We start from the raw sequence: 55,880 nt of genomic DNA, 5'->3' as shown, positions 1-55,880 counted from the left end.
TCTACGACCCGGCGAACGGGGGAGTCCTGCTCTGGCAGCACCTCTTCTGGTTCTTCGGGCACCCCGAGGTGTACATCATCGCGCTGCCGTTCTTCGGCATMGTGTCGGAGATCTTCCCGGTCTTCAGCCGCAAGCCGATCTTCGGCTACAAGACGCTCGTCTACGCCACCATCTCCATCGCGGCGCTGTCCGTCGCTGTCTGGGCGCACCACATGTACGTGACGGGCGCGGTGCTGCTGCCGTTCTTCGCGCTGATGACGATGCTCATCGCGGTGCCGACGGGCGTGAAGATCTTCAACTGGATCGGGACCCTCTGGCGAGGGTCGGTGACGTTCGAGACGCCCATGGTCTTCGCACTCGGGTTCCTCGTGTCGTTCGTCTTCGGTGGTCTCACCGGCGTGATCCTCGCGTCGCCCCCGCTCGACTTCCACCTTTCGGACTCGTACTTCGTGGTCGCGCACTTCCACTACGTGGTGTTCGGCACCGTGGTGTTCGCGATGTTCGCCGGGTTCTACTTCTGGTGGCCGAAGTGGACGGGACGGATGCTGAACGAGCGTCTGGGCTACATCCACTTCTGGATGCTGTTCATCGGCTTCCACATGACCTTCCTCATCCAGCACTGGCTGGGTGTCGACGGCATGGCCCGCCGCTATGCGGACTATTCCGAGGCGGACGGCTGGACCTGGCAGAACCAGGTGTCGACGGTCGGCGCGATCCTGCTCGGCGCGTCGATGATCCCGTTCCTGTTCAACGTCTGGCTCACCGCGCGCAAGGCGCCGCGTGTCACCGTCAACGACCCGTGGGGCTACGGGGCGTCGCTCGAGTGGGCGACGTCCTGCCCCCCGCCCCGTCACAACTTCACGTCGATCCCGCGCATCCGCAGCGAGCGGCCCGCGTTCGACCTGAACCACCCTGAGGCGGGCATCCCGGTCGGCGTCGGCCCGGCGAAGGACGCTCCCGATGCTCCGGTTGTCGACACCGCCGCAGGAGAGGTGAAGTAGCGTGAAGACCAATGTCCGCCTGTGGTGGATCCTCGCGATCTTCTTCGGCCTCGTAGCGGTCGTCTACACGATCTGGAGCAGCCTGGCCCACCCGAACGTCCCTTTCGTGCAGGCCACGGAGTGGGTCGGCTCCGTCGCTCTGCTCTTCACCGCTCTGATGGCCGTGCTCATCGCGTTCTACATGGGGCGCGTGCACAACGCGCAGCGCGGTGAGCTCCCTGAAGACACCCTGACGGCCGACATCGACGATGGCGACCCTGAACTCGGCGAGTTCAGCCCGTGGTCCTGGTGGCCCATCGTCCTCGCGTTCTCGGCCGCGCTGGGCATCCTGGGACTCGCCGTAGGGACATGGCTCATGCCCATCGGCATCGGCGTGTTCCTCGTCGCGATCGTCGGCTGGGTCTTCGAGTACTACCGCGGCCACTTCGCCCGCTGAAGCAGCGAAGCGCAGAAGAGCCCCGACCGCCAGGCCGGTTCTAGCGATCCCCGCAACACCCTGAGTTTCAGGGGGTTGCGGGGATCGTGGTTTGTGAGGGGTTGAAGGCTGGGTTCTTCGAAGCGCTGGAGCGCGGGGATGGCAACATCTCGGGCGCGGCGCGCGCGGTCGGGGTGAACCCGGCTACGGCATACGGGTGGGCTCGGAAGGCGGGGATCCGCGGTCATGGGAAGACCGGGACGGGTGGTCATCCCGGACGCGCTGAGTACGACAGGTTGCGTGCATCGGGGGCGAGGTGGCGGGACGCCGCAGCGCGGGTCGGGATCAACGAGCGGACAGCCCGGGACTGGGACAAGGGGATCCGGAAGGTCGGCAACGCGCGCCTGCACCCGGACGGACGCCGGGTGGATTACAACACCGGTGTGACCACCATTGTCGATGGGACGCAGCAGCCGCCGATGAGGGCGTTGGAAGCGGAGTTGCATCCGCGGTTCCTGACGTTGGCCGAGCGAGAGCAAATCGCCGATCTGCACCGGCAGCGTATGTCGCTGCGTGAGATCGGTAGACAGCTGGGCCGGCCCGCGTCGACGATCAAGCGGGAACTGGATCACCGGTCCCGCGGCGGTTCCTACCGCCCCTATGCCGCGCAACGATCCTGGGCGAGGAGCCGCACCCGACCCAAGACCAGCAAACTCGCCGTCGACGGTCCGCTACGCGGATACGTCGCCGAAAAGCTCACGGTGCGGTGGTCGCCCGAGCAGATCTGCCACGCTCTGGTCAAGGACTTTCCCGACGATGAGAACATGCGAGTGAGCGCCGAAACGATCTACCAGGCCATCTACGTCCAAGCCCGTGGCGGCTTGCGCCGCGAGATCGCTACGGCGCTGCGTACCGGACGCACCCGCCGCAAGCCGCAGAAGCAGGCCCACCAGCGCACCGCGCGGTTCACCGATCCGATGGTGATGATCTCCGATAGGCCACCCGAGGTCGAGGACCGTGCCGTGCCCGGGCATTGGGAGGGTGACCTGATCGTCGGCACCGGGTCACAGTCGGCGATCGTGACCCTGGTCGAACGCACCACCCGATACGTCATGCTCGGGCACCTCCCCGCCGGTCACACCGCGGAAGAGGTCCGTGACGTCCTCGTCCCGCTGATCGGGACCCTCCCCGAGCATCTGCGCGGCTCGTTGACGTGAGACCAAGGCAGCGAGATGGCCGCGCACAAGCAGTTCACGATCGCCACCGACGTGCCCGTCTACTTCTGCGACCCGCACTCACCGTGGCAGCGCGGGTCGAACGAGAACACCAACGGGCTGCTCCGCCAGTACTTCCCGAAGGGCACAGACCTCTCCGTCTACGGACTCGAAGACCTCGAGCACGTCGCCCAGGAACTCAACGGCCGACCACGCAAAACGCTCGGCTGGGATACCCCAGCCGAGCGTCTGCGTGATCTACTGACAACCACATAGCCATCAGGTGTTGCGAGGACCCCTAGAATCCGCCCCAGGTCGGGGCTCTTCTCTTTGCCGTGGCAGCGGATATCCTCCCGTCATGGCCGATCGAGCGAGTAAGCCCGTCCTTCACGTCGACACGGTCGCGGAGTGGGAAGCCTGGCTCGAGTCGGATCCTGACCCGACCGGGATCCTGCTGCGACTCCGGAAGAAGTCGTCGAGCCGGCCGGGGATCACCTACGCGGAGGCGCTCGATGCGGCACTGTGCTTCGGCTGGATCGACGGGCAGTCGCAAGCCCTCGATGCCGACTACTTCCTCCAGACCTTCACGCCCCGGCGGGCGCGGAGCATCTGGTCGAAGGTCAACATCGGCCACGTCGCGCGACTGATCGAGGAAGGTCGCATGCGGCCCCGAGGACAGCAGGAGATCGACCGTGCGAAGGCCGACGGGCGATGGGACAGCGCCTATCGGCAAAGCGACGGAGAGATCCCGGTCGAGCTGCAGGAAGCGCTGAACGCCGACCCCGCCATCGCCGAGGCGTTCGCGGCGCAGACTGCGCAGAACCGGTTCGCGATGGCGTTCCGCGTCGCCAACCTCAAGCGCCCGGCTTCACGCGCCGCTCGCGTTGCACAGTACGTCGAGATGCTGAAACGAGGCGAGACGATTCACTGACGACCGCTGGGGCCTGCTGGACCGTGGGGCCTACCGGTCCGCCGGTACGCGCACGACCATGACCTGCGCATCGAAGACCCGGGGGAGAGGGCCCTCGTCGTTCTCGGTCGGCTGGCCCTCGCGGACCCAGTACTCGTACCCGCCGATCATCTCGCGGACCGAGTAGCCGAGCTTCGCGAACTCGACTGCGCCCTTCGCCCCGGCGTTGCACCCGGGACTCCAGCAATAGACCACGACAGGCACAGCGGGATCGAGCTCGGCCGCGGCACGCTCCGCGATCTCGCGGTAGGGCATGTGCACGGCGCCTGTGATGTGCCCCTGCGCCCAGGCATCGTCGCCGCGCACGTCGACGACGATCACGCCTTCGCCGGCCTTCTGAGCGGCGTACACGTCCGACGCGTCGGTCTCGTGGCGGAGCTTGGCGGAGAAGTACTCGAGCGCATCTGTCATACCTCCACGCTAGGCCCGCTGCCGCCGGACGTCAGCACCGCTGAGGGCCACAGAGCGGCGCATTCCTGCCGATCCCGTATGCCGAGGCACAGACGAAGGATGCCCCCGCAGCACCCGGTGAAGGGCGGCGCGAGGGCATCCTGGCAGTGACTGCTCCGGTGAGGGCTACTTCGTGTCCTTCGCCGGGCGGCCGGGTTGGGAACCGTCGCCATCGGGGATGATCACGTTCGAGGGGCGGTTCGCCGTCTCACCGTGCCGTCCGTCGTCGATCGGGATGTGCGGGGCGTCCGGAACGCCGGCGCGCTCGTGGGCTCCCTGGATCTCGGCGTGCTCTTCATCGGCGATGTGATCCAGCGTGTGGTGCTGGTGTGCACTCGCCTCGTCGAGTTCCGCCTGGGTCACCGGAGTGAGACGGTCCTCGAAGAACCAGCGGGAGATGGAAGCGCGCAGGTTCTCGTGCCACGGGATACGCCCACGCGAGTTCGGCCGCACGACGAGGGGCTCATACGCGTCGTACTCGACGAGCTTCCAGCGGTCGAACTCGTCGACGGGCTGGTGGACCTCGATGTACTCGCCGCCGGGGAGCCGAACGATGCGTCCCGACTCGTAGCCGTGGAGGAGGATCTCGCGGTCCTTCTTCTGAAGGGCGAGGCACATCCGCTTGGCCACGAAGTAGGCGAGGATCGGCCCGAGGATCAGCAGCGCCTGGAGCGTGTGGATCACGCCTTCCATCGTCAGCTTGAAGTGCGTCGCGATGATGTCGGACGACGCTGCGGCCCACATGACCGCGTACATCGTGACGCCGGCTGCACCGATCGCGGTGCGCGTCGCGGCGTTCCGAGGACGCTGTGCGATGTGGTGCTCGCGCTTGTCGCCCGTGACCCACGCCTCGATGAACGGGTAGATCAGCACCAGGACGATGAACAGGCCGATCACGCCGAGCGGGACCAGGATGTTGAACGACCACGTGTGGTTGAGGAAGACGATCTCCCAGCCCGGCGGGATGAGGCGCAGCATCCCGTCGGCGAAGCCGATGTACCAGTCAGGCTGGGTGCCGGCCGACACGGGGGAGGGGTCGTACGGCCCGTAGTTCCAGATCGGGTTGATCGTGAACAGCGAGGCGATCAGCACGATGACGCCGAAGGTCAGGAAGAGGAACCCGCCCATCTTCGTCATGTAGATCGGCATCATCGGGTAGCCCACCACGTTGCTGTTCGTGCGAGCGGGGCCCGCGAACTGCGTGTGCTTGTTGATCACCATCAGCATGAGGTGCAGCACGAGCAGTCCGACGAGGATCGCCGGCAGCAGCAGGATGTGGAGCGTGTAGAGGCGACCGACGATCTGATCGCCCGGGAACTCGCCGCCGAAGAGCAGGAACGACGTCCACGTGCCGATGAGGGGGATGCCCTTCACCATTCCGTCGATGATGCGCAGGCCGTTGCCCGAGAGCAGGTCGTCGGGCAGTGAGTAGCCGGTGAAGCCTTCGCCCATCGCCAGGATGAACAGGATGAAGCCGATCACCCAGTTGAGCTCGCGCGGCTTGCGGAAGGCGCCGGTGAAGAAGATGCGCAGCATGTGGACGCCGATGCCCGCCACGAACACGAGCGCAGCCCAGTGGTGGATCTGCCGCACCAGCAGGCCGCCGCGGATGTCGAACGACAGCCGCAGGGTCGAGTCCAGCGCGGCCGACATCTCGACGCCCCGCATGGGCAGGTACGCGCCCGTGTAGTGCGTCGGCACCATGGATGCCTGGAAGAAGAACGTCAGGAACGTGCCCGAGAGGAGGACGACGACGAACGCCCACAGCGCGATCTCGCCGAGCATGAAGGACCAGTGGTCTGGGAAGATCTTGCGTCCGAGCTCCTTGACGAAGCCGGAGAGGCTCGTGCGCTCGTCGATGTAGTTCGCCGTCGCTCCGATGAAGCGTCCGCCGAGCGGCTTGTCACGGGTCGACACAGGTGCGTCCGTGACGGCAGGCTCGAGCGTCACGTTCTCAGTGGGGTGAGTCGTGGTACTCAATGGCGCTCCCAGAAGCTCGGGCCGACGGGTTCGGTGAAGTCGCTCTGCGCGACCAGGTATCCCTCGTCGTCGACGGCGATCGGCAGCTGCGGCAGCGGGCGGGCCGCCGGGCCGAAGATGACCGCAGCACTGCGTGACACGTCGAACTGCGACTGGTGGCAGGGGCAGAGCAGGTGGTGGGTCTGCTGCTCGTAGAGGGCCACGGGGCAGCCGACGTGCGTGCAGACCTTGGAGTAGGCGACGATCCCGTCGTACGTCCACTCGAGCTTGTTGTGCTCAGGAGGAAGGTCTTCGGGAAGGAGGCGCATGAGCAGGACGATGGCCTTGGCCTTCTGCTCGAGGTAGCCCTCGGAGTGCCCGAGGGACGCGAGGTCTTCGGGGATGACGTGGAACGCCGACCCGAGGGTGACCTCCGCCGCACGGATGGGAGTGCCTTCAGGGTCGCGGGCGAGGCGCGTCCCCTCCTTCCACATGGTGTGGCTGAGGAGTTCGACAGGGTCCTCGTCCTGCGGCGCGAGTCCGCGGAAGAGCGTGAGCCCCGGAAGGATGGATGCTGCGACCGCGGCGATCATCGAGTTGCGGATCATGGTCCGTCGTCCGAAGCCGGACTCCTCGTTCGCCGCCTCGAAGGCCTGGATGGCGGCGGTGCGGGTGGAGTCGCGGCCGCGCGTGGCATGCCGCGGCTCGATGAACTCCTTGTCGGACATGATCGCCTTCGACCAGTGGATCGCTCCCAGGCCGATGGCGAGGAGCGCCAGGGCGATGCCGAGGCCGATGAAGAGGTTGTTGTCGCGGATCGAGACGAGCGAGCCGTCTTCGATCGGGAACAGCATGTAGGCCGCGATCGCCCAGATGCTGGCCGCGACGGACAGGTAGAAGAGCGTGTAGGTCGTGCGGACCGCGCGCTTCATGGCGTCGGGGTCCTTGTCGGTCATCCGCTCGCGATGCGGCGGAAGCTCCGGGGTCTGCACCCTGTCGGGGACCGCGACTGCGAGCCCGGCGGAGGGCTTCCACGAAGCCCTCTCGTGCTCGAGCGGGTCTTCCTCGTGTGCCATGCTGCTCCTCTTGATGCTTCTGGTCAGTATCGGGTCAGTTGGACTTCGCTGTGATCCACACGGTGATCGCGATCAGCGTGCCGATTCCGAAGATCCAGATGAACAGGCCCTCCGAGACCGGGCCGAGCGAGCCGAGGGTGAAGCCACCCGGCGAGACGGCCTCCTGCTGGAAGAGCAGTGCCGAGATGATGTCGCGCTTGTCTTCGGTCGTCAGGTTCATGTTGCTGAAGACGGGCATGTTCTGGGGCCCCGTGACCATGGCGGCGTACATGTGCAGCGCGCTCGTCTTGTCGAGGGCGGGTGCGTACTTGCCCTCGGTGAGGGCACCGCCTGCGCCTGCCACGTTGTGGCACATGGCGCAGTTGATGCGGAAGAGCTCCGCACCGCGTGCCACGTCGCCTTCGCCGTCCAGGGTCTCGTCAGACGGATAGCTGGGTCCCGGGGCGACGTCCTGAACGTAGGAGGCGATCGCCCGGATCTGGTCCTCGGTGAACTGCACCGGCTTCTGCGGAGCCTGCGGAGCCTGAGCCTGAAGCGGCATGCGACCCGTCGAGACCTGGAACTCGACGGCGAGCTCGCCCACTCCGTAGAGGGACGGGCCTGCCTCGGTGCCCTGCAGGTTCATGCCGTGGCAGGTGGCGCAGTTCGCCTGGAAGAGCTTCTTGCCATCCTCGGCGGTGAGCGCGGACTTCACCTGGGTCTCGCCGGTTGCCGCCATTGCGGCAGAGGCGCCCGCGTAGGCGCCTCCGGTGAGAAGCAGGCCGATGCCGATGAGGGCTGCGGCAGCCCACGGGCTTCGGCGTCCGTGGGCGCGGGGCTTGGTCTCTCGTGCCATGTCGGGGATTCCGCTCCTATTTCAGGAAGTAGATGACGAGGAACAGTGCGATCCACACGACATCGACGAAGTGCCAGTAGTACGAGACGACGATCGAGGTCGTCATCTCCTTGCGTCCGAAGTTCTTGACGGCGTACGCGCGGCCGATCACCAGGAGGAAGGCGAGCAGACCACCGGTCACGTGCAGAGCGTGGAAGCCCGTCGTGAGGTAGAACGCCGACGCGTAGGAATCCGAGGAGATCGGCATCCCCTCGGCGACCAGCTGGGAGTACTCCCACACCTGACCGGAGACGAAGACCGCGCCCATGAAGAATGTGAGGTAGAACCACTCGACCATGCCCCAGCCCCGGAAATTCCAGATGCTGCCCTTGCGGTACGGCTGGAAGCGCTCAGCGGCGAACACGCCCATCTGGCAGGTCACCGAGGAGAGCACGAGGATGATCGTGTTCACCGTCGCATAGGGGATGTTCAGCAGCTGGGTGCGCTCCGCCCACAGTTCGGGGGAAGTGCTCCGCAGGGTGAAGTAGATCGCGAACAGGCCCGCGAAGAACATCACCTCACTGCCGAGCCACACGATGGTTCCGACGGCGACCGGATCCGGCCGCTTGACGGACCGCATGGCCTGAGAGTAGGTCGCTGGCGTGGTCGTCACGCTGTCCATTATGGCTGACTTCGGGGCGTGAGATTCGCAAGGATGGGGATCAATCGCGTCGATCGAAGCTTGGGCCTCCCTAAAAGCGCGCTGTGAGTACGGCCTGAGATTGGAGCGGCGGGATGGCGGGACTGCGCGCCCCCGGGGCGGCCCCGGCGCCGGGCTAGGCTTCTGCGTTATGGCGGAGCTCTACAACTGGCCCGGGATCCTCACATCCCTCCTGGATGACCGCGATCTGAGCGTGTCGGAATCCACCTGGGCGATGCGCCGGATCATGGCGGGAGAGGCGACGCCGTCGCAGCTGGGCGGCTTCCTGATCGCCCTCCGCGCGAAGGGCGAGACGGTCGACGAGATCGTCGGCTTCCGCGATGCCATCCTCGAGGCCGCGCTGCCCCTCGCGGTCGACGCGGCGGTCCTCGACATCGTCGGCACCGGGGGCGACCGGTTCGGCACGGTGAACATCTCGACGATGTCGGCGATCGTGGCCGCGGCATACGGAATCCCCGTCGTCAAGCACGGGAACAGGGCGGCCAGCTCGGCCTCGGGCGCCAGCGACGTGCTCAGCTCGCTCGGCATCGACCTCACCCTCACTCCGGATGCGGTCGCCGAGGTGCTCGACCGCGCGGGCATCACCTTCGCCTTCGCGGCCGCCTTCCACCCTGGCTTCCGCCATGCCGGGCCCACCCGGTCCGAGCTCGGCGTGCCGACCGTGTTCAACTTCCTCGGCCCGCTGTGCAACCCGGCCCGCGCCGAGGCGAACGCCGTGGGTGTCGCGCACCTCGATCGCGTGCCCCTCATCACGGGCGTCTTCCAGACCCGTGGCGCGACGGCGCTCGTCTTCCGCGGTGACGATGGACTGGACGAACTGACCACGACCGGGCACAGCCGCCTGTGGGAGGTCAGCCGAGGCGACATCCACGAGCACGATCTGGACCCGCGGGACCTCGGCATCCCGCTCGCGGAGATCGACGATCTGCTCGGCGGCGATCCCGCGCACAATGCTGCGGTGGTGCGTCGCGTCCTCGCCGGCGACCAGGGGGCGGTGCGCGACATCGTGCTGCTGAATGCGGCCGCCGGCATCGTCTCGTACCGGCTTTTCCGGGATGCCGCGCAGGTCCAGCGCCCGATCCTCGAGCGCCTCGCCGAGGCGCGCGACGACGCGGCTGCCGCCATCGACGACGGCCGCGCCGCCGCCAAGCTCGACGAGTGGGTCGAGGTCACCCGGTCGTTCTCCGCCTGAACGGGCTGGAAACCTTCGGCGTGGGGTCTTTCGCCCGATCGCCTGCCCTCGCTAGCGTGTGGACCAATAGCACTGCACTCGCCACCTGCAGAGGAGCCCAGCATGACCGACGAGACATCCACCGCCGACACCATCGAGACGCCCACCAAGAAGCTGGGGCTCGTCAAAGCCGCCGGCATCTTCGGCATCGTCGTGGGCGCCCTGTTCATCATCGTGGGGATCGTCGCCTGGATCCTGGTGACGAACCAGCTCACGGCGGAGAACATCACGATCCCCGATGACGCTGCGGCCTTCCAAKGCCAGCAGGTCACCGGACCCCTCACCGCGTACGTCCAGGCCGACATCATCAACCACCACGCGCTCGAGGCCTCGGGCGGCAAGACCTACGCCGAGCTCGACCAGGACGACCCGGTTCGGGCGACCGTCATGCAGGCCTCGTTCCTGCGTGCGTCGCTGTTCACGTCGGTCGTCGCCTACGGCGTCTCGCTCTTCGCCGCGGGTGTCGGCGTCGTGCTGATCGCCTTCGGGTGGGCCATCCACCGCCTCGCGAACACGCCGGTGGTCGTCAGAAGGTCCGCCGTCGCTTGACATCGCGTGACGGCGCGGATCCCGGGGGAGACCCCTCGGGAGCCGCGCCGTTCGTCATCCATCCGCACGACGCGCTCGTCGAGATCGCGACGCTTCTCGAGCGCGAGCGCTCATCCCGCTACAAGTCCAAGGCGTTCCGCGCAGCGGCGGACGCGATCGCGGGCCTGAGCGACGAGCAGCTGCGAGATGCCGCATCCCTCCGCCGCCGCAAGGGCATCGGCGATTCGACCTTCGCCGTCATCCAGGAGGCGCTGGCCGGCAGCATCCCGCCGTATCTGGCCGACCTCCGGCAGCGCGCGGGAGTCGAGGTGGCATCGACGCTTCGGCCTGCCCTGCGCGGCGATCTCCACAGTCACAGCGACTGGTCGGACGGACTCACCTCGATCTCGCTGATGGCAGCCGCGGGCCGCGCTCTGGGCCACGAGTACCTCGCCCTCACCGACCACTCGCCGAGGCTGCGAGTGGCCAACGGGCTGTCGCCTGAGCGGCTGCGTGCCCAGCGCGACCTCGTGGCGGCCGAGAGCGCCCCCGGGTTCACACTTCTCTGGGGGATCGAGGTGGACATCCTCGACGACGGGGCACTCGACCAGGAGCCGGACCTCCTCGACGAGCTCGACATCGTCGTCGCCTCAGCGCACTCGAAGCTGCGGATGGAGCGAGCGCCGATGACGCGCAGACTGGTCGAAGCCGTCTCCAATCGCCGGGTGGACGTGCTCGGACACGTCACCGGGCGCCTGGTCGAGGGATCGCGGGGCACGCGACCGCAATCGACATTCGACGCGCAGGCCGTGTTCGAGGCGTGCGCCGCGACGGGCGTCGCGGTCGAGATCAACTCGCGACCCGAGCGACAGGATCCTCCCGACGACCTCCTCCAGCTCGCGCTGCAGCTGGGCTGCCTCTTCTCCATCGATTCGGACGCGCACGCGCCCGGTCAGCTGTCGCTGATCGATCACGGCGCGGAGCGGGCCGAGCGCCTCGGTGTGCCTCCGGAGCGCATCGTCACGACCTGGTCGCTCGAGCGGCTTCGGGAGTGGACGCGGCGCGAGCGCTGACCCGGATGCGATCTCCCGCGACCGGCGGACGGGCGTTATCGTGATGACCGGGGACCCGGTGGCCGAGCGCCGGAGAGGTCCGCGCGGGCAGAAGGGCAGGCGGAGATGGCGACGGAGCAGCGCGATGCCCTGAGCAGGCGGAACGCCGAGGAATACGCGCAGCTGAAGTCGGCTGTCGCACGACTGCGAGCCGACGGCCGGATCGACGATCCCTTCGCGGGCGAGTCGCGCGACCGCTGCGTCCGCGATGTCCTCGCACACCTGCTCGCCTGGCAGCTGCTGCTCGAGGGCTGGTACGAGGACGGCATGATCGGCGGCTCACCGGCGCTCCCCGCCGATGGCTACACGTGGCGTCAGCTCGACGCCCTCAACGTCGTGCTGCGCGATCGATGGCAGGATGCGGCGCTCGACGAGGTCGAGCGCCGACTGGATGGTTCGCACGACGGCCTGCAGAGGCTCATCGCGGCGCACTCCGACGAGGAGCTGTTCGACGGCCGGACGTACTCCTGGACTCGGGGATCGAAGCTCGGCGAGTTCTGCCTGGAATGCGGAGGCAATCACTACGCGTGGGCCCGCACGACGATCGCCGCGGGGCTCCCCGAAGAGGGCCGTCCATAGAACCGACGGGTGACGGCGTGAGGGCCTGACCGCAGAGCCAGGCCCTCGCCCGCGTCAGTCCACGGCGTTCGCGCGCAGCACCTCGAGACGAGCGCGGTACTCGACCTCGTCGATGTCGCCCTGAGCGTAGCGCTCGGCGAGCGTCGCCTCTGCCTGCCGGGATGGGTTCAGCCGTCCGTGGGGGCCGTACCCGTTCTCTGCGGCTGACCGACGCCAGCGCCGGCCGAAGAACCCGAAGATCAGGACGAACACGAGGATCCAGAAGAAGGGGATGAGCAGGAACCACCAGCCGAAGGCCCAGGGGCCGGCGAAGTGGGTGGCCACCGTGGCGGCGGCGAGTGATGCGGACATGGGAGACCTCTCGAACGGGCGGCGGGATGCCGGTGATCCGAGTCAAGTCCCGACGGTCACTCGGCGAATCCGACCCCGGGAGTGACCTCGACTGCTCCGCGGGGAGTACCTCAATCGGTCTGCCAGCCGGCGCGGACCAGGCCGTGCTCGTACGCGAGGACGACGAGCTGCACCCGATCGCGGGCGTGCAGCTTCTGCATGGCGCGCGAGACGTGCGTCTTCGCCGTCAGCGGCGAGATGAACAGCCGGGCAGCGATCTCCTCGTTCGTGAGTCCCCGTCCGACGAGCGCGACGATCTCCGTCTCGCGCTCGGTGAGGGAGGCGAGGGTGGACGGCGGAGCATCGCGCAGTCCTTCCGCCGCTCTTTCGAGGAGCCGTCGGGTCACACCCGGGGAGAGGAGCGCGTCGCCGGCTGCCACCACGCGGACGGCCCGGATCAGATCGACCGGCTCGGTGTCCTTGACGAGGAACCCGCTCGCGCCGGCCCTGATCGCGCGAGCGACGTACTCATCGAGCTCGAAAGTGGTGACGATGACCACACGCACGCCGGCGAGGGCCGGGTCGACTGCGATCTGCTCGGTGGTCCAGAGTCCGTCTCCGTCCGGCATCCGGATGTCGAGCAGGGCGACGTCCACCGGCTGCGCGCGGATCGCGCGCAGGAGCTCGTGGCCACCGGACGCCTCGGCGACCACCTCGATGTCGGGTTCCGACTCGAGGAGGGCGCGGAATCCGGCGCGCACCAGGTGATGGTCGTCGGCGATCGCGACGCGGATCATGCCGGGCCCTCCCACGGAAGCTTTGCGGTGACGACGGTCCCCTCGCGCCGGCCTGCCTGGACGCGTACGGATCCGTCCAGGAGCGCTGCCCGTTCGCGCATGCCCCGGATGCCGCCTCCCTCGAGCGTGTCGGCATCCGGTCCCGTACCGTCGTCGATCACCTGGACCACCAGCTCGTCGCCGGCCCGCTCGAGGGTCACGATCGCGGTCGAGGCGGCGGAGTGGCGGACCACGTTGGTCAGGGCCTCCTGGACGATCCGGTAGGCCGTGGTCTGCACGGCTCCGGAAGGCGCCTCGGCGCCGAGCCGATCTTCGATCGTCACAACGAGCCCGAGTCCGCTGCGCTGAGCGGCGAGACGGGGGAGGTCGGAGAGCTGCGGCTGCGGTGTGAGCGGAGCAGTCTGCGTCGCGCCCTGGTCATCGCCGCGGAGGAAGGAGAGGACGCCCCGCACCTCGTCGAGACCGGTCGCGCTGAGGCCCCGGATGTTGGCGAGGGCTTCACGAGCGCGCTCCGGCTCGCGGTCGAAGAGGTGCAGCCCCATGCCGGACTGGACGGAGATCTGGCTGAGGGAGTGGGCGAGAACATCGTGCAGCTCCCGCGCGATGCGGGTGCGCTCGTCCTGCTCGAGCGTGCGCCGGCGCTCGAGAAGCTGCGCGCGTCGCTCGGCGCCGTGACGGAGCCTGCCGCGGATGCCTTCTCCGAGCATGAAGAACAGCGCGAGGGCGAGCGTCGAGAGTGCGACGCGGAACGGGTGCCACCCGGGGCCGAGCAGTCCGCTCGCCGACACGGCGACGAGCCAACCCACGCCGACGGAGGCGAGGGCCCACACGCGCGCACCGCGCACGACCGCGCCGATGATGGCGAAGGCCAGCGCGACGAACGTGGGGCCGGCGTCGGGTGGGACGAAGAGGTCGATCGCGGTCAGGGCGGTGACGACCGCGACGGTCGGCCCCGGCCACCGGCGGGCGCCCAGGAGCGAGAGCGCCGTAGCGACCGCGAGTGCGATGCTGATCGACGCGGACGATGCCGGGATGTGCTGCCCCACCGAGATCGCGATCGTCGCCGGCACCTGGGCGAGAAGCGAGATCACGACCGGCGCCCAGAGCGTCACGCCAGGCGGCGGTCGGAAGCGCGGCCAGTCGTCGTCCCCTGCGGCAGCCGGCATGGCCTCGATGCTACGCCCGGCGGGTTCGGCGGTCGTCGCTCGGGGGGAGTGGCGGGTCGTACTCCCCGGGGAGTATGCCGGCGCCCGGCGAGCGGGCTGTCCTGCCCCGGCGGTCGTTCGCGGGTCAGTTGTCGTGTGCTGCTCAGGCGGGATCGACGGTGTCGAGCACGTCCACGATCCGAGTCATCGCGGTGCCGAGTGCCCAGCGCTCGGCGAAGGCCGCGGCATCCTGTCTCGCAGCGTCGTCGAGCGGGCGCAGCCGAGAGTCGACGGCGGGGAGGTCGAGATCCTTGACGACGGCGACGACGGTCGGCGCGACCTCGAGATAGGGGAGTGCCGCGGTGATCTTCGCGGCGACGCCCGCCGTCATGCCCTCGCGTGCCTCGGCAGCCGCGATGATGCGGTCGAGGTCGCCATGGGCGGTGAGCAGCGTGGCAGCGGATTTCTCGCCGATCCCGGCGACGCCGGGGAGTCCGTCTGAGGAGTCGCCGCGAAGCGTTGCGAAGGCCGCGTACTGATCGGGCCGGACGCCGTACTTGGTGATCACGAAGTCATCGGTGACGAGGTCGAGATTGCTCATGCCGCGGGCCGTGTAGATCACGCGCACCTCACGGGAGTCGTCGACGAGCTGGAAGAGATCYCGGTCGCCGGTGACGATGTCGACCGGGACGGTGGCGGTCGTCGCCAGCGTTCCGATGACATCGTCCGCCTCATGCTCGGCTGCGCCGACGATCGTGATGCCCACCTTCTCGAGCGCCTCGCGGATGAGAGGAACCTGGATCTCGAGCGGGTCGGGGATCACCTCGACGTCGGGGCCGACCTCGATCACTTCGGCGACTCGGTGGGTCTTGTACGACGGGATGAGGTCGACGCGCCACTGCGGCCGCCAGTCGTCGTCCCAGCAGGCGACGAGGTGCGTCGGTCGGTAGAGCGTCACCAGCTTCGTGATGATGTCGAGGAATCCGCGGACGGCGTTGACCGGGGTCCCGTCCGGCGCCCGTACCGTGTCGGGCACGCCGTAGAAGGCGCGGAAGTAGAGGGATGCCGAGTCGAGCAGCATGAGGCGGTCGGTCACGGGAGTCATCCTGTCACGGGGGAACGACGAGGCGTGGCAGAGCGGTGGTCCGAGGAAGCACCGGGCAGACCCGCGACGTCAGCAGCCGGGACCGGACAGGTCTTCCGTGCAGGTGCGGTCGACGAGCGCCGTGCGCACTTCGACGACCCGGACCTCGTACCCGGTCGCGGAGGCCGAGACGACGCCGGGAACGGTGCGCCACCCTCCGCCGAAGTCGACCGAGGGGATGTACTGCACCGTGACGCTCACGGGGTAGGCGCCCCGCGCACGGTAGGTATGACTCGTCGATGTGGGGGTGAACTGCGCCTGGCCGAGCTGCTCCCAGCTCGAGCCGCCCGTGCGGGTGCGCGACGTCGTGCCGTCGCCGTAGTCGAAGACATAGGCCGCCGGCACGAAACGCACGGTGACGGCCCACCCGAGGATCGTGCCGGCGATCTGCTGCTCGGATGCCGCTGCCACCACGTTGGCGGGCATGCCCACGACCCCGAATCCCTGAGGCTGGCCGCTGAGGGTCGGGGCCGCCGGCCGGAAGGAGGCGAGATCGGCGAGGGTGACCTCCGGGGGCATCGCGACCTCGTAGTTGCCGCGGCAGAAGGGCGGGGCGTCGCACTCCGCCGTCGGCACGGGCGCCGGTATCGCGTCGGTTCGCGGGCGGTCTGCGCGGGGAGCGGTCCCGGTGTCTTGGGCGTGATCGTGCGTGCCTGGGATCGTCATGGAGGCGCCGACGTCGACTTGCGAGCCGTTGTTGGACACGTTGCAGTTGCCTGACCAGCCCGCGGAATCACATTTGTCCGCCAACGCGGCAATTGGGGTCCCGACTGCGAGAGCCAGCCCCAATGCAATGCCAATCGGGATTAGGCGCTGCACTCGGGCGCACCTTCTCGTCCATCGATATCCGAGATGAGGAGACCAGTCGGCGAATCGGGAACGGAGGTAAGTACTACGGCCATGGCTTGAACGTCGCGCCGATCGGGGGCGACCACAGATTCGCCATCTGCATCCACCAGAGTCACTCCGGACACGTCGAGGCATGTGGCGAGATGGATCACGTTGGACGAGTCCCCCGAATGTGGCTCCATGAGTTGGATAGCCGTCGGACCTGCGACCACCCAGCCGTCCGCATGCATCTGGCTGAACGACTCGCGAGCGCCCGCATTCGCCTCCCCGGTCGTCCAGGCATACACGTCCTCGAACGTCTCGGGATCGCTCAGATCGACCTGGTTCAGCGCGTCGACGTACTGGCGATACGTCTCCTCCGCGGCGGCGAACGCCTCGTCCTCACTCGTGAACAGCGAAGTGGGCCCGGGCTCGGGCTCGGGCTCGGGCTGGGCGAAGCATCCGGTCACCACTCCAGTCACCAGCGCGAGAACGAGCGCGGCCGGAGCAAGGCGAGAGAACACGCGACAACCGTAATCGCAACCCGCGGTCCGGCCGCCGCGCTTATCCACAGCGGGCTCCCGGGGAGGAGGCCAACGTTCACCAGTGCGTCGTCTGCACGACCTCGCACGTAGGGCAGCCGTCCATCCCCGGCCAGGACCGTGGGAGCCTGCGGCCGAATGCGCCGCCGGGAGGAACATGAGTCGCGACGCAGTCCTGGCGTGGGTGGAGTCTCCGCTCCAGCTCGTGGGCGCCGCCGAGTGGGCGTCCGCACACGAGCGCACCGTTCCGGTGGCGGGACGCCTCACCGCCCAGATGGGCGAGACCGCAGACGAGCTCATCGCCCGCGGAGCGCGGTTCGGCGAGTGCGAGCCTTATCTCGGCATCCCGTTCACGCTGCTCTCGAAACATGACCACTGGCTCGTCGGCGACGGGCTCTCGGGACAGTTCCGGATGGCCGTGAGCGTCCTGCGGCCGAAGTCGCTGACCTTCCTCGACGACGGCGCGAACACGCTGGCGTTCGCGGCGGCGCTCGCCGGATCGGGCCCCTACGCGCGCCCAGGCGTTCACGAGGGACGACTCACCACCCTCCTCGCCCCGCTCGCCCTCGAACGGATCCACCGCCGTGCCCGCCACGGACGTGTCACCTTCTTCACCGCGTTCGGCATCCCCGAGCGCGAGCGGCTCACCGAGTACGGGATCGAGGTCGAGCCGCACAGCTTCCCCTGGACGCGGGCGACCGCGCCGCCGACGGAGATCGGCCCCCGCGTCATCATGGGAAGCGCGCGACCCGTTGACGGGCGCATGGAGCTCGCGGCATTCCTCGCCTGGGTCACCGCGGTCGCAGCGGGCGGGCCTGCCACCTACCTGCCGCATCGCCGCGAGACGCCGGGGCAGCTCGAGGCGGTGCGCGGCATCCCGAACGTCACGATCTCGCCCGCGCGACTGCCGGCCGAGCTCGCGCTCGCAGGCGCGCACGGGCCGCTCGAGATCTTCACGCTGCCCTCGAGCACCGCGACCACCCTGCCGCTCGTGCTGGAAGGCACCGGATCGGTCATTCGCACGAAGGCGGCCCGCACGCGAACACGGGGAGTCGCCTCATGAGCGAGGTCGTGGCGATCATCCCCGCGCGCGGGGGATCGAAGGGCGTGCCGCACAAGAACCTTCGCCGGGTCGGCGGCGTGCCGCTCGTCGCCCGCGCGATCGCGGCTGCTCGCCGCAGCGGAGCCGTCGACCGGATCGTCGTGACGACCGACGACCGTGAGATCGCAGCGGTCGCGCGGGAATGGGGAGCCGACGTCGTCGAGCGTCCCGCAGCGATCTCCGGCGACACGGCGACCTCTGAGAGTGCTCTGCTGCACGCACTGGACGACCTCGCGGGGCGCGGCATCGACGTCGGCCTGGTCGCGTTCCTGCAGGCGACGTCGCCCTTCATCGACTCGTCGGCGCTTGCCGCGGCGGTGCGCGGGGTGCGCGAAGGCCGCTTCGACAGCGCGTTCTCCGCCACCGAGACATACGGCTTCACGTGGAGCCGGGATGCCGATTCCCACGCGGTCGCGGTCGGGCATGACGCCTCCCACCGCCCGCGGCGGCAGGACCGCCGGCCCCATCACCTCGAGACCGGTGCCTTCTACATCTTCGGCGCCGCCGCCTTCCGTGCGGCAGGTCACCGCTTCTTCGGGCGCATCGGCATCATCGACGTGCCCGAGCACACGGCGCTAGAGATCGACACGGCTGCCGAGCTCGAGCGCGCCCGCGCGCTGGCGCACCTCGTCGACCTGCCCGAGGCGCTCGACGTCGACGCCGTCGTGACGGACTTCGACGGCGTCCACACCGATGACTCGGTCTACGTCGACGAAGACGGCCACGAGTTCGTGCGGGTCAGCAGGTCGGACGGCATGGGCGTCGCTCTGCTGCGAGGGCGCGGCATCCCGTTCCTGATCCTTTCGACCGAGACGAATCCCGTTGTCGGCGCCCGAGCGCGCAAGCTGCGCGTCGAGGTGCTGCAGGGCGTCGACGACAAGGCTTCGGCCCTCATCGCATGGGCGGATGCCGCGGGCATCCCGCTGGCACGTGTGGCGTACCTCGGCAACGACGTCAACGACCTCGCCTGTCTCGAGCTCGTCGGCTGGCCCGTCGCCGTCCCGGACGCGCACCCTCTCGTGCTCGCCGCCGCCCGCGTCGTCCTGGACAGGCCGGGCGGCGCCGGAGCGGTACGGGCCCTCGCCGACCGAGTGCTCGCCGCGCGCGCGACCCAGACCAACAGCGGCGACACCACAACGACCACGCAACACCCACAGACCCCCGACCAGAGGAGCGCACGGTGACCGTCACCATCGGAACCCGCGTCATCGGAGGCGGACGCCCCGCCTATGTCATCGCCGAGATCGGCCTGAACCACAACGGCGACGTGGAGCTCGCCAAGCAGCTCATCGACGTCGCCGCGGATGCCGGCGCCGACGCCGTGAAGTTCCAGAAGCGCACGCCCGAGATCGCGACCCCGGAGCACATGCGGGACGTCCCTCGTGAGACGCCCTGGGGCACGATGACCTACCTCGACTACCGACGCCGGGTCGAGTTCGGCCGCGACGAGTACATCGAGATCTCGGACCACGCGCTGCTCCGGGGACTGGAGTGGTTCGCGTCGCCGTGGGACGTGCCGAGCGTCGCCTTCCTCGAAGACCTCGGCGCGGTCGCGCACAAGGTCGCCTCCGCGTCGCTGACCGACATCGAGCTGCTCCAGGCGCTCCGCGACACGGGTAAGCCGATCATCCTGTCGACCGGAATGTCGACCATCGAGCAGATCGACCGAGCGATCGACGTGCTCGGCACCGACCGGCTGGTGCTCATGCACGCGACCTCGACCTATCCCATGGAGCCCGAGGAGGCGAATCTTCGCGTCATCCCGGCGCTCCGCGATCGGTACCCCGGCGTGGCCATCGGGTATTCGGGCCACGAGCGCGGTCTGCAGATCTCGCTGGCCGCCGTGGCTCTCGGAGCCGTCGCGGTGGAGCGTCACATCACCCTGGACCGCACGATGTGGGGCTCGGACCACGCGGCGTCGCTCGAGCCGGCCGGTCTGCAGCACCTCATCCGCGACATCCGCGTCATCGAAGCGGCCCTCGGCGACGGCGTGAAGCGCGTGTTCCCCGGGGAGTACGCGCCGATGGCGAAGCTGCGTCGCGTCACGGTGTGAGGCCGTCCGACGTGGGGCCGCGGATCGTCGCGATCGCCGACACCGACTCGTACGTCAAGTGGGCCGCCGCCCTGCTGGGCAGGCTCGGCGGTGGATGGGATGCGGAGCTCCTCGTATTGGAGACCCCCGTCGTCGTGAGCCCGTCGCAGGAGCGAGCGGCCGTCGCGGGCAGTGCGCTCGGGCGCGTCTCGCGCATCGGGTACGAGGCGCTGGCCGACCGGCTCGCGGCACTGCGTCCGGACGTCGTCCTCCTCGCCGCACGGGGACCGCTCGTGCGGGTGCTCGCCCGGCTCGTCGCGGGTCTCTCGCCGCGCCCGGTGATCGTGTCGGGCCTGCCCGGCATCTCGATCCCGGCGACGAAGAAGGCCCTCGTCTACCGAGCGCAGTGCGACCTGTTCGTGCTGCATTCCCGCCGCGAGGTGCGGGAGTTCGCGGCCCTTGCGCGACTGCGCGGCGAAGTGCAGAGGTTCGCGCTCACGCGTCTTCCGTTCGCCGACATGCGACCGGATGCCTCGCCCGGCCCGCACGCGACCGATCTCGTGTTCGCGGCGCAGGCGATCGTCCCGCGCGAGCGCGAGGATCGCCTCCGGGTCGCCCGACTGCTCGTGCGTGCCGCGGAGGCCGATCCGTCGCGCCGGGTGGTCGTGAAGCTCCGCGCCGCGAGTGGGGAGCACCAGACGCATGACGAAGCGGACGCCCTGCCCGACCTGCTCGCGTCGCTCGGTTCGCTTCCTCCCAATCTGGTCACCTCCACCGGCCCCATGGCGAAGGCGCTCGACAACGCCCAGGGACTCGTGACGGTCAGTTCGACCGCAGCGATCGAGGCGGTGGCGCGCGGCATCCCGGTGATCGCCCTCGATGTCTTCGGCGTCGCGGACGAGCTCATCAACCCGGTCTTCCGGGGCAGCGGACTCTTCGGCACCGAGGAGGATGTGATCGCGCGCCGGCTGCGGCATCCGTCGTCATCGTGGCTGCATGACAACTACTTCCACGATCCCGTCGACGACGATCTGGCGATGCTGCTCGAGGAGCTCGTGCTGCGGCGGCGCGAGTCGCGGCTGCGGCCCAAGGCGCCGCTCGCCCGACCCGGTGGGCGGCTCCGCCAGGCGTGGGAGCGCAAGCTCGTGCTGGGGCGGCTGGATCGCACGCCGAGCGGCTTCGTCGCGCTGGCTGTCGGGATGCCGGTGCGGGCAGTCGTGCGCCTCGGCCAGCGCCTGCGGCGCCGCGTGATGGGCGGGGCGGAGCAGACGCTCGCCGCCTGATCTCACTCGCGGGAGCGACCGCGGTCCCGCTTCGGGGAGCGAGGCTCGGTGAGGCTCTCATGGATGCGGCGGAGGTCTTCCAGCAGCGAGCCGACCAGCACCCAGTGGCTCGAGGAGGGCCGCGCGACCCGGAGCGGAGCGGTGAGCGCCGCCGTGTCATCGTCGACCGGCGATGCCACCGCCTGCGGGGGAGCGCCCCTGACCTCCGCCCGACTGACCATCAGCCGGACATCGTGCGCCGCGCGACGCAGCTGCTCGGCGATGGCGGGCACCGCGGGTTCGTCGTCGATCGACGAGTCGTAACGGTCGGCGCATGCCCGGGTCATGCCGATCATCTGGGTCACGATGGGGCGGAAGGTCTCGAGCAGCCCCTCGAGCACGTCCAGCTCGTCACGGTGGCGGCGAGCGCGAGGGTTGAGGGTCAGCGACTCGGCGCCGTCCTCGATCGCCTGCTCGGCGGCATCCAGCAGGTCCCGCACCCGGCGGGCGTCCTCGAGGAGCCGGGCGAGCTCGGACGGCGTTCGCGGGCTCTCGAGCGCGAGCGCGAGTCGGTCGAGCGACGTCGCGAGGGCTTCGCCGAGCTCGTCGACAGCCCGGTGGGCCGGTGCGACGGCGACCGGAGCCACGATCGCGAGATTGACGATGATCCCGATGGCGGCGCCGATCAGCGTCTCGAGCACGCGGTTCAGCGCGTACGCGGGCGTGGCGGTGCCGAGCGCGAGGACGAGGATGGCGCTGATCGCGACCTGATTCGCGGTGCCGGGCGTCATGCGCAGCGCCCAAGCCACGAGCAGTGCGACGGCGGTCGTGAGGAGGATGGCGCCCGTCGTGTCGCCGAGCAGGATGCCGAGCACCGAGGCGATGACGACTCCGGCGATCACGCCGACCGTGCGCTCGAGGGCACGGGTGAGCGATTGGTTCAGGCTCGGCTGCACCACCAGGAGTGCCGCGATCGCCGCGAAGACCGGCGGTACGCCCGGGAACAGCAGTCCCGCGATCAGCCAGGCGGCGCCTGTGGCGATCGCGGACTTTGCGACCTGCAGCAGCGGGGCGCGACGCGTCGCGCGGATCGTGGCGGGCATGCGCATGACTCCACGCTAGGGCGACCGGCCTTCGGCCGCTCCCCGAGATCTCTAGCGCGATGCCTGAGCGAACGGCCCCACGGGGTGCATGCTCACCTCGGTCGACCCCACCCACCTGCGCGTGCGGCCGTCATCCGACACGAGCAGCCCGGTGGTGGTGCGGGCACGGGAGAGCCACGAGAGGTCGTCGAATCCGGAGACCACCGCCGCCGTCGCCCAGACGTCGGCGTGCCCGAGACCGTGCGACACCACGGTCGCCGACGCCACTCCTGCCGCCGTCTCTCCGCTGCGCGGGTCGACGATGTGTCCGCCGCGCTCCGCGGACCCCGAGGTCGCGACGGCGCCCCTGACCACCTCGATCGTCGCGAGGATCCCGCTGGGCGCCGCCGGATCGGGGATGCCCACCCTCCACGTCCAGTCCGCACCGTCAGCTGTGAGCAGCTGCATGTCGCCGCCGATGGAGAGTCCGACGGCGCGGCATCCGTCGTCCTCCAGCAGGGGAGCGAGGTGCCGCGCGGCGGCTCGCTCGACAGCCCACCCCTTCACGTAGCCCGTCGGGTCGAAGCGACCGTCGCGCCAGGCCGAGAACCGGCCCTCGGTCGCGGCTTCCGCGTCGCGGCACTCGCACGCGACTTCGGAAACGAGGCGGTGGGCATCGGCGATCTGGATCTCGCCGCGGCGGATTCTCGAGATGTCGGACTCCCGGAGGAAGGGCGAGAAGATCTCCTCGGCGCGCGCCAGCTCCGCGAAGCAGGCCTCGATCCTGCGGTCGACCTCGAGCCCTGGGTCGGACGTGACGAGGCGGAGGCTCGCCACCGACCCCATGACCGTCCGCGTCCACGTTCGTCCCGCCGCTGGACGGGCCATCGTGCGTGACCCGCTCATGCCGTCGCCTCGTCGATCGCGCTCTGGAGCGAGCGGATGTAGCCGTCGCTCGTGTAGGTCGCGCCCGACACCATGTCGATCTGCGTGCTCTGGGCGTCGAGCGTCTCGGACACGAGGATCGGGACTGCCGTCTGGTTGATCTGGCGGTCACGCGGATTGCTCGTCGGGTAGTCGATGGCATCGGCAGCGGTGATCACGCCACCTGAGACGACGATCTGCACCTGGACGGGCCCGAACCGCGTGTTCACCGACGATCCGGTGTAGGTGCCGTCCGCCAGAGACGAGGACGACGCCGTGGCCGAGGAGCCGCTGGAGCCCGTCGAGCCGCTTGAGCTGTCCGACGAGCCCGATGGGCTCGAACTGCCCGCATCGCCCGATGCCGAGTCCTGCTGCGAGGCGTCGTCGCCGGTCGCGGCATCCTCCCCGGTGCCGTCCGTCGATCCGGTCGATCCGCTCGTTCCGCCGGTGCCGGTGTCACTGGCGGCCGGCGCTTGCGTGACGGGAGTCACCACTTCGAGCGACGTGCGATAGCTGAACAGGAGCACCAGGCCGCTGACGGTGGCGAGCAGTGCGTAGATGATCCGCTTCATGATGACTCCTCAGACCGTGAACGATTCGGTGTGAATGGCATTCGACGCCGCGCCGGCGGCGCGCAGGTCGCGGACGACGGCATCCATCCACGGCTGTGGACCGCACACGAACACGTCGTACGCCTCGAGATCCGGCGCGATGAAGCGCAGCAGATCCGATCCCCTCCACGCGGCGTGGGATGCCGGCAGCCAAGGCGATCCGCTCCGTGATCGCGGACCGGGAAGGTCGAGGTGCCGCAGACCGCGACGCGCGACGAGGTCATTCACCTCGCGCCGCCGCATGCCCGAACGGGGGTCGCTGTCGCGGGTGAGGACGGTGGCATCACCCGGGGCGAACGACTCGCCTTCGGCGATCGCGATGAGCGGGGCGATTCCGGCCCCGGCGGCGATGAAGAGCATCTTGCTGCGGGTGCGGGCCGCGCCGGTCATGGTGCCGTACGGGCCCTCCACGAGGACGCGCGTGCCCGGTCGCAGTGAGCGCAGTCGCTGGGTGCCGTCCCCGACGACGCGGGCCGCGATCTCGAGCCCGCCGCCGCGCGGGGCGGCCGCCAGCGAGAACGGGTTGCCCCTCGTCCAGCCGGGACCGTCCATGAACCGCCAGACGAAGAACTGCCCCGGGCGCGCGTTGAGGCGGTGGAGGTTCCTGCCGGTGACCCGCACGGCGACCCCGTCCATCCCGTCGGGCGTGACGCTCGCGACACGCAGGCCGTGTCGCCACGACCGGGCGAGGGGGAGCGCCACACGGAAGAGGATGACGGATGCCGCGGCCGCCGCCCACAGCATCCACCAGTAGGCGGTCGCCGCCGGTGACGAGAGGAAGTCCGCACCCGTCCAGAGCTGGTGGGGGAGCGCGAGCCCGACTCCGAGGTAGGCGTACAGGTGCAGAAGGTGCCACGACTCGTAGCGCAGACGCCGACGGGAGCGCCGGATGGACGTGACCACGACGAGCACCAGAAGGAGCGTCCCGGCCGTGGCGAGCAGCATGCCGGGGTAGTCCACGACGAGCGTCCAGAGCTCGGCGAGCACGTCGACCTGCGCGGTCACGGCGTACCCCACCGCGATGAGGGCGATGTGGGCGGCCATGAGCCAGAACGACCAGAATCCGACCAGACGGTGCATGCGCGTGATGCCGTCCCGTCCGAACCCGCGCTCGAAGAGCGGGATCCGGGCCATCAGGAGCACCTGGTAGAGCAGCAGGTTCGCCGAGACGAGCCCGGTGATGCGGCCCAGAGTGGTCAGCGTCTCGCCGTTGACACCGACGAGGGCCTGGATGCCGCCGCCCGACACCCACAGCGCCACGACGAAGAGGCTCGTGAGCCAGATGACCGTCGTGGCGGCGATGTTCCACCCCCGGGCGGCCGGACCCCGCCCAAGCCGGCGAGGAGCCGAGAGAGGCTGCGCTGCGCTCGCGGCGGTCGCCGGGGTCGTCGCGTAGGTGGTCATGTCCCCACGATGAGGCGCCGACCTTTGCGTGGGCTATGTGCGCTCGGTGAGCTTGTCGAGCTTCGGGCTTGCGGCCGCAGCTCACGGTGACGAGCCGTGTCGCCCGTCCCTCGTAGGCTCGAACATCATGACCGGCACCGACGACCTCCTCCGCTCCGAGCGGGCCGCGGCCGAGCGCCGGATCGCACAGCTGGATGCTGATATGGCCACCCTGCGCCGGGACCGCAGCAGCGAATCGTCCGACGACGAGCACGACCCGGAGGGAACACCCCTCTCCGGCGAGTGGTCGCGGCTCGCCGGCCTTCACGACGCCGCTGTCGGAGAGCTCGCGGAGATCGACGCCGCCCTGCGCCGGTCGGCGGCCGGGACGTACGGCGTGTGCGAGGACTGCGGCAGAAGCATCCCGGCCGCCCGGCTGGAGGCGCGGCCGACCGCCACCCGGTGCGTCGACTGCGCGGCGAAGGCGAGCCGGTGATGTCATTCGGGCAGGCGGCATCCCGTCCGAGAGGATTCGCCATCGTCCGCGGGGGAGACCCCTGCCCCTGCGGCAGCGGCGCCACCTTCGACGGATGCTGCGCCCGGGTCCTCGCGGGCACACCGGCCGCGACCGCGGAGGCGCTGATGCGCTCGCGCTACTCGGCGTTCGTCGTCGGCGACGAGCGGCACCTCGCGGAGACGTGGCATCCGCGCACGCGCCCAGAGGCGATCGACCTCGACCCCGCGCTCCGCTGGACGGGGCTCGAGATCATCCAGTCGGAAGCCGGCGATGCGGACGACACGCGGGGCACGGTCGAGTTCCGTGCCCTCTGGCGGGACGGCGGCGCGAGGGGTGCGCTGCACGAGCGCAGCCGGTTCATCCGGTACGCGGGCCGCTGGTGGTACGTCGACGGCGATGTCGAATGACCCGGCCGCCCCCCACATCACAGTGTCATTGCGACACGGTCTCGGGACGGGATCGGCCACTCCGGCGCCCATAGACTCCCCGGCATGACAAGCCTCCGCGACGCGATCGAAGCGGGGCCCGTGGTGCTCGACGGAGGCCTCGGGACCCTCCTTGAGGCGCGCGGGAACGACCTGTCGTCGCCGCTCTGGTCTGCGCAGCTGCTCCTGGAGCATCCGGCCGAGATCCGCGCGGCCCACGCGGAGTTCTTCGCCGCCGGAGCCAGGGTCGCCATCACCTCGTCGTATCAGGTGAGCTATGAGGCGCTCCAGTCCGCGGGTCTGGATGCCGGCGGTGTCGACCTCCTGCTGACGCGCAGCGTGCAGCTCGCACGGCAGGCGCGCGCCGACGCCGGCCTCGCCGGCGAGGCATGGGTCGCGGCATCCGTGGGTCCCTTCGGAGCATCGCGTGCCGACGGCAGCGAGTACACGGGCGACTACGGCCTGACCGTCGGCGAGCTGCGCGCGTGGCACCGGCCGCGGCTTCACGCACTCGCGGCAGCGGGCCCCGACCTCCTCGCGATCGAGACGATCCCCTCGCTCGCCGAGGTCGAGGCGATCCTCCTCGAGCTCGAGGAGCTCGCCATGCCCGCCTGGCTGAGCGTCACGATCGCCGACGGGGCTCTCCGTTCGGGCGACGGTCTCGCCGAAGCCCTCCAGCGTGCCGCCGCCTCTCGGTCGGTCGTGGCCGTCGGCGTCAACTGCTGCGATGCGCTCGACGTCGCGGCGGCCCTGTCGATCGCGCGCTCTGTGACCGACAAGCCGCTCCTCGCCTACCCGAACAGCGGCGAGACCTGGGATGCGGTGCACCGCAGCTGGTCCGGTCTCGGCACGCCGCTCGAGTCGTACGTGCCCGCCTGGATCGACGCTGGGGCGCGCCTCGTAGGCGGCTGCTGCCGGGTGACCCCCGCGCAGATCAGCTCCGTCTCGGCGGCGGTGATGGGCGCGGCCGCCGTCCACTGACGACCCACCGGCCTCGCGTGGGCGACCCGCTACGCTGACGAGCACGCGAGGAAAGGACACCCGGTGGGTCTACGCGAGCAGCTTCTTCGTCGGAAGCCGATCGTCGCGCCCACCGCGACTCCCGGTGGCCTGCAGCGCCGGATCGGCACGTTCCAGCTGACCATGCTGGGCGTGGGCGCGACGGTGGGAACCGGCATCTTCTTCGTCATGCACGAGGCGGTGCCGCTCGCCGGACCCGCGGTCATCATCTCGTTCCTGCTCGCCGGCCTCGCGGCGGGTCTCTCCGCCCTCTGCTACGCCGAGATGGCCTCCGCCGTGCCGATCTCCGGCTCGACGTACTCCTACGCCTACGCGATCTTCGGCGAACTGATCGCCGTGGGCGTCGCCGCGTGCCTGATGCTCGAATACGGCGTGTCGACGGCAGCAGTCTCGTCGGGATGGAGCGGCTATCTCAATCAGCTGCTCGATGATCTCCTGGGCTGGCGGATCCCGGTCGAGCTGAGCGCGGCGCCCGGCGCCGGCGGCATCGTGAACCTTCCCGCCATGGTGCTCGTGGGACTCTGCGCCCTGCTCCTGCTGAAGGGCACGCGTGAGTCCGCCGCCGTCAACGCCGTGATGGTGCTGATCAAGCTCGGCGTCCTCGTGATGTTCGGCGCGATCGCGTTCACCGCCTTCAACGCCGACTACTTCGCGGACTTCGCTCCGATGGGCGCGGCGGGCGTCACCGCCGCCGCGGGGACGATCTTCTTCACCTTCATCGGGCTGGATGCCGTCGCTACAGCGGGTGACGAGGTGAAGGACCCGCAGCGGTCGCTCCCTCGGGCGATCCTCACCGCCCTCGTGATCGTCATCGCCGTCTACCTCTTCGTGGCCGTGGCGGCTCTCGGAACCCAGCCGTGGCAGGACTTCTCCGACCCCGCGCAGCAGGAGGCCGGGCTCGCGATCATCCTGCAGGACGTCGTCGGCGCCGACTGGCCGGCGACGGTGCTCGCCGCCGGAGCAGTGATCTCGATCTTCTCCGTCACGCTCGTGACGCTCTTCGGACAGACGCGCATCCTCTTCACGATCGGACGTGACGGACTGCTGCCGAAGATCTTCGCCCGCGTGAACCCGCGCACCCACACGCCTGATTTCACGATCCTCGTGGTGGCGCTGGGAGTGGGGCTTCTCGCGGGATTCGTCCCACTGTCGAACCTGTGGGACCTCGTTTCGATCGGGACGCTCGTGGCCTTCATCGTCGTGTCGATCGGTGTGATCGTCCTGCGCCGCCGGCGGCCGGATCTTCCCCGCGCTTTCCGGGTGCCGGGGTACCCCGTCGTCCCGATCCTCTCCGTCGCCGCGTGCCTCTACATCATGTCGGGACTGCCCGGGACGGCGTTCTTCTGGTTCTTCGTCTGGCTCGCGGTCGTCGTCGCGTTCTATCTCCTGTGGGGCCGCCATCACGCGACGCTCGCCGACCCGGTCGCCGAGGCGCGGGAAGAGGCGGGGGAGTAGCCCCGCCCACGCCCGTCAGCTCGCTTCCGGGGAATGCGCCGCGGAATAGCCACCGCCTCGACCCGGTTCTGTGCTCTGTGGATCCTGTGAGCGTCGACGTCGTCGTGATCGGCGCGGGACAGGCGGGCCTCTCGGCGGCGTACCACCTCCAGCGGCGCGGCTTCGTGCCGGTGTCGCGCGCAGGCGCCGCCGACGACAGCTTCGTCGTGCTGGACGCGAACCCGTTTCCGGGCGGTGCGTGGCAGCACCGTTGGGTGTCCCTCCGGATGGCGACGGTGAACGGCATCCACGAACTCCCGGGATTCGCCGTTCCGCCCGCCGACCCGGGCAGCGCGAGCCGCGACATCCTGCCCGCCTACTTCTCGGAGTACGAGCACCGGTTCGACCTCGAGGTGCGTCGGCCCGTCCGCGTGAGCGCTGTCCGTCGCGCGGACGACGATCCCGCGGGTCGTCTCCTGGTCGAGACCGATGGCGGAACGTGGACGGCACGCCATGTGGTGAACGCGACAGGCACCTGGACTCGCCCGTTCTGGCCGCGCTATCCCGGTCAGGACGTGTTCCGCGGCCGCCAGCTGCATGTCGCCGACTACGTCTCGGCGGATGAGTTCGCAGGCCGCCGAGTGGTCGTGGTCGGCGCCGGCGTCTCAGCCGTGCAGCTGCTCGACGAGATCTCGCGCGTGGCCGACACCCTGTGGGTCACGCGCCGCGAGCCGAAGTGGGCCGAGGCCGACTTCGACCTCCCCGCGCGGGTCGCCGCGATCGCCGGCGTGGAAGACCGCGTGCGCCGCGGGCTCCCGCCGGGCAGCGTCATCTCGGTGACCGGCATGCACTGGACGCCGTGGGCGAGGGCAGCGGCGGCGCGCGGGGTGCTGGTGCGGCATCCGATGTTCGCCTCGATCGAGGAGACGGGCGTGCGGATGCCGGACGGGACGTTCGAGCCCGCCGACGTGATCCTGTGGGCGACGGGCTTCCGGCCGGCGCTCGACCACCTCGCACCCCTGCGACTGCGGACCCCCGAGGGCGGCATTCGTGTCGCGGAGGGCCGGTCCATCGACGAGCCGCGCCTCTTCCTCATCGGGTACGGTCCGTCGCAGTCCACGGTGGGAGCCAACCGCGCGGGCCGGGATGCTGTGCGCGCGATCGTCGCCGACCGTTCGGCGCTCGCGGCCTGACTCGGGCACCCGCCGAGGCGCAAAGGGGCGCGCTGTCAGTCGGTCGCCACCCTGCCGAGTCCCTCTCGGATGGCGGTGAGCTGCGTTCGGGTGAGGCGGTCGAGGAAGAGCTCGCGCACAAGGGCGATGTGCCCGGGGAACACTCGGCCGAGCAGCTGCTCGCCTGGCGGAGCCAGCCTGATGAGGACGGATCGCGCGTCCTCCTCGCTGGTGCGCCGCGAGATCAGCCCCCGGCGCTCCAGCTGGGATGCCTGGTAGGTGATCCCGTTCTTGGAGGCCACCAGCCGATGTGCGAGGTCGGTCATGCGCAGTTCGCCCGCGTCGTGCACCTGAGCCAGGATCGTGAACTGGGTCTCCGTGAGCTCGAACTCGCGGAGCTGGCGAGCGACAGCCTGCTGCAGCCGGTCGCCGGCCGCCCGGAGGGCGAAGTACGCCGACAGCTCGTCGCGGCTGATCGTCTGGTCCACCGCGGATTCCGTCTTGCGCATGACCCCCACGCTATTCCGATGGGCGATGTGTCCGTGGGGGATCTGCCCTCCGGAACGGATGCCGCCGGCGAGGAGACGTCCAGCCGGCGGCGTGGCTTTGCGCTCAGCGGACGATGGCCAAGTTGAACTGCGGGCTCCGAAGCGCTGCCATCAGCCCTGCGAAGAGCAGGAAGTAGTGCTCAGCCGCGCGCGCGGTCTCGATGCCGCCCAGGTCGATCTGCTGGTCGTCAGCCCAGCCCAGGTCTCCGAGAAGGGCCGACACCGCGGATTTGGCATCCGCGTCATCTCCGGAGAGGAACACAGTGGTGGGCGCGGACAGCAGCGAAGGGTCGACGCCGATGGGTCCCCCCACCGTGTTGAGCGTCTTGACCACCTTCGCGCGAGGCAGCGTCCGCTGCAGGCGCTCCCCGAGACTGGAATCGGGGTAGATGAGGTCGAAACGCTGGTCCACCGCGTTTCCGATGTCGATCAGCACCCGCTCGCCGATCGCATCGGCCAGCGGGGCCAGGGTCTCGAGCGAGTGTGCGGCAGCGAGAGCGCTGATGATGAGGGTCCCCTGGGCGATCGCCTCACTGTGACCGGCGACCGGCGCAGGCAGATCGGAGGGTGCGTCGGGAGTGCGGGATCCGAAGACGACGGAGTGGCCCGCCCGCAGCAGTCCGCCGGCAAGCGTCCGTGCCATGTGTCCCGTTCCCAGGATCGTGATTGTGGTGCTGTCCATGTCGGCTCATCTCTTCCGTGCGCCCGAAGGCACGATCGTGTTGGTTCTGATTGGAACAGACCCCACGCCGAGAATATTTCCAATTGGGACTAATTGCCCTGGCCGGCGGTCAGCGATCCTCGCTGGCCGCACGCACCGCTGCCGCCACGTCACCAGGCGATCCCCTCCAGGGCGTGCCATGCCCGGGAAGCACCCACGACACATCCAGCGCCGCGAGTCGCTCCAGCGATTCGGATGCTTCGGCCGGATCATCGGTGAAGGGTGCCGGCTGCAGCCCCTGACGGCCGGTGAGGACATGGCGAGTGGTGAGGGCGTCTCCGACGAACACGGCATCCGCGATCGGCACATGGACGGCGATGCTGCCGGGGGAGTGCCCGGGCATGCCGAGGATCACGGGTGACCCCGGCAGATCCAGCACCTGCCCGTCCTTCACGGTCACGACCTCCTGTACATACGCGGTGCGAAACGCGTTCTTCCGCAGCCCATAGGCGAAGAAGCCCAAGGTGGGCGCGAACCTCATGYGCCCCAGAGGAGTCTTCGGCTTCTCACCCGTCTGTGTGCGCACGGCGTCGGCCGCATGGACGTAGACCGGGACTCCATGCTCATGGCGCAGCCGCTCCGCGAAGCCGATGTGGTCGCTGTCGCCATGGGTGAGGATGAGGCCCCGGATGTCGCGCGGCGACTTTCCGATCGCCTCGAGCTCGTCCTGCAGGTCTCGCCAGTGGCCGGGGAGCCCGGCATCGACCAGGGTGATGCCCTCGTCGGTATCGATCAGGTAAGACGCGACGATGTCGTTCCCGAGGCGGTGGAGGTGCGGAGCGAGCTTCATGGCGGATCCTTCCGGCGGTTGTCAAAGCTACGGTAGATAGCTATCATGGCTAATGTCAATAGCCATGAGGAGATCGCATGCCCACGCCGGACAGGACATCGCTGGCGGAGATCGTGGACGCCGGCCGCGAGGTGCTCGAAGAGGGAGGACCGTCACGGCTCACGATGCAGAGCGTCGCCGACCGCGTCGGAGTTCGCGCGCCGTCTCTCTACAAGCGCGTGCGCGACCGTGACGCCCTGGTCGCAGCGGTGATCGCCGCGACCATAGACGACCTCACGGATCGGCTCGAGGCCTCCGACCGTTCGCTCGAAGGGCTCACCCGCGCCTATCGGGAGTTCGCGCACGACCGTCCGGAGGGGTTCCGCCTCATCTTCTCGACCAGCGCGCCGCAAGCGGCACTGGGCCGGGCGTCCGCCGCGATCCTCGAAACCGCCCGTGCGGTCGCCGGCGATGCACGCGCGCTCGAGGCCGCCCGGCTCGTCACGGCGTGGGCTACGGGGTTCGTGCAGATGGAGCTCGCCGGCGCGTTCCGGCTCGGCGGTGACCTCGACGAGGCCTTCGCCTTCGGAATCTCGGTGCTGCGGCGCGGGCTCGGGACCGTCTGACCGGTTTCACGTCGGACGGCGTCTCGTGGCGTCCCGGCCCGGCGTTGCTGTGGCCGGTCACCGCACAATCTCCGCGACAACGGTCTGGTCAGACAGCCGAACCGCCGTCGTACCCGCGGGAGCAGCTCAGAGGAGCGATGCGAACGCCATCGCGACGGCGGAGGCCCCCATGCCCGCGTACTGCGCGCGATCGAGCCATCGGGCGGAGCGCACCGCTGCGACACCGGACGCGGCGGCGTACAGCGCCACCGCGACGATGATCGCGAAGGAGAGTAGTGAGCCGGAGGCGCCGTGGCTGTGCTCCGAGGCAGACATCATCGTCGGGCCGCCGCCCGTCATGGCGACCAGGAGTGCCGCCATGACGATCAGCCCGAAGGCCGAGTGCAATGTCATGGCGCGATCGCCGTGTGGCGCGCGCTCGCCACGCCGCCGTGCACCGCGCAGCGCGGCGAGCGCCATCGCCGCAGCGAGCAGCAGGATCGCCCAGTAGATCGGCGCGATGACCGAGGAGTACGCGGCATCCGCCATCGCCACGAGCATGAGAACCGACACCGAGAGCTCGGGCGCCCGCACCCGCCGGCGATCGGCTGCGAGGCAGCACGTTCCGATCGCGGCGGGCGCGAGCGCCCAGACATGGAGGAGCTCGGTCATCGACTCACTGATGGTGGTGGCCGTGGCCGGCGTGATCCGTGCCGTGAGCGCCGTGGTCGTGCGCGCCGTGGTCGTGGTCGACGTGGGCGTCATGCGCGCCCGGGGTGGGGCCGTAGCCGCCCGCTGTCGCGTGGGCCGACCCGGTGTCCGCCGAGCAGTGTGCCGACGCGGGTGCAGGAACATTCAGCACAGGGTTGCGCTCGAAGAAGTTGTACGGCTTGAGCGTGAACTTGGCGTAGTCCATCGGCATGACGGGCCAATCCTCGTTGCGCGGAAAGTGCGTGAGGCCGAAGGTGTGCCAGAGCACGACATCCTCGCCGACGAGCGGCTCGTCGCCGGCGATGAACTGCGGGATGCCCGCCCCGCCCGGATGCTGGTTCACGAAGTCCCCAGCCGCGTAGCGCTCGTCGGGGTCGTACTTGGTGACGAAGAGGTTCTTCGTCGCGAAGGCGGCCCGCTCCGTGATGGAGGCCGAGGCGTCGGCCATCAGCGTCGGCGTCTCGGTCGGGAAGAGCACGTACGACGTGGCTTGACCAAGCGACGTCGTCTTCTCGGTCGACGCGATCTGCCACACCCGGTTGAGGGATCCGTCCGCGACTCGTCCGGACACCTTCTCGGAGAGGATCGGCGTCACGCGCTTCGTGAAGGCGTTTCCGTACGGGTTCTCCGGCGACACCGGCAGCCGTACGGCGTCGATCTCGTTGACGACGTTCGCGACACCGTCCACCGTGAGGTCCAGGCGCGCCGAGAAGAGGTGCTGGTGGTACGGCGCGCCCAGACCGGGCGCGACCTGAGAGGCGTACGGGTAGGGCGTGCCGTCAGCCGCATCGCCGGGGAAGGCCGACGTGAACAGAATGCCCGTGAGCTTCGCCTCGCACTCGATGGTGCCGTCGAGGTAGAGGTACCAGTAGAAGCCGTAGTCATAGTTTCCGACCGTCGTGAAGAACGAGATGACGAGACGCCGCGCGCGGCGCACTTCGCTCGAACCGGTGAAGATGTCGGTGTGCTTCCAGAGGGTTCCGTAGTCCTCCTCGTGCATGCAGACGCCGTTGCGGACGGTGCGGGGAAGCCCGAGCTCGTCCGCGAGGATGGCGTCGAAGTACCGGATCTCGCCGACGCAGTCGCACCCGAGCTCGAGCTCGTTCGTGTAGCGGCCGAAGAGGTATTCGCCGGTGTCGAAGTAGTTCTGCCAGAAGCGGTTCGGCGAGGGGTCGGCATACGGCACCACCATCTCGCTGATCGAGCCGCGGTAGAGGACGGGTCGTCCGTCGAAGGAGAGCTGCCGGAGGATCAGGCCCTCGCGGGTGTCGAAGCCGATGCGCAGGTCCCATGCGCCCCACTTGACGTGCTCGCCGTCGACCGTGTAACTCGCGCCCTCCGGCTGGGTGATGACGATCGGGGTCAGACCCTCCAGGGGTGCGCCCTGCAGTTCGGGGTCGTCGAAATTGCCGCTCGTGGCGGGAACGGCGAAGCCCGGTGTGTCGACGATCTCGATGATCGATCGGTCGGCCACGTCGATGTAGGCCGTGAGGCCGTCGACGGGGTGCGCCCACGGATGGTCGGAGGGGTGCAGCTGCTGGAACGCGAAGGTGCGGAGGATGCGCCGCCCTTCCTCCGCGGCGCGGCCGTAGTGGCCGGCCGAGAGCGGTACGAGCACGACGTCGTCGGGTGTGAGGCCGCGCTTCGCGAGCGCGGCGACCCACTCGGCGCTCGCGTTCGCGATGACGCCGACCTCCTCGAACTCCGCGTCGAGGATCGGCAGCTGACCGTCGGTGCCGTCGAGCACCGTCTCGCTCAGAACCGCGCCTGTGTCGATCGATACGACGAGGTCGCTCGAGCGCGTCGTCGCCATGTCGAGCAGCTGTACTCGCGCCTTGCGCTCGGGAAGTGCGCCGCCTGACTGCCAGGTCAGGACCTCACCCTTGGCGGGCTCTTCCAGGCCCACGTATGCGAAGCGCACCGTTTCGGTCGTCTCCGGGATGCTCAGCACGATGCTGCGGACGGCCTCGATCTCGCTCGCGGTGAGCGACGAGAGGGGATGCTGCGGCGCCGGCGGGGCGGCGTAGGTCGCGACGGCCTCGATGTCGGTGATGCTCATGGTTCTCCTTGTGTGTCGGGTCAGGGTGTCGGTCAGCCGGCGATGGTGTCGATGAGCTTGGCCCACGCCGCCGGGCGGCGTCGGCGGATCCACGCGGCCTGTGCGTAGCCGAAGGCGGGGAAGATGACGATGAGCGCCAGGAGGAACCAGCTCACGGCGCCGAACACCGGGGTGCCATCGGCGGACACGTCGCCCACCATCAGCGGGAAGTAGGCCGTGATGAGCACGGCCGACAGCACCAGGCCGAGGAAGCCGAGCGCCGGCGCGATGACGGTGTTCCAGACACGGCCGTCCTTCTTGCTCTTGAAGAAGTAGACGATCACCGCGACTGATGTGACGGCCATGAGGAGCGCGATAGCGAGGGTCGCGACACCCGCGAACCAGGTGAACACGGCGAGCACCGGGTCGAGCTGGAACGCCGCGAACACTCCGATCAGCACCACGGCAGTCACGGTCTGCACGAGCGAGGACACGTGCGGCGAAAGGTGGGTCGCGTGCACGGCACCGACCCGGTCGGGCAGCACGCCCGCGTTCGCCATCGAGTGCTGGTAGCGGGTGATGACGTTGTGGAACGACAGGACGCACGCGAACATCGACGTGATGAGGAGGACGTTGGTGATGACCTCGCCGGCGGTGCCGAGGTACTGGGCCATCGTGCGCAGGATCAGGCTCCCCGGGTCGGCGGCGGCCGCGTTGAGGATCGCGCTCGGACCCCATGCCATCACGAGGCCCCACGCCGCGAGGGTGTAGAAGATGCCGATGCCGATGACGGCCGCGTAGGTCGCGCGGGGGATGGTCTTGTTCGGATCCCGTGCCTCATCTCGGAAGATCGCCGTCGCCTCGAACCCGATGAAGGCCGCGATGGCGAACATGAGGCCAACGCCCGGCGAGCCGCTCACGATGTTCTCGGGGGCGAACGGCGCGAGGCTCAGGCCCTCGGCGCCGCCGGAGAACACGACGGCCGCAACGAGCACGAGCACGATGCCGACCTCTGCCACGAGCAGCACCCCGAGCACCTTCGACGACAGGTCGATGTGGCGGTACCCCAGCACGCCGACGAGGCCGATCATGAGAAGCGCGAAGAGCCACCACGGCAGCCCGGGGCCGCCGAGGGACGAGACCGTGTAGCTCAGGATGTAGCCGACGTAGCCGTAGACCGACACCTGGATGGTCGTGTAGGTCAGCATCGCGATCCACGCCGCCGCGAGGCCGGTGGAGCGCCCGAGCCCGTAGCCCACGTAGGTGAAGAAGGCGCCGGGCTTGGGGATGTGCTGCGACATCGCGGCCAGCCCGACAGCGAAGAAGAGCAGGATGACGGCGCTGATCGCGTACAGCGCCGGGAAGCCCACGCCGTTGCCGAGAAGGATGCCGAGCGGCGCCGCGCCCCCGACGACAGTGAGGGGCGACGCGGCCGCGACGACCATGAAGACGATCGCCGTGACGCCGAGAGAGCCGCGCAGCGTCCGCTTGGCGGATGCCTCGACCCCGGCAGATTCGAGTTGGGTCATTTCTGTCCTTTCCAGGACGGGTGTGAAGGATGCCCCGAGCCTCGCCGACGGCGATTGCACGGCCGTCTCGGCGGTGTGAAGGCTCGCGCATCCCGAACGGGAGCGTGCGGCCGTGCTGTCTCATTCGGGAGACACGAGCCGGAAACACGGGGGAAGCGGCCGTGCAACGGTGGCTCGATAGCCTCGCCGCAGGCAGCACCGGGAGGTCTCCATGACGGCACAGCACCGCGGCGACGCGTCGTGACCGCCCTCCAGCGTGCGATCGCGCGACCACGGCCGGTCCACGACTTCGCCGGCACCTCACCGCTGGAGGGCCTCGAACGGCGCAGCGTCGGCTTCCTCGACGTGCTGGGCCAGTCGGTGTCCGCCGTCGCCCCCTCGGCGGCGGCGACGACGATGATCCTGCTCGTCTCGGGGGTCGCCACCCCCGTCAACACCGTGGTGGCGGTCATCGTCGCGGCGCTCCTGTCGCTCATGGTGGCGCGCACCATCAATCAGTTCGCGCGGCGGATGGTCACGAGCGGCTCGCTCTTCACGTATGTGGCGAAAGGCCTCGGACCGGTTGCGTCGATATCGACGGCGAGCGCGAGTCTCGTCGGCTACGGCTTCGTGTCGGTGTTCGCGCTCCTCGGCGGCGCGCATTACCTCTCGATCCTTGCCGAGCGCTTGCGGCCCGACCTGGCGGGCCCGACGACCACCGCGGGCCTGCTCCTGTTCGAAGGTGCGGTGCTGTCGATCGTGCTGGTGCGCGGCATCCGTCTGTCGACGCGTGTCGCCCTTGTCGTCGAGGTGCTGTCGGTCGCGCTCATCGCGGGCATCCTCGTCGCGCTGCTCGTGCGGATCGGACCGGTCGATCTCGCCGCCGTGGTGCCGGCCACAGGCGGAGTGTCTGCATCGGCGATCGCGGCCGGCGCCGTGCTTGCACTCACAGCGTTCGTCGGGTTCGAGAGCGCCTCGACCCTTGGCGTCGAGGCGCGGGCGCCGCTGCGCAACATTCCTCGCGCCATCTCCGGGACGGTGGTCGTCGCCGGGCTCCTCTACGTGCTCGCGGCATACACGCAGGTCGCCGGGTTCGCGACGCTCGATCGCGATCTCACCGGGTCCGAGTCGCCCGTGAACGACCTCGCCACGGCGTTCGGAGTCGATCAGTGGGGGGCGGTCGCCGACGTCGGGATCGCGGCATCCTTTCTCGCGTGCGCCATCGCCTCGACGACGGCGCTCACCCGCGTGCTGTTCGCGATGGGACGGGACGGGATCGTGCCGCTGTGGTTCGGGTCGGTGCACGCGCGACTGCGCACGCCCATTGCGGCCATCGGGGTCGCGGTTCCGCTCGTCGTGCTCGCGCCCGTCGGCCTCGTGCTCGCCGGCGTCGGGGTGTGGCGTGCCATGGAGGTCGTCATCGTCGTCGCGGGGGTCGGCTACATCGTCGCCTACGCCCTCGTGTGCGTCGCGGCTCCTGCGTTCCTGCGCCGCATCGGAGAACTCACTGCCGGGGCGGGGCTCGTGGCGGCGCTCGCCGCCGTCGCCCTGACCGGCGGTCTCGTCATGTACCTCGTGGTCGAGGGCGCTGCGGGCAACCCGGGCGTGTGGGTCGCGACGGGCCTCGCGATCCTCGTCGGCGTGCTCGTCATATGGCGGGCACGGCCGGGCGCGCCACCGCTCGACGACATCGGCTCGTACGACGAGCCTCTTGCCTCGCAGGTACTGGGCGGGGTGGCGCGCAGGGAGCCGGAGTGAGCGAGGCAGGCAGGTCTGGGGCGCCGTCGCTGGCGGCCCGTCAGCCGCGCGCCATCCACAGCGCCCTCACAGTCCTCGAGGCGGTGGCCGGGATCGGGGCGGGCGCCACCGCTCGCGAACTCTCAGATGCTCTCGGTCTGCCGCGTGCGACGACCTATCGCCTGCTCAACCTGCTCGTGCAGGACGAGTACCTCGTGCGCACCCCTGACCTGTCGGGTTTCGCGCTGGGGGCGAAGGTCGTGCACCTGGCCGTTGCAGCGGCGCCGATCCGGCTGCCTACGGCGGCGCGCGAGGTCATCGCGGAGGCGCGCAGCGCCGTCCGCGGTGGGGTGCACGTCGTGCGGTACGACGAAGGGCGGCTGTCGATCGCCGACGCCGACCCGGACTTCCCGCTCAGCGACACCGTCCGGCTCGTGCGGGAGCCCGAACGGTTCGCCCTGGGGCGCCTGATGCTCGTCGAGCAGGGAGCGCCTGGCGAAGTGATCCCAGCCGCGGCATCCGACCTCCGAGTGTGGGGTGCGACGCGGCAGATCGGCGAGTTCTCGGCGGGAATCGGATGCGTCGCTGTGCCCATTCGGGATGCCGCAGGGGCGCTCGCAGGCGCAATCGGGTTCTCCGGAGCACGCCACCGCGTCGAAGACCCGCGTCGGCTGGTGGAGGTGCTCGCGCCCGCGGCGAAACGACTGTCTCCTCTCCTGACCTGAGTCCCACCATCGACGCAAGCCCACGCGGATCCGACGATGAGGCGACTACGCTGGCCGAAACCGAAGGAGCTCCGCATGGCGAGGATCTTGATCATCGGCGGCCACGGCCGGCTCGCCCTGCTCTCAGAGCCGCTGCTCGTCTCCCAGGGCGACACCGTGACGGCGGTCATCAGAAATCGAGACCACGAGGCTGACGTCGCGGCGACCGGTGCGACACCACTCGTGGCCGACATCGAGACGTTCGATGTGGACCAGCTGACGAATCTCGTGAGCGGCAACGATGTCGTGGTGTGGGCCGCCGGCGCCGGCGGCGGCAATCCCGCCCGCACGTACGCCGTGGATCGCGACGCTGCGATGCGATCGATTGATGCCGCGAGCGCCGCGGGCGTGCGCCGCTACGTCATGGTGTCGTGGATCGGCTCGAAGGAGGGCCACGGCGTAGCGCCCGAGAACCCGTTCTTCGCCTACGCCGACGCGAAGCTCGCCGCCGACGAGCACCTGCGCGCGAGCGGGCTGGACTGGACGATCCTCGCGCCCGGAACCCTCACCTTGGACGAGCCGACGGGTCGCATCACGATCGATCCCTCGGGAGCGGGTGAGGTCTCCCGAGCGGATGTAGCCGCGGTGATGGTCGCCGCCCTGGACGATCCCGCCGCCACGATCGGGCAGACGATCCGGTTCGGCGCGGGCGATGCGCCGATCGCCGACGCACTGCGGTCGCTCGCGGAGTGACGGGACCGGTCCGAGGTGACCCCGGGCCGCTCTAGGCTCGAAGCATGCTGGCCACCGTCATCCACGCCGAGCGCGACATCCGTGTAGAAGAAGTTCCCGATCCCGTCCTCTCGACGGGTCCCGACGCCATCGTGCGCGTCGTCGCGGCGTGTGTGTGCGGCTCGGACCTGTGGCCGTATCGCGGCGTCACGAAGACCGAGGAGCCCCATCGCATCGGACATGAGTTCGTCGGGATCGTCGAGGAGGTCGGGCCGCAGGTCGAGGTCATCAGGCCGGGCGACTTCGTGATCGCTCCCTTCTACGTGTGCGACGGCACGTGCCTCAACTGCCGCAACGGCGTGAGCACCTCGTGCCTCACCGGCGGCTGGTGGGGCAGCGACGATCGCTTCGGCGGCTTCGCGGACGGCGGTCAGGGCGAGCGCATCCGCGTGCCGCTGGCCGATGGCACCCTCGCGGTCGTGCCGGGCCCGGTGGGCGACGACGAGATCCCCGGACTCCTGACGCTCAGCGACGTGATGGGGACCGGCCACCACGCGGCCGTCTCGGCGGGGGTCAGCCCCGGCGACTCTGTCGCCGTTGTCGGTGACGGCGCCGTCGGGCTCTGCGCCATCATCGCCGCCAAGCGCCTCGGAGCGACCACGATCATCGCGATGTCGAGGCACCCGCAGCGGCAGGCTCTCGCACGGCAGTTCGGCGCGACGCACATCGTCGAGGAGCGAGGGGATGCCGGCATCGCCCGGGTGCAGGAGCTCACCGACGACATCGGCGCAGACCGCGTGCTCGAGTGCGTCGGGACGAAGGAGTCGATGGACCAGGCACTCCGTTCGGCGCGACCGGGCGGCATGGTCGGCTACGTCGGCGTGCCCAACGGGGGTCCGGAGCTGCCCATCCGGTCGATGTTCAGTCGCAATGTCGGCGTCAACGGGGGAGTGGCGCCGGTGCGCGGCTACATCGAGGAGCTGCTGCCCGATGTGCGCTCCGGTGCGATTCAGCCCGGTCTCGTGTTCGATCTGGAACTGCCTCTCAGCGAGGCGGCCGAGGCGTATGCGGCGATGGATGAGCGCCGCGCGACCAAGGTGCTCCTGCGCCCCTGAGCCGGCGCGCCCGCCGGTTCAGGCCGGGTAGCCGACGAATGCGGGTGCGACGCAGGGGCCGACGAGCAGGATCCAGCCCGCCGCGAAGACGATGAGCATGCCCGCGGCGCCCGGCCGGAGGCGGGGTCGGAAGAGCATCACGATCGCCACGATCGGTGCGATGAGGAACGTGACGGCCAGCCCCACCAGCGACACCATGCCGTTTCCGCTGTAGGTGGCCCCAAGGGAGGCGATCACGATGCCGACCCCGACGATGGCGCTCACGATGAATGCCCCGATGCCGACGAGGATGCCCGCGAGCACCGAGAACCGGCCTTCCTTCGGGGCGGTGCCCGGAGGCGGCGTCGCCGACCACCCTGGCGGGGGAGGCGCCGGCCAGCCGCCGCTCGGCGGTGTGCCTGACCAGCCTGGCGGAGGGGCGGCCGAGCCTGGCGGAGGGGCGGCCACGCCTGGCGGAGGGGCGGCCGCGCCTGGCGGAGGGGCGGCCGCGCCTGGGGGCGGCACCGGCCCCGCCGCCGGCGGCGCCCAGTCGGCTCGCGGATTGCTCGCATCCGGGGGCGGTTGATCCACACCCGCTGGCGACGGACTCGCATCACCGACCGGTTTCTGGTCGGGCCCAGACTTCTGGTCGGGCTCGGGCTCTGGGCTGGGATCGCGCCCCGGCACCGGCTCGTCGGTCGGTTCAGGCGATTCGTCCACGAATGGGCATCCTCTCTGGCTGGGTGTATGCGCCGCGCGAGGCCTGCACCGCGATGCGGGCCAGCAGCAGCGGGATCGTCACGAGCAGGAACAGCTGCGGCCGAGTGAGGCCGAGCCAGACCACTTCATTGCCCCGCACGAACTCGACGGCGAAGCGGAAGAGCGCGTAGGCGCCTATATAGATCGTGAGCGTCTCCCCGGATGCGATCGGCCGGTGCCGAAGCCAGAACCACAGCACCGCGAACGCGACGGCGTGGAAGACGATCTCGTAGACGAAACTCGGGTGCAGCGGAACGCCCGCCGGGGCGGCGAGGCGGGCCGCGGCCTCCGCATCGAGGACGATGCCCCAGTCGGCGCCCGTCGGAGTGCCCGGTTTCTCCGTGAGAAGGCATCCGATCCGTCCGATGGCGAGGCCTGCGGCCACGGCGGGAGCAAAGAGATCGCCGGTGCGCAGCGGATATCGAACGATGCGCTTGGCCGCGTGCACGCCGAGCCAGGCGCCCACGAGTGCGCTCAGCATCGACGCGTTGCCATAGGCGAGCTGCTCCACGAGTCCGAGATTCCGGGTCGGATCGAGGTGCTGAGCCCAGGTGCCGAGGCGCATGAAGATCGCCGCGCCCGCCACTGCACCCAGAACGAGGTACACGACCCGCTCGTCCCTCTGCCCTCGCCGGCGCGATTCGATGACGAACAGGAGCCCAGCCACGCCCATCCCGAGCGCCACGAACGCCGAGTGCGTGTCGACCGCGAAGGGGAGCCCGAAGAGGTCCTGCAGAGTGGGGAACACGGCTCACAGCAGCCGATCGATCCAGAACCCGACCCAGAACGGGATCATGATGGCGGCTGCGGCGGCGAGCACGATGAGGTACGCGAGCACGAGCCGCGTGTCGCCGAGCTTGCAGCGCGAGCGGAGCAGGCCTTCCCGGCGCGCCCGCGCGTAGCCGGCGATCGCGAGCAGAGCGAAGCCGAGCAGGGCGATCGGACCGAGCAGCACGGCCAGCAGGGCGACGGTGGCGTAGACGCAGAGGCGCAGCGGGTCGAACGGCGCAGCGGGGTCGCCGACTCCCTCGTCGTAGCGATTGAGATGCGAGAAGTCCTGCCCGCTCATGCCGGCACCGTGAGCGGCAGTGTCCGGCGCCCGCCCGTCGCTGTCGAGATGCGAGTGCGCGACAGCGGGGCCCATGCCTGCACGGCGCAGAACGGCGCACACTGGTGGGCGTCGGTCGTCGCATTGACGGTGGCGACGTGGACGCAGCACTGCGTCAGCCGCTCCTCGATCATCGTGTTCATATCCATGAACGGCTTCACCGTGACGCGCAGCACCCGCTCGCCCATCATCCGGCGGAGGCGCTGGTGCTGTCCGGGAAGGGTGGAGGTGGCCAGCGCGGTGAGCGTGCCGATGCCCAGGTCGCAGTTCTGGCAGATGTCGCGCCAGATGGTGCCCATCGACGGATGCGACAGCGACGACTGTTCGCTCAGCAGGTCGAGCAGCGAGCCCTTGACGGCATCACGAAGCGCCTTGCTCACGGACTTGTCGGCGATCCGGTTGGCGAGCAGCTCGGGCTCGAGGTCGAGGAACTCCTTCAGGCGATCATGGCCGATGAGCGTCGTGAGCGACTTCCAGTCACCGGCGTCATCGCGCAGCAGGTAGCCCACCGAGCAGCAATGCGGATGGCTGCACGGCAGTGCGGTGAGGTCGGTCCAGCTGACCTGGCCATCGGTCTGCGGCCCCAGACGGGCGAGCACGCCGGTGTGCGTCAGGCGGTCATCCGGGTCGATGCCGCTCGAGCGGCCAGAACCGAAAACGGGCTGGATCGTGACTCCGCCCACGTACGGCGTCGCCATCGCACGCCGGATCACGGCGCCGATCTCGTCGTCGTTGACGCCGAGCGCCGCCGTCATGGTGAGGGTCATGAAGACGCCCGCTTCCGACAGTCGCTCCACTGCGCGCTGCTTGAACCGGCGGATGTCGGCGCCGCGGTGATACTTGGCAGACTGCGCGCTCTCGCCGTCGTACTGGAGGTACACCTCCACGCGCTCGCGGTGTCGCTTCAGCGTCGCCACGAACTCGTCGTCCTGGGCGATGCGCAGGCCGTTCGAGTTGAGGAGGATCCGCACGATGGGTCGCGCCACCAGGTGATCGAGCAGCTGCTCGAGCCAGGGGTAGAGCGTGGGCTCGCCACCGCTCAGCATCAGGACGTCGAGTCGGCCGTTCTCCTTCTCGAGCCGGGCGTCTACCGATGCGAGAACAGCGGCGAGTGGGGCGACCGCGGTGGATTGCGGGCCGGATTCCGCGAAGCACGTGGGGCACCGCAGATTGCAGTGGTCGGTGAGGTCTTCGAGAAGGATGCAGGTGTGCTGCGTCTGCATCTGCGGGAGGCCGTCCTCATAGGCCGAGGGCACCGGCTTGAAGTTGCCCGCGGCGTCGGGGCCGTGCACCTTCGTCGGCGCCGTCCACTGCTCGAGATAGGAGAGGATCTCGGCAGACTCGTCGTAGAGAGTGCGTACGAGCCCGTGATCCGGGCACCCGCGTTCCAGCCAGACCCGCGTGTCGCGCACGGCGAGCCAGCCGGAGAGACGCCGCACCTCCGACAGCGGGCGCTCCGGATCCTCTTCGTGGCAGCGGGGGCAGAAGGCGTTCACGTAGCGATGCACGCGGTAGTCCCGCAGCGGCATGCCGGTGGCAGAGGGCGCCGTCATCTGCGCGCCGCGGACCGTGCGAGGGAGGACGTCATCAGACTCCTTGGTCAGCCGTCGTGTTGACCGCAATCGTGGAGTGCTCGGCATCCGGTGTCAACGGGTGCCTGCGTATCGGCGGGGATCCGGGCGCTCCCCGCGTGCCTGCCGCGAATCATCCCTGCCCACGATATAAAGAGGAGGCGTTGCGTTCCGGGGATCGATCCCTGATCCTCGACCTGAAAGGACCCCACGCGTGAAAATCGTCAAGCGCGTCATCATCGGGCTCGTCATCGCGTTCGCCGTCTTCTACCTCGTCACCAAGCCGCAGGATGCCGCGGGTGCCGTTCAGGGCGTCATCGCTGCGCTCTGGGGCGCCGGTGTCGCCATCGTGGACTTCTTCGTGGCGCTCATCAGCTGATGACCCTTCTCGATCCGCGGATCGAAAAGCACCTCATCGCCGACCAGGGCGAGGTGGTGATCGACGAGGTGCGCAAGCACTGGGCGGCGACTGTCGCGGCGGTGCTCGAGCTCGTGGCCGGCGTGCTCCTGCTGTTCCTGCTCTCGTTGGCTGTGCCGCCGCTGCCGTGGTGGGTCGCCGTTGCGCTCGGCTGCGGCGTGATGGCGCACGCCGGGTGGCGGATCCTCGAGCAGAAGGCCGATCGCTTCGTCATCACGAACATGCGGGTGTTCCGCGTGCACGGCATCCTGTCGCAGAGCATCGCCACGATGCCCCTGGCGCGCATCCTGGACATCTCGGTGCACAAGCCGGTGATCGGCCGCATCTTCGGCTTCGGCCATTTCATCTTCGAGTCAGCCGCGCAGGCGCAGGGGCTCCGCGAGATCCGCTTCGTCGGTGATCCGGATCGGCGCGGGCTGACCATCCAGCGGGTGATCCAGCAGGCGGGGCTTCGCGGGTCGATCGGGGGCGGTCCCGAGCCGAGTCCGGCTGCCGCGCAGACGCCGGCCGGACCGCCGGCCCCTCCGCCGCCGCCGCTGCCGGTGCCAGCCGGCTTCGAGGAGCTGTCCACTCCCCGGCAGGATCCATCGGCCCGCCAGACCCAGGGCGACTGGCTCGCCGACGCGCACCGCCGAGAGCGGGAGAGGCTTGCCGAGCTTCGCGGTGAGTCCGCGAGCCCTGGTGCCGAGCGCTTCGACCCGGACCGAACACCCACGTCGCCGATTCAGCTCCCACGCTGAGCGAATGAGGGCTCGGGAGGTGGCATCGGACCGCCGGTTCCCCCCGCGTTTCTGATACCCTGAAGTGTCACATGTGTGGCTATATCGCCACGCCCGGGTTCCGGCTTCGCGCCTGACTCACGGTGACTCGCACCAAAACAATCCGCTTCGCTTCCATCGAGGCATCCGTTCGCGCTCCCGCGGCCGGATCGCGGTGGAAGCCCGAGAAAACCAACCCAACAAGGACAACCCACTACATGACTACCGCAACGACCGCCCCGGCCACCAAGCAGGTCGCCATCAATGACATCGGATCTGCTGAGGACTTCCTGGCTGCGGTCGAACTGACCCTCAAGTTCTTCAACGACGGCGACCTCATCGAAGGAACCGTCGTGAAGATCGACCGCGACKAGGTCCTCCTCGATGTCGGCTACAAGACCGAGGGCGTCATCCCCTCGCGTGAGCTCTCGATCAAGCACGACGTCGACCCCAATGAGGTCGTCAAGGTCGGCGACGAGGTCGAAGCCCTGGTTCTCCAGAAGGAGGACAAGGAGGGCCGCCTCATCCTGTCCAAGAAGCGCGCGCAGTACGAGCGTGCGTGGGGCGACGTGGAGAAGATCAAGGAGAACGACGGTGTCGTCACCGGCTCCGTGATCGAGGTCGTCAAGGGTGGCCTCATCGTCGACATCGGCCTCCGCGGCTTCCTCCCGGCCTCGCTCATCGAGCTGCGCCGCGTCCGCGACCTGACGCCGTACCTCGGCCAGGAGATCGAGGCGAAGATCCTCGAGCTCGACAAGAACCGGAACAACGTCGTGCTGTCGCGCCGCGCCCTGCTCGAGCAGACGCAGTCCGAGTCGCGCACCACGTTCCTCAACAACCTGCACAAGGGCCAGGTCCGCAAGGGCACGGTCTCCTCGATCGTCAACTTCGGTGCGTTCGTCGACCTGGGCGGCGTGGACGGCCTCGTGCACGTCTCCGAGCTCTCGTGGAAGCACATCGAGCACGCGTCCGAGGTCGTGGAGGTCGGCCAGGAGGTCACCGTCGAGATCCTCGAGGTCGACCTCGACCGCGAGCGCGTCTCGCTGTCGCTCAAGGCGACGCAGGAAGACCCGTGGCAGGTCTTCGCCCGCACGCACGCCATCGGCCAGGTCGCCCCGGGTAAGGTCACGAAGCTCGTTCCGTTCGGTGCGTTCGTCCGCGTCGCCGACGGCATCGAGGGCCTCGTGCACATCTCCGAGCTCTCGGGCAAGCACGTCGAGCTCGCCGAGCAGGTCGTGTCGGTCGCCGAAGAGGTCTTCGTCAAGATCATCGACATCGACCTCGAGCGTCGTCGCATCTCGCTGTCGCTCAAGCAGGCCAACGAGTCGGTCGACCCCAACGGCACCGAGTTCGACCCGGCTCTCTACGGCATGGTCACGGAGTACGACGAGCTCGGGGAGTACAAGTACCCCGAGGGCTTCGACCCCGAGACCAACGCGTGGCTCGAAGGATTCGACGAGCAGCGCGAGCAGTGGGAGCAGGAGTACGCCGCTGCCCAGGGTCGCTGGGAGGCGCACAAGGCTGCCGTCGCCAAGGCTCTCGAGGCCGAGGCTGCTGCTCCGGTCGAGACCGGTGCGTCGTCCTTCTCGTCCGACAGCGGCCCCGCCGGCACGCTGGCAGACGACGAGGCCCTCGCCGCTCTGCGCGAGAAGCTCTCGGGTCGCTGATCCGGCTCTGACCGCTTCCCGCGGTCGGGTTCACGAAAGGGCCGTCACCTTCGGGTGGCGGCCCTTTCGCCGTCTGCCCTCGCATGCGAAAGCCCTGGTGTCGGCGGCTGCTCGTAGTCTGCGAAGGTGACGACACCTGCCACGGCATGCCTGGTCGGGGACGGATGCCGCGGCCCGGTGCCGCTCGATGCTCCGCTCCCGCTCTGCGAGCGCCACCTCGCCGCAGCGGCCGACTGGGCGGCGTCGACGTACGGCGTGACGGACGCCCTTCCCTCGCCCTGCCGGCTCTGCGGATCGCGACTCGGCATCCGGTACCCCTCCGGTTGGCTCTGCGCGACGTGCGAGTGGCGGCACGGCGAGCTGATCGACGGCGAGCTGCCGCCGCCCCGAGTCGATGTCGTCTACTACCTGGGGTACGCCGACAGGGTGAAGATCGGCACGACCTCGAACCCGCGACAGCGGTTCGCCGCGATCTGGCACGACGACCTCTTGGCGCTCGAGCGAGGCGACCGCAGGCTCGAGCAGCAGCGGCACGGTGAGTTCGCCGCCGAGCGGTTCGGAAGGACCGAGTGGTTCGAGCACTCCGAGCGTCTGCAGTGCCACATCGAGAGCGTCGGCGGGGGAGTCGACCCGTGGGACTCCTATCACCGATGGGTGAGCGAGGCGAGGGCGCTTCGCAGCTGACGGTGCGCGAGAGAATCTCAGGGCAGACGCCTCGAGCGGCCCTCCGTGAGGCCCTCGCGCAGATCGCATCCACAGACCGTTCCGAGCGACGCGATATAGCGTGAGAGATCCCCACAGACTTCGGAGGACATGATGGGATTCCTGGACCGGCTGTTCGGCACCGACAATTCGCGCCGACAGGCTCCGCCTCTTCCACAGAACCCGTACGGTCAGCCCGCCTACGGCCAGCCCGGATATACCGGGGCCGCGCAAGCATCCTCGCAGCCCGGCACACAGCCGCCGAAGAGCGAGGACGAGCTCGCGATCGAGCGGTACCGCTACCTGCTTCGCACCGCTCCGCCCCAGACGATCGAGCAGGTGCACGCCGAGGCGTTCTCGAAGCTCTCGCCGGCGCAGCGACAGCAAGTGCTGGCCGACCTCAAGGCGGGACTCCCGCCGTATGAGCAGCCCCGAGCCGCCGATCCCCAGACCCTCGCCCGTGCCGCGACCCGCGCCGAGTACATGAACCCGGGGTTCATGGAGCGCACGCTGGGCACCCGCGGGCGGCAGAGTCCCGGTTTCGGCTCGATGGTCGGCGGATCGCTGCTGGGCACCGTCGCCGGCTATGTCATCGGGTCCGCGATCGTGAGTTCGTTCATGGCACCCGGCTTCGCCTACGATGCGGGCTACCAGGATGGCGCGGATGCCGGGGGCGGTGACGCGGGTGCGGATGGCGCCGCGGACGCCGGTGGAGATGCCTCCGGCTGGGGCGGCGACGGCGGTGCGAGCTGGGGCGGTGGCGACTTCGGCGGAGGCGACTTCGGCGGAGGCGGAGACTTCGGCTTCTAGCCGTTCTCCCCGTCCCGAACGCGCAGACGTGGCATCCTCGTTGCATGCCTCTTGTCGCACTCACCGGTGGCATCGCCTCGGGCAAGTCCACCATCGCCGCGCGGCTGGCCGAACGCGGAGCGGTCATCGTCGACGCCGATCAGATCGTGCGTGACGTGCAGCAGCCCGGATCCCCCGTTCTCGCCGACATCGCCGCCGAGTTCGGGGCTTCGATGCTCGCCCCGGACGGGTCGCTCGATCGTCCGGCGCTCGGAGCGCGCGTCTTCGGCGACGTGGATGCCGTGGGCCGGCTCAACGCGATCGTCCACCCGGCGGTGCGTCTCGAGTCCGCTCGAAGATTCGCGGCGGCCCTCTCGGCCGACGCCGCCGCTGTCGTGGTCTACGACGTTCCGCTGCTCGTGGAATCACGCAGGAGCGACCCATGGGAGCTCATCGTCGTCGCGCACGCACCCGCCGAGATGCGCAAGGGCCGATTGGTCGAGCTCCGGGGGATGAGCGAGCCGGATGCCGCGGCCCGCATCGCGTCACAGGTATCGGACGACGCGCGTCTCGCGATCGCCGACGTCGTCATCGACACGTCGGGGACCATAGACGACACACTGCGGCAGACCGACGACCTGTGGGAGCGGATGCCGGAGCTCATCACGGGGCGCGCTGCCCGCTGACCGCGACACCGTCGCCGGCCCTGATGTCGGTGGCCCCCTCGCCCGCCCCGATGTCGGTGGCCCCGCCTACGCTTGATGGGTGCAGACCACACGATCCGTACGACCGTTCGAGGTCATCAGCGACTACCAGCCGAGCGGCGATCAGCCTCAGGCGATCGCCGAGCTGGCGGCGCGCATCAACGCAGGAGAAACCGACGTCGTTCTGCTCGGCGCGACGGGCACGGGCAAGTCCGCCACGACGGCGTGGCTCGTCGAGGCCGTGCAGCGTCCGACCCTGGTGCTGGCCCACAACAAGACCCTCGCGGCACAGCTGGCGAACGAGTTCCGCGAGCTCATGCCGAACAATGCGGTCGAGTACTTCGTCAGCTACTACGACTACTACCAGCCCGAGGCCTACGTCCCTCAGACAGACACCTTCATCGAGAAGGACTCCTCGATCAACGCCGAAGTCGAGCGTCTGCGCCACTCGACGACGAACTCGCTGCTCAGCCGCCGAGACGTCGTGGTCGTCTCCACGGTCTCGTGCATCTACGGCCTCGGTGCGCCCGAGGAGTACATGCGCGCGATGGTGGCGCTGCAGGTGGGGGAGCGCTACGACCGCGACGCCCTCATCCGCAAGTTCATCGCGATGCAGTACAACCGCAACGACGTCGACTTCTCTCGGGGCAACTTCCGCGTCCGGGGCGACACGATCGAGATCATCCCGGTGTACGAGGAGTACGCGATCCGCATCGAGATGTTCGGCGATGAGATCGAGGCCCTCTACGTGCTCCATCCGCTGACCGGCGACGTGATCCAGCGACTGGACTCCGTGCCGATCTTTCCTGCGTCGCATTACGTCGCGGGCACCGAGACGGTGCAGCGGGCCATCGGCACCATCGAGCATGAGCTCGAGGAGCGTCTGAAAGAGCTCGAGTCGCAGCAGAAGCTGCTCGAAGCCCAGCGACTGCGCATGCGGACGACGTTCGATCTCGAGATGCTTCAGCAGCTCGGCTTCTGCTCGGGGATCGAGAACTACTCCCGGCACCTCGACGGCCGTGAGCCGGGTGCCCCGCCGCACACGCTGCTCGACTTCTTCCCTGACGACTTCCTCATGGTGATCGACGAGTCGCACGCGACCGTTCCGCAGATCGGGGCCATGTATGAGGGGGATGCCTCACGCAAGCGCACACTCGTCGAGCACGGCTTCCGCCTGCCGAGCGCCCTCGACAATCGTCCGCTGCGCTGGGACGAGTTCAAGGAGCGCGTGGGGCAGACCGTCTACCTCTCGGCCACTCCGGGCCGTTATGAGATGGGAATCGCCGACGGCATCGTGGAGCAGATCATCCGGCCGACCGGTCTGGTGGATCCGCAGATCATCGTCAAGCCTTCCAAGGGCCAGATCGACGACCTGCTCGAAGAGATCCGCCTCCGCACCGAACGCGACGAGCGCGTCCTCGTCACGACACTGACGAAGAAGATGGCCGAAGAGCTCACCGACTTCCTCGGCGAGCACGGGGTGCGCGTGCGCTACCTGCACTCAGACGTCGACACGCTGCGCCGTGTCGAGCTGCTCAGCGAGCTGCGCGCCGGCGTCTACGACGTGCTGGTGGGCATCAACCTCCTCCGCGAGGGACTCGACCTGCCCGAGGTGTCGCTCGTCTCGATCCTCGACGCCGACAAAGAGGGGTTCCTGCGTTCGGGCACGTCCCTCATCCAGACGATCGGCCGTGCCGCACGAAACGTCTCGGGCGAAGTGCACATGTACGCAGACAGGGTCACCGATTCGATGCGCAACGCGATCGAGGAAACCGATCGGCGCCGCGACAAGCAGATCGCCTACAACCTCGAGAAGGGGATCGACCCGCAGCCGCTCCGCAAGCGCATCGCCGACATCACCGAAGTGCTCGCACGCGAGGCTTCGGACACGAAGGCACTGCTCTCGCGCAAGGATGCACTGCACTCGAAGTCCGGCAAGGGCAAGTCGCCCACGCCCCGGCTGCGCCGGGAAGGCATTGCCGCCGAGGGTGCTGATCAACTGGAGGCGACGATCGGCGATCTTTCCGACCAGATGCTCGCGGCGGCCGCCGAGCTCAAGTTCGAGCTCGCGGCCCGGCTCCGCGACGAGGTCCAGGACCTCAAGAAGGAGTTGCGCGCCATGGAGCGCGCGGGCCACGCCTGAGCCGCGGCATCGTGCACCGGACGGGGATCTGCTCCGGCAGGTCCTCAGGGGCAGTGCATGAGCGGCTTGGGGCCACTGCGGTCGAAGGTGTGGGCCGTCATCGGGTGCCCGCACAGCGGGCACGCCTTCTCCGCGCGCTCCTCGACCGTCGGGGCGGCGGTCGTCTCGTAGGGACCCACCGACGCCGGGCCTGCCAGACGGATGAGGTTCGCGTTGATCCAGGCGTACCAGCCCCCGGCGTCAAGGACGCGCTCACGCAGTCGACGCTGTTCGGGAAGAGGGTCTTCGGAAGCCATATCCTTAGTGTACTAACTATTCGCGCACGATAGGATCACTTCATGGATACTCGGGATGACCTCCTCCTGCTCGACAATCAGCTGTGCTTCGCGCTGGTCACCGCCGCACGCAATGTCGTGGCGCTGTATCGTCCGGTGCTCGAGCCGCTCGGACTCACCCACCCGCAATACCTGGTGATGCTCGCATTGTGGGAGGTCTCGCCCCGCTCGCTGACCGAACTGGCGGATGCCCTCGCCATGGAGCCGGCGACCCTCTCGCCTCTTGTCAAGCGGCTCGAGGCGCAGGGTCGCATCACGCGCTCCCGCCGGGTGGGCGACGAGCGCGTGCTCGACATCGCGCTGACCGAGGAGGGCCGGTCGCTGCGCACGCTGGCACTCGAGGTTCCCGGTCAGATCATGGAGCGGACGGGAATGGATGCGGCGGCCCTCGCGGCCCTCCGAGACGGCCTCAGCCCGTTCGCGGGCGGACGAGAGCGCCACGAGGCACTCTCGCGATCCTGATTCCCCCCCAGGTCGCCAGTGGAACGGCGTGTGCGCGTCGGTGACACTGCGTCCCGGAGTGGTCGCCGGCAACACGGTTGTGTGAACTTCTTCTCATTCCCTAGGCAGACCCCCAGGCATTTCCTAGGCTCTGTCTCGAGACCCCATGCATCCCGCCGTGCCGAGGGTCCTGTCCACCCGACACGAAGAGGAACAAACATGCGCGCTCGGTCACACCCTGACCAGTCCCCGCGCCGCCGCAGGCTTGCGGTCGGAGCACTCACCACAGCAGTCGCGCTCGGCGCGGGTCTGGTCGCCGCACCTCCCGCTCAAGCGGCGACAACGGATATTCAGATCCTCGCGACCAACGACTTCCACGGCCGCATCCTCGATGAGGGGGCCCAGGCGGGCGCGGCGAAGCTCGCCGGTGCCGTCAAGCAGCTCCGTGCCGCGAACCCGAACACGGTGTTCGCCGCCGCGGGCGATCTGATCGGCGCGTCGACCTTCGAGTCGTTCATCCAGCACGACAAGCCCACGATCGACGCCCTCAATGCAGCCGGGCTGGAGGTCTCCGCGGTCGGAAACCATGAACTGGATCAGGGCTACGACGATCTCGTGAACCGCGTGATGGCTCCCTATGACGCCGTCGACAATCCCTATGGCGGCGCGCAGTGGCACTACATCGCGGCGAACCTCAAGGTGAAGGCCACCGGCAACGATGCCGTCCCCGCCACCTGGCTGAAGGAGATGAACGGATTCCAGGTGGGCTTCGTGGGAGCGGTGACCGAAGAGCTTCCATCGCTGGTGAGCCCGGCCGGCATCAGCGGGATCGAAGTCAAGGGAATCGTCGACACTGTCAACACCGAAGCCGCTGACCTCGTCTCGCAGGGCGCCGACATCGTCGTGATGCTCGTGCACGAGGGCGCACCCTCGACGAACTGCGCCACGATGCGCGAATCGGGCAAGTGGGCGGACATCATCAACGGCATCTCGCCGGATGTCGACGCGATCGTCTCCGGCCACACCCACCTCGCGTACAACTGCTCGTTCCCCGTGCCGGCCTGGCAGGGGCGGGCGGTCACCGAGCGTCCGGTCGTATCGGCAGGCCAATACGGCACGAGCCTCAACCGCCTGGTGTTCAGCGTCAACGAGAGTGGCGACGTCACGGCGAAGTCGCAGGACATCTTGGCGATCGCGGGATACCCGGCCGATCCCGACGTCGTGCCCATCGTCAAGGCGGCGAAGGATCAGGCGGACGTCCTCGGCGCACAGCCCCTCGGCAAGGTCAGCGGCGCCTTCAACCGCGCTCAGCTGAGCACGACCAACCCGACGACGGGTCTCCCGAATGAGAACCGCGGCGGCGAGTCGACGCTCGGCAACCTCGTGGCGGAAGTGCAGCGGTGGGCTACGGCGAACCCCGAGTCGGGCGCAACCCAGATCGCCTTCATGAACCCGGGCGGTCTCCGCGAGGACATGAAAGGCAGCGACCCCGGCGACGGGAGCTACCCGCGCACGCTGACGTACAAGCAGGCCGCGGTGGTCCAGCCCTTCGCGAACACGCTCGTCAACATGACCCTCACCGGCGCTCAGATCAAGACGGTGCTGGAGCAGCAGTGGCAGCGCACCATCTACAACGGCATTCCGACGCGTCCGTACCTTCGCCTCGGCGTCTCCGACGGATTCACGTACACCTACTCGCAGAGGGTCGTCACCGAAGCGCAGCAGGACGATCCTGCGACGCCGAACAAGAACGAGTCGCTCGATCCGGTCACCGCTCCGAAGGGCACGATCACGGGCATGTGGCTGAACGGCCAGCCCATCGACCTGGCGGCCGGCTACTCCGTGACGGTGAACTCGTTCCTGGCCTCCGGAGGCGACAACTTCCGCGAGCTGGCCAACGGCGTGGGCAAGCGAGACACCGGAAAAGTGGATCTCGCCGCGATGGTCGACTACATGGCGGCCTTCGCATCGACCACCCCGCTCGCTGTCGACTACGCGCAGCATGCCGTGGAGGTGGGCTTCCCTGCAGGCTCACCGACTGCGTACGACCTCGGCGCCACCGTCGGACTCGACGTGAAGTCGTGGTCGATGTCGACGCCCGCCGATGTCAAGGACAGCGAGATCGTCGTCTCACTCGACGGCGCGGTCCTGGGCACGGCGCCGGTGACGACCGCGCTGGGAACCGATCCGTATGACAACCTCGGCACGGCTCCGGTCTCGGTCGTCCTCCCCACCACGCTCACACCCGGCAGCAACGTCACACTGACGCTGACGGGTGCCAAGACGGGGACTTCGGTTCTGGTGCCGCTGACGATCGACAAGGCTGACAGCACCACTGTCGGCCTTCCGAACAAGACGCTCGCCAACTCGAAGGGCAACGGCGTCATCCAGTACGAGACCACCGTCACCGCGCAGTGGGGGACTCCTGTGACGGGTGACATCACCGTCTACGACGGAGAGGTGGCGATCGCGACGGGGACTCTCACGGCGGCGAGCAACGGGGTGATCAAGTTCAAGCTCCCGAAGCTCGGCAAGGGAGACCACCTCCTGCACGTCGTGTACTCGGGCAGCGACACGGTCAAGCCGTCGACGAGCGAGACCGTGGTCGTCACCGTCAAGTAGCGGAGGTCAGTCGCGGCTGTGGCCGTGACCGAGCGGATGCCGCGGGGCCTGTGCCCCGCGGCATCCCGCTTTTGCGGCATCCCTTCGCGACCGGCGAACACCCCGCGGGCCCAGTGTCGGAGGCCCCGCCTAAACTTGTCTGGTGCCCATTGTCCCTGTCGTCGTGCCCGCAAACGCCATGTCCCACGCCGCCCCGAAGCCCGGCTCCACCGGTCATCTCAGCGTGCGCGGCGCTCGCGTGCACAATCTCAAGGACGTCGACCTCGACATCCCACGCGACTCGCTCGTGGTGTTCACCGGACTGTCCGGCTCCGGCAAGTCGAGCCTCGCGTTCGACACGATCTTCGCCGAGGGTCAGCGCCGCTACGTCGAATCCCTGAGCGCCTACGCGCGTCAGTTCCTCGGCCAGGTGGATCGCCCCGACGTCGACTTCATCGAGGGGCTCAGCCCGGCGGTCAGCATCGACCAGAAGTCGACGAACCGCAATCCACGTTCTACGGTCGGCACGATCACCGAGATCCACGACTACATGCGCCTGCTGTGGGCGCGCATCGGCGTCCCGCACTGCCCGGAGTGCGGCGAGGTCATCCAGCGCCAGACGGTCCAGCAGATCGCCGACCAGCTGATGGATCTCCCCGATCGCACGCGCTACCAGATCGTCGCCCCGGTCGTCTCCCAGAAGAAGGGCGAGTTCGTCGACCTCTTCCGAGAGCTCGGCGCCAAGGGCTACGCGCGTGCGATCGTCGACGGCGAACTCATCCAGCTCGCCGAGCCGCCGACCCTGAAGAAGAGCTACAAGCACGACATCGCGGTCGTCATCGACCGGCTCGTGGCCGGCCCCGACATCCTGAGCCGTGTCACCGACTCGGTCGAGAC

56 protein-coding genes and 2 pseudogenes (1 of these 58 running past the window's edge) are annotated in these 55,880 nt (G+C 69.1%); 32 read left to right on the top strand and 26 right to left on the bottom strand.

All coding sequences use genetic code 11. The features are described 5' to 3' along the window. From ctaD to AC1DP3_RS15660, 4 genes and pseudogenes are all read left to right on the top strand, one after another. On the top strand, positions 1–1,001 hold the 3' portion of the coding sequence (ctaD, locus tag AC1DP3_RS15675) for an aa3-type cytochrome oxidase subunit I (protein ID WP_477294863.1). The gene continues 763 nt to the left of window position 1, outside the view; only the last 1,001 of its 1,764 coding nucleotides appear in the window; its start codon lies beyond the left edge, outside the window; it ends in the stop codon at positions 999–1,001. 1 nt (position 1,002) lies between these two features. Beyond that, positions 1,003–1,437, top strand: coding sequence for a cytochrome c oxidase subunit 4 (locus AC1DP3_RS15670; RefSeq protein WP_477294862.1), 435 nt, complete (start codon positions 1,003–1,005; stop codon positions 1,435–1,437). A 275-nt stretch (positions 1,438–1,712) separates the two neighbouring features. Continuing rightward, positions 1,713–2,906 (top strand): annotated as a pseudogene (locus AC1DP3_RS15665) (IS30 family transposase). 82 nt (positions 2,907–2,988) lie between these two features. Beyond that, the gene (locus tag AC1DP3_RS15660) at positions 2,989–3,561 is read left to right on the top strand and encodes a YdeI/OmpD-associated family protein (protein WP_477294860.1); all 573 of its coding nucleotides are present in this window, start codon (positions 2,989–2,991) and stop codon (positions 3,559–3,561) included. A gap of 30 nt (positions 3,562–3,591) precedes the next feature. Here the strand turns inward: AC1DP3_RS15660 and AC1DP3_RS15655 are convergent, their stop codons facing one another. The 5 genes from AC1DP3_RS15655 to ctaE form a co-directional block, all read right to left on the bottom strand. After that, positions 3,592–4,011 (bottom strand): rhodanese-like domain-containing protein, encoded by a 420-nt coding sequence (locus tag AC1DP3_RS15655; RefSeq protein ID WP_477294858.1) that lies wholly within the window; start codon positions 4,009–4,011, stop codon positions 3,592–3,594. A gap of 165 nt (positions 4,012–4,176) precedes the next feature. Next, positions 4,177–6,000 (bottom strand): cytochrome bc1 complex cytochrome b subunit, encoded by a 1,824-nt coding sequence (gene qcrB / locus AC1DP3_RS15650; RefSeq protein WP_477294883.1) that lies wholly within the window; start codon positions 5,998–6,000, stop codon positions 4,177–4,179. A 26-nt stretch (positions 6,001–6,026) separates the two neighbouring features. Then, positions 6,027–7,085 carry a cytochrome bc1 complex Rieske iron-sulfur subunit gene (gene qcrA, locus AC1DP3_RS15645; RefSeq protein WP_477294856.1) on the bottom strand — a complete coding sequence of 353 codons (1,059 nt, stop codon included), beginning with the start codon at positions 7,083–7,085 and terminating at the stop codon, positions 6,027–6,029. A 34-nt stretch (positions 7,086–7,119) separates the two neighbouring features. After that, positions 7,120–7,920: a cytochrome bc1 complex diheme cytochrome c subunit gene (qcrC, locus tag AC1DP3_RS15640; protein ID WP_477294854.1), complete on the bottom strand. Its 801-nt coding sequence runs from the start codon at positions 7,918–7,920 to the stop codon at positions 7,120–7,122. Positions 7,921–7,936: 16 nt separating this feature from the next. Next, complete coding sequence (ctaE, locus tag AC1DP3_RS15635) at positions 7,937–8,581, bottom strand: aa3-type cytochrome oxidase subunit III (protein WP_477294852.1); 645 nt, start codon at positions 8,579–8,581, stop codon at positions 7,937–7,939. Between the two features lie 169 nt (positions 8,582–8,750). Here ctaE and trpD point away from each other — a divergent pair, with 169 nt between their 5' ends. The 4 genes from trpD (at position 8,751) to AC1DP3_RS15615 (ending at position 12,070) form a co-directional block, all read left to right on the top strand. Continuing rightward, a complete protein-coding gene (gene trpD / locus AC1DP3_RS15630; protein WP_477294850.1) occupies positions 8,751–9,812 on the top strand; it encodes an anthranilate phosphoribosyltransferase in 1,062 nt (353 codons plus the stop codon). 102 nt (positions 9,813–9,914) lie between these two features. Further along, positions 9,915–10,400, top strand: coding sequence for an aromatic ring-opening dioxygenase LigA (locus AC1DP3_RS15625; RefSeq protein WP_477294848.1), 486 nt, complete (start codon positions 9,915–9,917; stop codon positions 10,398–10,400). A 56-nt stretch (positions 10,401–10,456) separates the two neighbouring features. Then, complete coding sequence (locus AC1DP3_RS15620) at positions 10,457–11,452, top strand: PHP domain-containing protein (RefSeq protein WP_477294881.1); 996 nt, start codon at positions 10,457–10,459, stop codon at positions 11,450–11,452. A 105-nt stretch (positions 11,453–11,557) separates the two neighbouring features. Beyond that, complete coding sequence (locus tag AC1DP3_RS15615) at positions 11,558–12,070, top strand: ClbS/DfsB family four-helix bundle protein (protein WP_477294847.1); 513 nt, start codon at positions 11,558–11,560, stop codon at positions 12,068–12,070. Between the two features lie 54 nt (positions 12,071–12,124). On the opposite strand, the gene AC1DP3_RS15610 is transcribed toward AC1DP3_RS15615, so the two are convergent. The 6 genes from AC1DP3_RS15610 to AC1DP3_RS15585 form a co-directional block, all read right to left on the bottom strand. Beyond that, positions 12,125–12,421 (bottom strand): SHOCT domain-containing protein, encoded by a 297-nt coding sequence (locus tag AC1DP3_RS15610; protein WP_477294845.1) that lies wholly within the window; start codon positions 12,419–12,421, stop codon positions 12,125–12,127. A 110-nt stretch (positions 12,422–12,531) separates the two neighbouring features. Beyond that, the gene (locus tag AC1DP3_RS15605) at positions 12,532–13,197 is read right to left on the bottom strand and encodes a response regulator (RefSeq protein ID WP_477294843.1); all 666 of its coding nucleotides are present in this window, start codon (positions 13,195–13,197) and stop codon (positions 12,532–12,534) included. Then, positions 13,194–14,363, bottom strand: coding sequence for a sensor histidine kinase (locus tag AC1DP3_RS15600; RefSeq protein WP_477294841.1), 1,170 nt, complete (start codon positions 14,361–14,363; stop codon positions 13,194–13,196). Before AC1DP3_RS15600 ends, AC1DP3_RS15605 begins: the two co-directional genes overlap by 4 nt. Positions 14,364–14,505: 142 nt before the next feature. Then, the gene (locus AC1DP3_RS15595; RefSeq protein WP_477294839.1) at positions 14,506–15,438 is read right to left on the bottom strand and encodes a 5'-3' exonuclease; all 933 of its coding nucleotides are present in this window, start codon (positions 15,436–15,438) and stop codon (positions 14,506–14,508) included. 78 nt (positions 15,439–15,516) lie between these two features. Then, complete coding sequence (locus AC1DP3_RS15590) at positions 15,517–16,152, bottom strand: hypothetical protein (protein ID WP_477294837.1); 636 nt, start codon at positions 16,150–16,152, stop codon at positions 15,517–15,519. Positions 16,153–16,292: 140 nt separating this feature from the next. Then, positions 16,293–16,838: a hypothetical protein gene (locus tag AC1DP3_RS15585; RefSeq protein WP_477294835.1), complete on the bottom strand. Its 546-nt coding sequence runs from the start codon at positions 16,836–16,838 to the stop codon at positions 16,293–16,295. A 175-nt stretch (positions 16,839–17,013) separates the two neighbouring features. Here AC1DP3_RS15585 and AC1DP3_RS15580 point away from each other — a divergent pair, with 175 nt between their 5' ends. From AC1DP3_RS15580 to AC1DP3_RS15565, 4 genes are read left to right on the top strand one after another with little or no spacing between them, the layout of a single operon-like run. Continuing rightward, entirely contained in the window at positions 17,014–17,919 is a 906-nt protein-coding gene (locus tag AC1DP3_RS15580) for a hypothetical protein (protein ID WP_477294833.1), read from the top strand. Then, positions 17,916–19,142: a cytidylyltransferase domain-containing protein gene (locus AC1DP3_RS15575; RefSeq protein WP_477294831.1), complete on the top strand. Its 1,227-nt coding sequence runs from the start codon at positions 17,916–17,918 to the stop codon at positions 19,140–19,142. Before AC1DP3_RS15580 ends, AC1DP3_RS15575 begins: the two co-directional genes overlap by 4 nt. Next, positions 19,139–20,011: an N-acetylneuraminate synthase family protein gene (locus tag AC1DP3_RS15570; RefSeq protein ID WP_477294829.1), complete on the top strand. Its 873-nt coding sequence runs from the start codon at positions 19,139–19,141 to the stop codon at positions 20,009–20,011. Before AC1DP3_RS15575 ends, AC1DP3_RS15570 begins: the two co-directional genes overlap by 4 nt. Beyond that, positions 20,008–21,273 carry a DUF6716 putative glycosyltransferase gene (locus tag AC1DP3_RS15565; RefSeq protein WP_477294827.1) on the top strand — a complete coding sequence of 422 codons (1,266 nt, stop codon included), beginning with the start codon at positions 20,008–20,010 and terminating at the stop codon, positions 21,271–21,273. The genes AC1DP3_RS15570 and AC1DP3_RS15565 overlap by 4 nt, the downstream gene beginning before the upstream one ends. A 2-nt stretch (positions 21,274–21,275) precedes the next feature. On the opposite strand, the gene AC1DP3_RS15560 is transcribed toward AC1DP3_RS15565, so the two are convergent. The 4 genes from AC1DP3_RS15560 to AC1DP3_RS15545 are packed head-to-tail and all read right to left on the bottom strand — an operon-like array spanning position 21,276 to position 25,273. Further along, a complete protein-coding gene (locus AC1DP3_RS15560; protein ID WP_477294825.1) occupies positions 21,276–22,361 on the bottom strand; it encodes an FUSC family protein in 1,086 nt (361 codons plus the stop codon). 45 nt (positions 22,362–22,406) lie between these two features. Continuing rightward, positions 22,407–23,240, bottom strand: coding sequence for an FAD:protein FMN transferase (locus tag AC1DP3_RS15555; RefSeq protein ID WP_477294824.1), 834 nt, complete (start codon positions 23,238–23,240; stop codon positions 22,407–22,409). Next, complete coding sequence (locus AC1DP3_RS15550) at positions 23,237–23,830, bottom strand: FMN-binding protein (RefSeq protein WP_477294823.1); 594 nt, start codon at positions 23,828–23,830, stop codon at positions 23,237–23,239. The genes AC1DP3_RS15555 and AC1DP3_RS15550 overlap by 4 nt, the downstream gene beginning before the upstream one ends. Positions 23,831–23,839: 9 nt before the next feature. Beyond that, on the bottom strand, positions 23,840–25,273 hold the full coding sequence (locus AC1DP3_RS15545) for a ferredoxin reductase family protein (protein WP_477294821.1): 1,434 nt from the start codon (positions 25,271–25,273) through the stop codon (positions 23,840–23,842). A gap of 127 nt (positions 25,274–25,400) precedes the next feature. On the opposite strand from AC1DP3_RS15545, the gene AC1DP3_RS15540 reads away from it, so the two are divergent. The 5 genes from AC1DP3_RS15540 to AC1DP3_RS15520 all read left to right on the top strand — a co-directional run bounded on the left by AC1DP3_RS15540 (position 25,401) and on the right by AC1DP3_RS15520 (position 29,841). After that, positions 25,401–25,748 carry a TraR/DksA family transcriptional regulator gene (locus AC1DP3_RS15540; RefSeq protein WP_477294820.1) on the top strand — a complete coding sequence of 116 codons (348 nt, stop codon included), beginning with the start codon at positions 25,401–25,403 and terminating at the stop codon, positions 25,746–25,748. Then, a complete protein-coding gene (locus tag AC1DP3_RS15535; protein WP_477294818.1) occupies positions 25,748–26,176 on the top strand; it encodes a YchJ family protein in 429 nt (142 codons plus the stop codon). The genes AC1DP3_RS15540 and AC1DP3_RS15535 overlap by 1 nt, the downstream gene beginning before the upstream one ends. An 84-nt stretch (positions 26,177–26,260) precedes the next feature. Further along, positions 26,261–27,175: a homocysteine S-methyltransferase gene (gene mmuM, locus AC1DP3_RS15530; RefSeq protein ID WP_477294816.1), complete on the top strand. Its 915-nt coding sequence runs from the start codon at positions 26,261–26,263 to the stop codon at positions 27,173–27,175. A 63-nt stretch (positions 27,176–27,238) separates the two neighbouring features. Next, the gene (locus AC1DP3_RS15525) at positions 27,239–28,669 is read left to right on the top strand and encodes an APC family permease (RefSeq protein WP_477294814.1); all 1,431 of its coding nucleotides are present in this window, start codon (positions 27,239–27,241) and stop codon (positions 28,667–28,669) included. A gap of 77 nt (positions 28,670–28,746) precedes the next feature. Next, on the top strand, positions 28,747–29,841 hold the full coding sequence (locus AC1DP3_RS15520; protein WP_477294812.1) for an NAD(P)-binding domain-containing protein: 1,095 nt from the start codon (positions 28,747–28,749) through the stop codon (positions 29,839–29,841). 35 nt (positions 29,842–29,876) lie between these two features. Here AC1DP3_RS15520 and AC1DP3_RS15515 read toward each other — a convergent pair whose 3' ends face one another. The 3 genes from AC1DP3_RS15515 to AC1DP3_RS15505 form a co-directional block, all read right to left on the bottom strand. After that, complete coding sequence (locus AC1DP3_RS15515; RefSeq protein ID WP_477294810.1) at positions 29,877–30,329, bottom strand: MarR family winged helix-turn-helix transcriptional regulator; 453 nt, start codon at positions 30,327–30,329, stop codon at positions 29,877–29,879. A 103-nt stretch (positions 30,330–30,432) separates the two neighbouring features. After that, on the bottom strand, positions 30,433–31,050 hold the full coding sequence (locus AC1DP3_RS15510) for an NADPH-dependent F420 reductase (protein WP_477294808.1): 618 nt from the start codon (positions 31,048–31,050) through the stop codon (positions 30,433–30,435). A 109-nt stretch (positions 31,051–31,159) separates the two neighbouring features. Then, positions 31,160–31,879 carry an MBL fold metallo-hydrolase gene (locus tag AC1DP3_RS15505; protein WP_477294806.1) on the bottom strand — a complete coding sequence of 240 codons (720 nt, stop codon included), beginning with the start codon at positions 31,877–31,879 and terminating at the stop codon, positions 31,160–31,162. A 77-nt stretch (positions 31,880–31,956) separates the two neighbouring features. On the opposite strand from AC1DP3_RS15505, the gene AC1DP3_RS15500 reads away from it, so the two are divergent. Beyond that, positions 31,957–32,484 (top strand): TetR/AcrR family transcriptional regulator, encoded by a 528-nt coding sequence (locus tag AC1DP3_RS15500; protein WP_477294805.1) that lies wholly within the window; start codon positions 31,957–31,959, stop codon positions 32,482–32,484. A gap of 126 nt (positions 32,485–32,610) precedes the next feature. Here the strand turns inward: AC1DP3_RS15500 and AC1DP3_RS15495 are convergent, their stop codons facing one another. The 3 genes from AC1DP3_RS15495 to AC1DP3_RS15485 are packed head-to-tail and all read right to left on the bottom strand — an operon-like array spanning position 32,611 to position 36,741. Further along, positions 32,611–33,135: a hypothetical protein gene (locus AC1DP3_RS15495; protein ID WP_477294803.1), complete on the bottom strand. Its 525-nt coding sequence runs from the start codon at positions 33,133–33,135 to the stop codon at positions 32,611–32,613. A gap of 4 nt (positions 33,136–33,139) precedes the next feature. Continuing rightward, the gene (locus AC1DP3_RS15490) at positions 33,140–35,233 is read right to left on the bottom strand and encodes a primary-amine oxidase (protein ID WP_477294802.1); all 2,094 of its coding nucleotides are present in this window, start codon (positions 35,231–35,233) and stop codon (positions 33,140–33,142) included. A 32-nt stretch (positions 35,234–35,265) separates the two neighbouring features. Next, complete coding sequence (locus AC1DP3_RS15485; protein WP_477294800.1) at positions 35,266–36,741, bottom strand: APC family permease; 1,476 nt, start codon at positions 36,739–36,741, stop codon at positions 35,266–35,268. A 240-nt stretch (positions 36,742–36,981) separates the two neighbouring features. On the opposite strand from AC1DP3_RS15485, the gene AC1DP3_RS15480 reads away from it, so the two are divergent. The 4 genes from AC1DP3_RS15480 to AC1DP3_RS15465 all read left to right on the top strand — a co-directional run bounded on the left by AC1DP3_RS15480 (position 36,982) and on the right by AC1DP3_RS15465 (position 41,008). Further along, positions 36,982–38,478, top strand: coding sequence for an APC family permease (locus AC1DP3_RS15480; protein ID WP_477294799.1), 1,497 nt, complete (start codon positions 36,982–36,984; stop codon positions 38,476–38,478). Next, positions 38,475–39,182 carry a helix-turn-helix domain-containing protein gene (locus AC1DP3_RS15475; RefSeq protein ID WP_477294797.1) on the top strand — a complete coding sequence of 236 codons (708 nt, stop codon included), beginning with the start codon at positions 38,475–38,477 and terminating at the stop codon, positions 39,180–39,182. The genes AC1DP3_RS15480 and AC1DP3_RS15475 overlap by 4 nt, the downstream gene beginning before the upstream one ends. Positions 39,183–39,257: 75 nt before the next feature. Continuing rightward, a complete protein-coding gene (locus AC1DP3_RS15470; RefSeq protein ID WP_477294795.1) occupies positions 39,258–39,914 on the top strand; it encodes an SDR family oxidoreductase in 657 nt (218 codons plus the stop codon). Between the two features lie 44 nt (positions 39,915–39,958). Beyond that, a complete protein-coding gene (locus AC1DP3_RS15465; RefSeq protein WP_477294794.1) occupies positions 39,959–41,008 on the top strand; it encodes a zinc-dependent alcohol dehydrogenase family protein in 1,050 nt (349 codons plus the stop codon). Between the two features lie 18 nt (positions 41,009–41,026). Here the strand turns inward: AC1DP3_RS15465 and AC1DP3_RS15460 are convergent, their stop codons facing one another. The 4 genes from AC1DP3_RS15460 to AC1DP3_RS15445 all read right to left on the bottom strand — a co-directional run bounded on the left by AC1DP3_RS15460 (position 41,027) and on the right by AC1DP3_RS15445 (position 44,407). Further along, positions 41,027–41,311, bottom strand: coding sequence for a hypothetical protein (locus AC1DP3_RS15460; RefSeq protein ID WP_477294792.1), 285 nt, complete (start codon positions 41,309–41,311; stop codon positions 41,027–41,029). A gap of 379 nt (positions 41,312–41,690) precedes the next feature. Further along, on the bottom strand, positions 41,691–42,494 hold the full coding sequence (locus tag AC1DP3_RS15455; protein WP_477294790.1) for a prolipoprotein diacylglyceryl transferase: 804 nt from the start codon (positions 42,492–42,494) through the stop codon (positions 41,691–41,693). A 3-nt stretch (positions 42,495–42,497) separates the two neighbouring features. Next, positions 42,498–42,815 carry a hypothetical protein gene (locus AC1DP3_RS15450; protein WP_477294788.1) on the bottom strand — a complete coding sequence of 106 codons (318 nt, stop codon included), beginning with the start codon at positions 42,813–42,815 and terminating at the stop codon, positions 42,498–42,500. After that, the gene (locus AC1DP3_RS15445) at positions 42,812–44,407 is read right to left on the bottom strand and encodes a radical SAM protein (protein WP_477294786.1); all 1,596 of its coding nucleotides are present in this window, start codon (positions 44,405–44,407) and stop codon (positions 42,812–42,814) included. The genes AC1DP3_RS15450 and AC1DP3_RS15445 overlap by 4 nt, the downstream gene beginning before the upstream one ends. A 232-nt stretch (positions 44,408–44,639) precedes the next feature. Here AC1DP3_RS15445 and AC1DP3_RS15440 point away from each other — a divergent pair, with 232 nt between their 5' ends. The 7 genes from AC1DP3_RS15440 to uvrB all read left to right on the top strand — a co-directional run bounded on the left by AC1DP3_RS15440 (position 44,640) and on the right by uvrB (position 51,606). Further along, the gene (locus tag AC1DP3_RS15440) at positions 44,640–44,804 is read left to right on the top strand and encodes a hypothetical protein (protein ID WP_477294784.1); all 165 of its coding nucleotides are present in this window, start codon (positions 44,640–44,642) and stop codon (positions 44,802–44,804) included. Continuing rightward, positions 44,804–45,583, top strand: coding sequence for a PH domain-containing protein (locus AC1DP3_RS15435; protein ID WP_477294782.1), 780 nt, complete (start codon positions 44,804–44,806; stop codon positions 45,581–45,583). Before AC1DP3_RS15440 ends, AC1DP3_RS15435 begins: the two co-directional genes overlap by 1 nt. Before the next feature lie 236 nt (positions 45,584–45,819). Then, positions 45,820–47,268, top strand: a complete 1,449-nt coding sequence (gene rpsA / locus AC1DP3_RS15430) for a 30S ribosomal protein S1 (protein ID WP_477294781.1) — start codon at positions 45,820–45,822, stop codon at positions 47,266–47,268. 126 nt (positions 47,269–47,394) lie between these two features. After that, on the top strand, positions 47,395–47,952 hold the full coding sequence (locus AC1DP3_RS15425; protein ID WP_477294779.1) for a GIY-YIG nuclease family protein: 558 nt from the start codon (positions 47,395–47,397) through the stop codon (positions 47,950–47,952). Positions 47,953–48,081: 129 nt separating this feature from the next. Next, positions 48,082–48,780 carry a hypothetical protein gene (locus tag AC1DP3_RS15420; protein ID WP_477294777.1) on the top strand — a complete coding sequence of 233 codons (699 nt, stop codon included), beginning with the start codon at positions 48,082–48,084 and terminating at the stop codon, positions 48,778–48,780. A gap of 44 nt (positions 48,781–48,824) precedes the next feature. Beyond that, on the top strand, positions 48,825–49,445 hold the full coding sequence (gene coaE, locus AC1DP3_RS15415; protein WP_477294775.1) for a dephospho-CoA kinase: 621 nt from the start codon (positions 48,825–48,827) through the stop codon (positions 49,443–49,445). A 79-nt stretch (positions 49,446–49,524) separates the two neighbouring features. After that, positions 49,525–51,606: an excinuclease ABC subunit UvrB gene (uvrB, locus tag AC1DP3_RS15410; RefSeq protein WP_477294773.1), complete on the top strand. Its 2,082-nt coding sequence runs from the start codon at positions 49,525–49,527 to the stop codon at positions 51,604–51,606. Positions 51,607–51,650: 44 nt separating this feature from the next. Here the strand turns inward: uvrB and AC1DP3_RS15405 are convergent, their stop codons facing one another. After that, positions 51,651–51,902, bottom strand: a complete 252-nt coding sequence (locus AC1DP3_RS15405; protein WP_477294772.1) for a hypothetical protein — start codon at positions 51,900–51,902, stop codon at positions 51,651–51,653. Positions 51,903–51,944: 42 nt separating this feature from the next. Between AC1DP3_RS15405 and AC1DP3_RS15400 the strand changes: the two genes are divergently transcribed. The 3 genes and pseudogenes from AC1DP3_RS15400 to AC1DP3_RS15390 form a co-directional block, all read left to right on the top strand. Next, positions 51,945–52,403 carry a MarR family winged helix-turn-helix transcriptional regulator gene (locus AC1DP3_RS15400; protein ID WP_477294770.1) on the top strand — a complete coding sequence of 153 codons (459 nt, stop codon included), beginning with the start codon at positions 51,945–51,947 and terminating at the stop codon, positions 52,401–52,403. Between the two features lie 198 nt (positions 52,404–52,601). Next, a complete protein-coding gene (locus tag AC1DP3_RS15395) occupies positions 52,602–55,004 on the top strand; it encodes a 5'-nucleotidase C-terminal domain-containing protein (RefSeq protein ID WP_477294768.1) in 2,403 nt (800 codons plus the stop codon). A 178-nt stretch (positions 55,005–55,182) separates the two neighbouring features. After that, positions 55,183–55,880 (top strand): annotated as a pseudogene (locus AC1DP3_RS15390) (excinuclease ABC subunit UvrA); the annotation flags it as partial.

It is taken from the genome of Microbacterium sp. P5_B6 (assembly GCF_056400345.1).
This window is presented reverse-complemented; position numbering and strand designations above follow the sequence as displayed.

Bases quoted from the DNA above. Each gene is read 5' to 3' on its own strand.
- ctaE (WP_477294852.1), bottom strand. From the start codon at position 8,581: ATGGACAGCGTGACGACCACGCCAGCGACCTACTCTCAGGCCATGCGG.
- AC1DP3_RS15400 (WP_477294770.1), top strand. From the start codon at position 51,945: ATGGATACTCGGGATGACCTCCTCCTGCTCGACAATCAGCTGTGCTTC.
- AC1DP3_RS15540 (WP_477294820.1), top strand. From the start codon at position 25,401: ATGACCGGCACCGACGACCTCCTCCGCTCCGAGCGGGCCGCGGCCGAG.
- qcrC (WP_477294854.1), bottom strand. From the start codon at position 7,920: ATGGCACGAGAGACCAAGCCCCGCGCCCACGGACGCCGAAGCCCGTGG.
- AC1DP3_RS15600 (WP_477294841.1), bottom strand. From the start codon at position 14,363: ATGCCGGCTGCCGCAGGGGACGACGACTGGCCGCGCTTCCGACCGCCG.
- trpD (WP_477294850.1), top strand. From the start codon at position 8,751: ATGGCGGAGCTCTACAACTGGCCCGGGATCCTCACATCCCTCCTGGAT.
- AC1DP3_RS15515 (WP_477294810.1), bottom strand. From the start codon at position 30,329: ATGCGCAAGACGGAATCCGCGGTGGACCAGACGATCAGCCGCGACGAG.
- AC1DP3_RS15610 (WP_477294845.1), bottom strand. From the start codon at position 12,421: ATGTCCGCATCACTCGCCGCCGCCACGGTGGCCACCCACTTCGCCGGC.
- AC1DP3_RS15580 (WP_477294833.1), top strand. From the start codon at position 17,014: ATGAGTCGCGACGCAGTCCTGGCGTGGGTGGAGTCTCCGCTCCAGCTC.
- AC1DP3_RS15590 (WP_477294837.1), bottom strand. From the start codon at position 16,152: ATGACGATCCCAGGCACGCACGATCACGCCCAAGACACCGGGACCGCT.
- coaE (WP_477294775.1), top strand. From the start codon at position 48,825: ATGCCTCTTGTCGCACTCACCGGTGGCATCGCCTCGGGCAAGTCCACC.
- AC1DP3_RS15485 (WP_477294800.1), bottom strand. From the start codon at position 36,741: ATGACCCAACTCGAATCTGCCGGGGTCGAGGCATCCGCCAAGCGGACG.
- AC1DP3_RS15465 (WP_477294794.1), top strand. From the start codon at position 39,959: ATGCTGGCCACCGTCATCCACGCCGAGCGCGACATCCGTGTAGAAGAA.
- AC1DP3_RS15615 (WP_477294847.1), top strand. From the start codon at position 11,558: ATGGCGACGGAGCAGCGCGATGCCCTGAGCAGGCGGAACGCCGAGGAA.
- AC1DP3_RS15655 (WP_477294858.1), bottom strand. From the start codon at position 4,011: ATGACAGATGCGCTCGAGTACTTCTCCGCCAAGCTCCGCCACGAGACC.
- AC1DP3_RS15575 (WP_477294831.1), top strand. From the start codon at position 17,916: ATGAGCGAGGTCGTGGCGATCATCCCCGCGCGCGGGGGATCGAAGGGC.
- AC1DP3_RS15450 (WP_477294788.1), bottom strand. From the start codon at position 42,815: ATGAGCGGGCAGGACTTCTCGCATCTCAATCGCTACGACGAGGGAGTC.
- AC1DP3_RS15405 (WP_477294772.1), bottom strand. From the start codon at position 51,902: ATGGCTTCCGAAGACCCTCTTCCCGAACAGCGTCGACTGCGTGAGCGC.
- qcrA (WP_477294856.1), bottom strand. From the start codon at position 7,085: ATGGCACACGAGGAAGACCCGCTCGAGCACGAGAGGGCTTCGTGGAAG.
- AC1DP3_RS15560 (WP_477294825.1), bottom strand. From the start codon at position 22,361: ATGCGCATGCCCGCCACGATCCGCGCGACGCGTCGCGCCCCGCTGCTG.
- AC1DP3_RS15535 (WP_477294818.1), top strand. From the start codon at position 25,748: ATGTCATTCGGGCAGGCGGCATCCCGTCCGAGAGGATTCGCCATCGTC.
- AC1DP3_RS15500 (WP_477294805.1), top strand. From the start codon at position 31,957: ATGCCCACGCCGGACAGGACATCGCTGGCGGAGATCGTGGACGCCGGC.
- AC1DP3_RS15470 (WP_477294795.1), top strand. From the start codon at position 39,258: ATGGCGAGGATCTTGATCATCGGCGGCCACGGCCGGCTCGCCCTGCTC.
- AC1DP3_RS15445 (WP_477294786.1), bottom strand. From the start codon at position 44,407: ATGACGGCGCCCTCTGCCACCGGCATGCCGCTGCGGGACTACCGCGTG.
- AC1DP3_RS15490 (WP_477294802.1), bottom strand. From the start codon at position 35,233: ATGAGCATCACCGACATCGAGGCCGTCGCGACCTACGCCGCCCCGCCG.
- AC1DP3_RS15550 (WP_477294823.1), bottom strand. From the start codon at position 23,830: ATGAAGCGGATCATCTACGCACTGCTCGCCACCGTCAGCGGCCTGGTG.
- AC1DP3_RS15420 (WP_477294777.1), top strand. From the start codon at position 48,082: ATGATGGGATTCCTGGACCGGCTGTTCGGCACCGACAATTCGCGCCGA.
- AC1DP3_RS15395 (WP_477294768.1), top strand. From the start codon at position 52,602: ATGCGCGCTCGGTCACACCCTGACCAGTCCCCGCGCCGCCGCAGGCTT.
- AC1DP3_RS15660 (WP_477294860.1), top strand. From the start codon at position 2,989: ATGGCCGATCGAGCGAGTAAGCCCGTCCTTCACGTCGACACGGTCGCG.
- mmuM (WP_477294816.1), top strand. From the start codon at position 26,261: ATGACAAGCCTCCGCGACGCGATCGAAGCGGGGCCCGTGGTGCTCGAC.
- AC1DP3_RS15605 (WP_477294843.1), bottom strand. From the start codon at position 13,197: ATGATCCGCGTCGCGATCGCCGACGACCATCACCTGGTGCGCGCCGGA.
- AC1DP3_RS15510 (WP_477294808.1), bottom strand. From the start codon at position 31,050: ATGGACAGCACCACAATCACGATCCTGGGAACGGGACACATGGCACGG.
- AC1DP3_RS15545 (WP_477294821.1), bottom strand. From the start codon at position 25,273: ATGACCACCTACGCGACGACCCCGGCGACCGCCGCGAGCGCAGCGCAG.
- AC1DP3_RS15495 (WP_477294803.1), bottom strand. From the start codon at position 33,135: ATGACCGAGCTCCTCCATGTCTGGGCGCTCGCGCCCGCCGCGATCGGA.
- AC1DP3_RS15555 (WP_477294824.1), bottom strand. From the start codon at position 23,240: ATGAGCGGGTCACGCACGATGGCCCGTCCAGCGGCGGGACGAACGTGG.
- AC1DP3_RS15435 (WP_477294782.1), top strand. From the start codon at position 44,804: ATGACCCTTCTCGATCCGCGGATCGAAAAGCACCTCATCGCCGACCAG.